46 protein-coding genes and 2 pseudogenes are annotated in these 52,892 nt (G+C 72.4%); 17 read left to right on the top strand and 31 right to left on the bottom strand.

Annotation, left to right across the window (positions count from 1 at the left end; translation table 11 throughout):
• A partial coding sequence (locus tag BG452_RS25180) for an FAD-dependent oxidoreductase (RefSeq protein ID WP_188306644.1) occupies positions 1–390 on the bottom strand: 390 nt, incomplete at its 3' end.
• A gap of 162 nt (positions 391–552) precedes the next feature.
• Between BG452_RS25180 and BG452_RS25185 the strand changes: the two genes are divergently transcribed.
• The 7 genes from BG452_RS25185 to BG452_RS25215 all read left to right on the top strand — a co-directional run bounded on the left by BG452_RS25185 (position 553) and on the right by BG452_RS25215 (position 11,080).
• Positions 553–1,314 carry a GntR family transcriptional regulator gene (locus tag BG452_RS25185; RefSeq protein WP_188306645.1) on the top strand — a complete coding sequence of 254 codons (762 nt, stop codon included), beginning with the start codon at positions 553–555 and terminating at the stop codon, positions 1,312–1,314.
• A 4-nt stretch (positions 1,315–1,318) separates the two neighbouring features.
• Positions 1,319–2,008, top strand: a complete 690-nt coding sequence (locus BG452_RS25190) for a phosphonatase-like hydrolase (protein ID WP_188306646.1) — start codon at positions 1,319–1,321, stop codon at positions 2,006–2,008.
• Positions 2,009–2,219: 211 nt separating this feature from the next.
• The gene (dnaE, locus tag BG452_RS25195) at positions 2,220–5,810 is read left to right on the top strand and encodes a DNA polymerase III subunit alpha (RefSeq protein ID WP_188306647.1); all 3,591 of its coding nucleotides are present in this window, start codon (positions 2,220–2,222) and stop codon (positions 5,808–5,810) included.
• 183 nt (positions 5,811–5,993) lie between these two features.
• Positions 5,994–6,779 (top strand): class I SAM-dependent methyltransferase, encoded by a 786-nt coding sequence (locus tag BG452_RS25200; protein WP_223242707.1) that lies wholly within the window; start codon positions 5,994–5,996, stop codon positions 6,777–6,779.
• Positions 6,780–7,068: 289 nt separating this feature from the next.
• Positions 7,069–8,553 carry a Y4yA family PLP-dependent enzyme gene (locus BG452_RS25205; RefSeq protein ID WP_188306648.1) on the top strand — a complete coding sequence of 495 codons (1,485 nt, stop codon included), beginning with the start codon at positions 7,069–7,071 and terminating at the stop codon, positions 8,551–8,553.
• The gene (locus BG452_RS25210) at positions 8,550–9,878 is read left to right on the top strand and encodes a pyridoxal-phosphate dependent enzyme (RefSeq protein WP_188306649.1); all 1,329 of its coding nucleotides are present in this window, start codon (positions 8,550–8,552) and stop codon (positions 9,876–9,878) included. The genes BG452_RS25205 and BG452_RS25210 overlap by 4 nt, the downstream gene beginning before the upstream one ends.
• Positions 9,879–9,883: 5 nt before the next feature.
• Positions 9,884–11,080 carry an aminotransferase class V-fold PLP-dependent enzyme gene (locus BG452_RS25215; RefSeq protein ID WP_317621221.1) on the top strand — a complete coding sequence of 399 codons (1,197 nt, stop codon included), beginning with the start codon at positions 9,884–9,886 and terminating at the stop codon, positions 11,078–11,080.
• A 51-nt stretch (positions 11,081–11,131) separates the two neighbouring features.
• Here the strand turns inward: BG452_RS25215 and BG452_RS25220 are convergent, their stop codons facing one another.
• The 3 genes from BG452_RS25220 to BG452_RS25230 all read right to left on the bottom strand — a co-directional run bounded on the left by BG452_RS25220 (position 11,132) and on the right by BG452_RS25230 (position 16,280).
• A complete protein-coding gene (locus BG452_RS25220; protein WP_188306650.1) occupies positions 11,132–13,882 on the bottom strand; it encodes a bifunctional YncE family protein/alkaline phosphatase family protein in 2,751 nt (916 codons plus the stop codon).
• An 80-nt stretch (positions 13,883–13,962) separates the two neighbouring features.
• Positions 13,963–15,336 (bottom strand): ABC transporter permease, encoded by a 1,374-nt coding sequence (locus BG452_RS25225; protein WP_411293012.1) that lies wholly within the window; start codon positions 15,334–15,336, stop codon positions 13,963–13,965.
• Complete coding sequence (locus BG452_RS25230) at positions 15,333–16,280, bottom strand: ABC transporter ATP-binding protein (protein WP_188306651.1); 948 nt, start codon at positions 16,278–16,280, stop codon at positions 15,333–15,335. The genes BG452_RS25225 and BG452_RS25230 overlap by 4 nt, the downstream gene beginning before the upstream one ends.
• A gap of 513 nt (positions 16,281–16,793) precedes the next feature.
• Here BG452_RS25230 and BG452_RS25235 point away from each other — a divergent pair.
• Positions 16,794–18,428: an ABC-F family ATP-binding cassette domain-containing protein gene (locus BG452_RS25235; protein WP_188306652.1), complete on the top strand. Its 1,635-nt coding sequence runs from the start codon at positions 16,794–16,796 to the stop codon at positions 18,426–18,428.
• 77 nt (positions 18,429–18,505) lie between these two features.
• Here the strand turns inward: BG452_RS25235 and BG452_RS25240 are convergent, their stop codons facing one another.
• The 8 genes from BG452_RS25240 to BG452_RS25275 form a co-directional block, all read right to left on the bottom strand.
• Entirely contained in the window at positions 18,506–19,291 is a 786-nt protein-coding gene (locus tag BG452_RS25240) for a MerR family transcriptional regulator (protein ID WP_188306653.1), read from the bottom strand.
• 61 nt (positions 19,292–19,352) lie between these two features.
• On the bottom strand, positions 19,353–20,480 hold the full coding sequence (locus BG452_RS25245) for a serine hydrolase domain-containing protein (protein ID WP_188306654.1): 1,128 nt from the start codon (positions 20,478–20,480) through the stop codon (positions 19,353–19,355).
• Positions 20,481–20,663: 183 nt separating this feature from the next.
• Entirely contained in the window at positions 20,664–21,122 is a 459-nt protein-coding gene (locus BG452_RS25250) for a hypothetical protein (protein ID WP_188306655.1), read from the bottom strand.
• Between the two features lie 136 nt (positions 21,123–21,258).
• Positions 21,259–23,166, bottom strand: coding sequence for a putative Ig domain-containing protein (locus tag BG452_RS25255; RefSeq protein ID WP_188306656.1), 1,908 nt, complete (start codon positions 23,164–23,166; stop codon positions 21,259–21,261).
• 381 nt (positions 23,167–23,547) lie between these two features.
• Complete coding sequence (locus BG452_RS25260; RefSeq protein WP_188306657.1) at positions 23,548–24,360, bottom strand: ABC transporter permease; 813 nt, start codon at positions 24,358–24,360, stop codon at positions 23,548–23,550.
• A gap of 21 nt (positions 24,361–24,381) precedes the next feature.
• Positions 24,382–25,296, bottom strand: a complete 915-nt coding sequence (locus BG452_RS25265; protein ID WP_188306658.1) for an ABC transporter permease — start codon at positions 25,294–25,296, stop codon at positions 24,382–24,384.
• Positions 25,296–26,498 (bottom strand): ABC transporter substrate-binding protein, encoded by a 1,203-nt coding sequence (locus BG452_RS25270; RefSeq protein WP_188306659.1) that lies wholly within the window; start codon positions 26,496–26,498, stop codon positions 25,296–25,298. The genes BG452_RS25265 and BG452_RS25270 overlap by 1 nt, the downstream gene beginning before the upstream one ends.
• A gap of 41 nt (positions 26,499–26,539) precedes the next feature.
• Positions 26,540–27,607 (bottom strand): ABC transporter ATP-binding protein, encoded by a 1,068-nt coding sequence (locus tag BG452_RS25275; RefSeq protein WP_188306660.1) that lies wholly within the window; start codon positions 27,605–27,607, stop codon positions 26,540–26,542.
• Positions 27,608–27,762: 155 nt separating this feature from the next.
• On the opposite strand from BG452_RS25275, the gene BG452_RS25280 reads away from it, so the two are divergent.
• The 4 genes from BG452_RS25280 (at position 27,763) to BG452_RS25295 (ending at position 32,316) form a co-directional block, all read left to right on the top strand.
• Positions 27,763–29,310 (top strand): PucR family transcriptional regulator, encoded by a 1,548-nt coding sequence (locus BG452_RS25280; RefSeq protein WP_188306661.1) that lies wholly within the window; start codon positions 27,763–27,765, stop codon positions 29,308–29,310.
• A 199-nt stretch (positions 29,311–29,509) separates the two neighbouring features.
• Positions 29,510–30,859 carry a 2-polyprenyl-6-methoxyphenol hydroxylase-like oxidoreductase gene (locus BG452_RS25285; RefSeq protein ID WP_188306662.1) on the top strand — a complete coding sequence of 450 codons (1,350 nt, stop codon included), beginning with the start codon at positions 29,510–29,512 and terminating at the stop codon, positions 30,857–30,859.
• Positions 30,860–30,864: 5 nt separating this feature from the next.
• Positions 30,865–31,359, top strand: a complete 495-nt coding sequence (locus tag BG452_RS25290) for a nuclear transport factor 2 family protein (protein ID WP_188306663.1) — start codon at positions 30,865–30,867, stop codon at positions 31,357–31,359.
• Positions 31,360–31,503: 144 nt separating this feature from the next.
• Positions 31,504–32,316, top strand: coding sequence for an SAM-dependent methyltransferase (locus BG452_RS25295; protein WP_188306664.1), 813 nt, complete (start codon positions 31,504–31,506; stop codon positions 32,314–32,316).
• Between the two features lie 248 nt (positions 32,317–32,564).
• Here BG452_RS25295 and BG452_RS25300 read toward each other — a convergent pair whose 3' ends face one another.
• From BG452_RS25300 to BG452_RS25310, 3 genes are all read right to left on the bottom strand, one after another.
• Positions 32,565–33,386, bottom strand: coding sequence for an SDR family NAD(P)-dependent oxidoreductase (locus tag BG452_RS25300; RefSeq protein WP_188306665.1), 822 nt, complete (start codon positions 33,384–33,386; stop codon positions 32,565–32,567).
• 626 nt (positions 33,387–34,012) lie between these two features.
• A complete protein-coding gene (locus tag BG452_RS25305) occupies positions 34,013–35,743 on the bottom strand; it encodes a carbohydrate binding domain-containing protein (RefSeq protein ID WP_223242708.1) in 1,731 nt (576 codons plus the stop codon).
• Between the two features lie 419 nt (positions 35,744–36,162).
• Positions 36,163–37,044 carry an SDR family oxidoreductase gene (locus BG452_RS25310; RefSeq protein ID WP_188306666.1) on the bottom strand — a complete coding sequence of 294 codons (882 nt, stop codon included), beginning with the start codon at positions 37,042–37,044 and terminating at the stop codon, positions 36,163–36,165.
• 84 nt (positions 37,045–37,128) lie between these two features.
• Here BG452_RS25310 and BG452_RS25315 point away from each other — a divergent pair, with 84 nt between their 5' ends.
• Positions 37,129–37,710, top strand: coding sequence for a TetR/AcrR family transcriptional regulator (locus tag BG452_RS25315; protein ID WP_188306667.1), 582 nt, complete (start codon positions 37,129–37,131; stop codon positions 37,708–37,710).
• Positions 37,711–37,881: 171 nt separating this feature from the next.
• Here the strand turns inward: BG452_RS25315 and BG452_RS25320 are convergent, their stop codons facing one another.
• The 3 genes from BG452_RS25320 to BG452_RS25330 are packed head-to-tail and all read right to left on the bottom strand — an operon-like array spanning position 37,882 to position 40,196.
• On the bottom strand, positions 37,882–38,172 hold the full coding sequence (locus tag BG452_RS25320) for a GNAT family N-acetyltransferase (RefSeq protein ID WP_188306668.1): 291 nt from the start codon (positions 38,170–38,172) through the stop codon (positions 37,882–37,884).
• A 31-nt stretch (positions 38,173–38,203) separates the two neighbouring features.
• Positions 38,204–39,067, bottom strand: a complete 864-nt coding sequence (locus BG452_RS25325; protein ID WP_188306669.1) for a DUF3592 domain-containing protein — start codon at positions 39,065–39,067, stop codon at positions 38,204–38,206.
• 22 nt (positions 39,068–39,089) lie between these two features.
• Complete coding sequence (locus BG452_RS25330) at positions 39,090–40,196, bottom strand: hypothetical protein (protein ID WP_188306670.1); 1,107 nt, start codon at positions 40,194–40,196, stop codon at positions 39,090–39,092.
• Between the two features lie 244 nt (positions 40,197–40,440).
• Here BG452_RS25330 and BG452_RS25335 point away from each other — a divergent pair, with 244 nt between their 5' ends.
• Positions 40,441–41,490 (top strand): trypsin-like serine peptidase, encoded by a 1,050-nt coding sequence (locus BG452_RS25335; RefSeq protein WP_188306671.1) that lies wholly within the window; start codon positions 40,441–40,443, stop codon positions 41,488–41,490.
• Between the two features lie 181 nt (positions 41,491–41,671).
• A pseudogene (locus BG452_RS25340) lies at positions 41,672–42,055 on the top strand (CoA transferase); the annotation flags it as partial.
• Between the two features lie 185 nt (positions 42,056–42,240).
• Here the strand turns inward: BG452_RS25340 and BG452_RS25345 are convergent.
• From BG452_RS25345 to BG452_RS25380, 8 genes are all read right to left on the bottom strand, one after another.
• Positions 42,241–43,506 (bottom strand): tetratricopeptide repeat protein, encoded by a 1,266-nt coding sequence (locus BG452_RS25345; RefSeq protein ID WP_188306673.1) that lies wholly within the window; start codon positions 43,504–43,506, stop codon positions 42,241–42,243.
• Between the two features lie 35 nt (positions 43,507–43,541).
• Positions 43,542–44,468: a hypothetical protein gene (locus tag BG452_RS25350; protein ID WP_188306674.1), complete on the bottom strand. Its 927-nt coding sequence runs from the start codon at positions 44,466–44,468 to the stop codon at positions 43,542–43,544.
• A 110-nt stretch (positions 44,469–44,578) separates the two neighbouring features.
• Complete coding sequence (locus BG452_RS25355) at positions 44,579–44,749, bottom strand: hypothetical protein (RefSeq protein ID WP_188306675.1); 171 nt, start codon at positions 44,747–44,749, stop codon at positions 44,579–44,581.
• Positions 44,750–44,882: 133 nt separating this feature from the next.
• Complete coding sequence (locus BG452_RS25360) at positions 44,883–45,029, bottom strand: hypothetical protein (RefSeq protein WP_188306676.1); 147 nt, start codon at positions 45,027–45,029, stop codon at positions 44,883–44,885.
• Positions 45,030–45,259: 230 nt separating this feature from the next.
• Positions 45,260–45,478 (bottom strand): hypothetical protein, encoded by a 219-nt coding sequence (locus BG452_RS25365; protein ID WP_188306677.1) that lies wholly within the window; start codon positions 45,476–45,478, stop codon positions 45,260–45,262.
• A gap of 97 nt (positions 45,479–45,575) precedes the next feature.
• On the bottom strand, positions 45,576–46,424 hold the full coding sequence (locus BG452_RS25370; protein WP_188306678.1) for a helix-turn-helix domain-containing protein: 849 nt from the start codon (positions 46,422–46,424) through the stop codon (positions 45,576–45,578).
• 9 nt (positions 46,425–46,433) lie between these two features.
• Positions 46,434–46,946, bottom strand: coding sequence for a DUF6879 family protein (locus BG452_RS25375; RefSeq protein ID WP_317621222.1), 513 nt, complete (start codon positions 46,944–46,946; stop codon positions 46,434–46,436).
• A gap of 8 nt (positions 46,947–46,954) precedes the next feature.
• The gene (locus tag BG452_RS25380) at positions 46,955–47,221 is read right to left on the bottom strand and encodes a hypothetical protein (protein WP_317621223.1); all 267 of its coding nucleotides are present in this window, start codon (positions 47,219–47,221) and stop codon (positions 46,955–46,957) included.
• A gap of 170 nt (positions 47,222–47,391) precedes the next feature.
• On the opposite strand from BG452_RS25380, the gene BG452_RS47240 reads away from it, so the two are divergent.
• Together BG452_RS47240 and BG452_RS25385 are read left to right on the top strand one after the other, a co-directional pair.
• The gene (locus BG452_RS47240; RefSeq protein WP_262986047.1) at positions 47,392–47,520 is read left to right on the top strand and encodes a hypothetical protein; all 129 of its coding nucleotides are present in this window, start codon (positions 47,392–47,394) and stop codon (positions 47,518–47,520) included.
• A 177-nt stretch (positions 47,521–47,697) separates the two neighbouring features.
• The gene (locus BG452_RS25385) at positions 47,698–48,414 is read left to right on the top strand and encodes a phosphatase PAP2 family protein (RefSeq protein ID WP_188306680.1); all 717 of its coding nucleotides are present in this window, start codon (positions 47,698–47,700) and stop codon (positions 48,412–48,414) included.
• Positions 48,415–48,421: 7 nt separating this feature from the next.
• Here BG452_RS25385 and BG452_RS25390 read toward each other — a convergent pair whose 3' ends face one another.
• The 5 genes and pseudogenes from BG452_RS25390 to BG452_RS45965 form a co-directional block, all read right to left on the bottom strand.
• On the bottom strand, positions 48,422–49,786 hold the full coding sequence (locus BG452_RS25390; RefSeq protein ID WP_317621224.1) for a glutamate-1-semialdehyde 2,1-aminomutase: 1,365 nt from the start codon (positions 49,784–49,786) through the stop codon (positions 48,422–48,424).
• A 7-nt stretch (positions 49,787–49,793) separates the two neighbouring features.
• Positions 49,794–50,345: a dTDP-4-dehydrorhamnose 3,5-epimerase gene (gene rfbC / locus BG452_RS25395; protein WP_188306681.1), complete on the bottom strand. Its 552-nt coding sequence runs from the start codon at positions 50,343–50,345 to the stop codon at positions 49,794–49,796.
• Positions 50,342–51,580 carry a polysaccharide pyruvyl transferase family protein gene (locus BG452_RS25400; RefSeq protein WP_317621225.1) on the bottom strand — a complete coding sequence of 413 codons (1,239 nt, stop codon included), beginning with the start codon at positions 51,578–51,580 and terminating at the stop codon, positions 50,342–50,344. The genes rfbC and BG452_RS25400 overlap by 4 nt, the downstream gene beginning before the upstream one ends.
• 53 nt (positions 51,581–51,633) lie before the next feature.
• Positions 51,634–52,581: a glycosyltransferase family 2 protein gene (locus BG452_RS25405; RefSeq protein WP_188306683.1), complete on the bottom strand. Its 948-nt coding sequence runs from the start codon at positions 52,579–52,581 to the stop codon at positions 51,634–51,636.
• A pseudogene (locus BG452_RS45965) lies at positions 52,578–52,892 on the bottom strand (hypothetical protein); the annotation flags it as partial. The pseudogene BG452_RS45965 and the gene BG452_RS25405, both read right to left, overlap by 4 nt.

Genomic DNA, 52,892 nt, shown 5'->3' on the forward strand with positions numbered 1-52,892 from the left:
CGCGTCGGCGCCGCGCTCGGCGCTCAGCTCCTCCAGGACGGCCGCCTCGGTCGCCGACCGGGCCACCACCAGGGCGCCGGCCTCCTCGGCCCAGAAACCGGCCGCCGCGGCGGCGCGCAGCCAGCCGGAGCGGGAGCGCCGGGCGAGGCCGAGCAGTTCGCCGTCCTGGGCGGTGATGCAGCAGTGGCCGAAGTTGCGGACCGAGGCACCGACCGGCTGCCGGTCGCGGTCCACGACGGTGACGGACAGTCCCCGGCTCAGCGCCTCGAAGGCGTGGGCCAGGCCGACGATGCCGGCGCCGACGATCACCACGTCGCTGTGGCCGGGCGTGCCCGGGGCGCGGGAGGGGGATGCGGCGGGGGTGGTTGCGGGTGCGGTGCTGCTGCTCATGAGTCCAGCTAACGGGTTTTCCGATGCCGGAGTCAAGAGATGTATGTACAAGTTACCGGCTGTTCATCCACGCGACGATCCCCGGGAACGCGCAGGTGAACAGGAGAAACCGCAGGTGGACCGACCTTGAGAAGTTCCGCTCCGGGGTGTCATAGTCAACTTGTGAAGACAAGTGAGGAGCTTCCTCTCCACCAACGGCTCGGCGCCGAGTTCCTGCGCCGCATCGAGTCCGGCGAGTGGCCCGAGGGCAGGCCGGTGCCCAGTGAGTCGCAGCTCTGCGCCGAGTTCGGCACCTCCCGCGGCCCGGTCCGCCAGGCCCTGGCCATGCTGCGCAGCGCGGGCAGCCTGGTCGGCGGGCGCGGAAAGCCGCCCGTCGCCCACCGCACCACGCCCTCCCAGCCCTTCGACACGTTCCTGTCCTTCACCCAGTGGGCCCGCGGCATCGGCCGCGAACCCGGGCAGCGCACCATCGAGGTGGCCCGCCGCCGGGCCTCCCCGGAGACGGCGGCCCGGCTCGGCCTGGCCGAGGGCGAGCCGGTCGTCGCACTCGTCCGGCTGCGCCTGCTGGACGGCGTCCCGGCCATGCTCGAACGCTCGACCTTCGTCCACGAGGTCGGCCGCGTCCTGTTCGACTTCGACCCGGACACCGGATCGGTCTACCAGGAACTGCTGCGCCGCGAGGTCGACCTGCACCACGCCCGGCACACCATCGACGCCGTCGCCGCCGGGCCGCAGGACGCCGAACTCCTGGACGTCGCCGCCGGGGACCCGCTGCTGCGGGTGCGCCGGCTCACCACGTCCGGCCAGGGCGTGCCACTGGAGGACGCCGACGACCGCTACCTGCCGGCCATGGCCACCTTCACCATCGAGAACACCATCGAAGGCCGTACCGTCATCGGCCGCTACCGCACCGAAGAGGACTGACACCGTGATCGAGCTCGCCGCCCTGGACATGGCCGGTACCACCATCAACGAGTCGGGCGCCGTCTACCGGGCGCTGCGCACCGCCGTCGAGCGCACCGGTGTGGCCGTCACCGAGGCCGACCTCCAGACCTGGATGGGCACCGACAAGCGCGAGGCCATCGCCGCCCTGGTCCGCATCGGCGGGGGCACCCCCACCCCCGAGCTGGTCGAGGAGAGCTACGCGGCCTTCGCGGACTTCCTGCGCGAGGCCTACCGCAGCACTCCCCCGCAGGCCATCCCCGGTGTCGAGGAGGCCCTGGCCGAGCTGCGCCGGCGCGGCATCAAGGTCGCGCTGACCACCGGGTTCAGCGACGACGTCGCCTACCCGCTGCTGGAGTCGCTGGGCTGGTCCACCGGCGAGGGCGGCAACCTGGACGCCGTCGTCACCTCGGACGAGGTCCCGCGCGGCCGTCCTGCGCCGCACATGATCCACCGGGCGATGGAGAAGACCGGGGTGATCGACACCCGCCGGGTGCTGACCGCCGGCGACACCGTGGTCGACGTCGAGGCCGGCCGCAACGCCGGGGCCGGCGTGGTCGTCGGGGTGCTGACCGGGGAGCTCGGCCGCGCCGACTTCGACGGCCACCCGTACACCCACGTGCTGGCCGGCGTCACCGAGATCCCCGGCCTGGCCGAGGTCCAGCAGACCGCCTGAGGCCGCCACCGGCACCGGCCGGGCACCGGGACGGCGGCCCGGCCGGCGGCCGCGGACGGCCGTCCGGACGCGCGCCGTCAAGGAGGCGGAGCGGCGGCGGGAGGAACCCGTCAAGACTCCCGCCCCGGACACCCCGCCCGGCGCGTCGACCGGGCCGACCCGCTAGCCTGGATCGCTCCGCCCACCGAGGTCCACCGAGGAGCAAAGCGCCGTGTCCGACAGCTTCGCGCACCTGCACGTCCACACCGAGTACTCGATGCTGGACGGGGCGGCGAAGAACGGCAAGCTGTTCGCCGAGGCGGAGAGACAGGGCATGCCCGCCATCGCGATGAGCGACCACGGCAACATGTTCGGGGCGTACGAGTTCTTCCACGCCGCCGCCAAGACCGGGGTGAAGCCGATCATCGGCATCGAGGCGTACGTCGCCCCGGCCTCCCGCTTCCTGAAGAAGCAGGTGTTCTGGTCGCCGGGCGGCCAGCGCCCGTCCGGCGCCGACGGCGAGGGCGGCAAGGACGTCTCCGGCGGTGGCCGCTACACCCACATGACGATGTGGGCGCAGAACGCGGCCGGCCTGCGCAACCTCTTCAAGCTCTCCTCGCTCGCGTCGATGGAGGGCTACTACATGAAGCCCCGGATGGACCGCGAGCTGATCGCCGCCAACGCGACCGGCATCATCGCCACCACCGGCTGCCCCTCGGGCGAGGTGCAGACCCGGCTGCGGCTGGGCCAGTACGACGAGGCGGTCAAGGCCGCCGGCGCCTACCAGGACATCTTCGGCAAGGAGAACTACTTCCTGGAGCTGATGGACCACGGCCTGGACATCGAGCGCCAGGTCCGCGACGACCTGCTGCGCCTGGCCAAGGACCTGAACATCCCGCTGCTGGCCACCAACGACTCGCACTACGTGACCGCCGACCAGGCGGACGCCCACGACAGCCTGCTCTGCGTCGGCGTGGGCAAGAACAAGGACGACCCGAACCGGTTCAAGTTCCAGGGCACCGGCTACTACGTGAAGACCGCCGAGGAGATGCGCGAGCTCTTCCGCGAGCTGCCGGAGGCCTGCGACAACACCCTGGCGATCGCCGAGCGGGTCGAGTCGTACGAGGAGGTCTTCACCTACGTCGACCGGATGCCCCAGTTCGACGTGCCCGAGGGCGAGACCCAGGCCTCCTTCCTGCGCAAGAAGATCGAGGTCGGGCTCAAGCACCGGTACGGCGACAACCCGAGCCAGGAGGTGCTGGAGCGGATCGAGCTGGAGATGGGCGTGATCACCCCGATGGGGTTCGACGCCTACTTCCTCGTGGTCGCCGACATCTGCCAGTACGGCCGGGACAACGGCATCCCGGTCGGCCCGGGCCGTGGTTCGGCGGCGGGCTCGATGGTCGCCTACCTGACCGGCATCACCCAGCTGGACCCGCTGGAGCACGACCTGCTGTTCGAGCGCTTCCTCAACCCCGAGCGCATCAACCCCCCGGACGTCGACATCGACTTCGACGACCGCCAGCGCGACCAGATGGTCCGCTACGTGACCGAGAAGTACGGCGCCGCGTACACGGCCCAGGTGAACACCTTCGGCACGATCAAGGCCAAGGCGGCCGTGAAGGACGCCAACCGCATCCTCGGCTACCCGTTCGCCATGGGCGACCGGATCACCAAGGCGATGCCGCCGGACGTCATGGGCAAGGGCGTGCCGCTGGCCGACCTGTTCGACGAGAAGCACTCCCGGTACAACGAGGGCACCGAGATCCGGTCGCTGTACCAGAACGAGCCCGACGTCAAGAAGATCATCGACACCGGCCGGGGCATCGAGGGCCTGATCCGCGGCACCGGTGTGCACGCCGCGGCCGTCATCCTGTCCTCCACCCCGCTGCTCGACCTGATCCCGCTGCACATGCGGGACAAGGACGGCGTGATCATCACCGGCTTCGACTACCCGTCGTGCGAAGCCATGGGCCTGATCAAGATGGACTTCCTGGGTCTGCGGAACCTGGGCATCATCGACCACTGCATCAAGATCGTGAAGGCCAACCGGGGCATCGACGTCGACATCGAGAAGATCCCGATCGACGACCCCACCACCTACCAGCTGCTGGCCCGCGGCGACACCCTGGGCGTGTTCCAGCTCGACGGCGGCCCCATGCGCGCCCTGCTCAAGCTGATGAAGCCGACCGAGTTCGCCGACATCTCCGCCGTCTCCGCGCTGTACCGGCCCGGCCCGATGGGCATGAACTCGCACACCAACTACGCGCTGCGCAAGAACGCCCAGCAGGAGATCATCCCGATCCACCCGGAGCTGGAGGAGCCGCTCAAGGACGTCCTCGGCCCCACCTACGGCCTGATCGTCTACCAGGAGCAGGTCCAGCGAGCCGCCCAGGTGCTGGCCGGCTACTCGCTCGGCCAGGCCGACCTGCTGCGCCGCGCGATGGGCAAGAAGAAGAAGGAGGTGCTGGAGAAGGAGTTCGTACCCTTCCACGCGGGCTGCAAGGAGCGCGGCTACTCCGACGAGGCCATCCAGGCGGTGTGGGACGTCCTGGTCCCCTTCGCCGGCTACGCGTTCAACAAGTCGCACTCCGCCGCGTACGGCCTGGTCTCGTACCAGACCGCCTATCTGAAGGCCAACTACCCGGCCGAGTACATGGCGGCGCTGCTCACCTCCGTCGCCGACGACAAGGACAAGATGGCCGTCTACCTGGCCGAGTGCCGGCAGATGGGCATCAAGATCCTCTCCCCGGACGTCAACGAGTCGGTGGTCGACTTCACCGCCGTCGGCAGCGACGTCCGCTTCGGCCTGAAGGCCGTCCGCAACGTCGGCGTGCCGGTGATCGAGTCCCTGGTCGCCACCCGCGCGGAGAAGGGCAAGTACACCTCCTTCCCCGACTTCCTGGACAAGGTCGAGCTGGTGGTCTGCAACAAGCGCACCGTCGACTCACTGGTCAAGGCGGGCGCCTTCGACTCGCTCGGCCACACGCGGCTCTCGCTCAGCACCGTGCACGAGAGCGCGATCGACGCCGTCACCGGGGTGAAGAAGCAGCAGGCCATCGGACAGGACGACCTGTTCGGCGCCCTGGACGCCGGGGACGGCGGCGGCCCGGGCATCGGGCTGGACTTCCAGCTCACCGAGAACGAGTGGCCCCGGCGCCAACTCCTCGCCCTGGAGCGCGAGATGCTCGGCCTGTACGTCTCCAGCCACCCGCTGGACGGCGCCGAGCACATCCTCTCCCAGAACCGCGACACCTCGATCGCCGAACTCCTCGGCTCCGGCCGCTCCGAGGGCGAGGTCCGGCTCTCCGGCCTGATCACCGGCGTGGACCGGCGGATCAACAAGGCGGGCAACGCCTGGGCGATCATCACCCTGTCCGACCGCGACGGCTCGGTCGAGGTGCTGTTCTTCCCGGCCACCTACAACCTGATGGCCGAGCAGATGATCGAGGACAACGTCATCTCGGTCCGCGGCCGGCTCAACGAGCGCGACGGCTCGCTGAGCATCTTCGGCCAGGAGATCACCACCCTGGACGTCTCCTCCGCCGAGCTGGGCACCAAGCCGCCGGTGCAGATCACCGTCCCGGTGCACCGGATCACCCCCCAGATGGTCTCCGAGCTCAAGCTCGCCCTCCAGGCCCACCCGGGCGACGTCCCGGTCCGGCTGCTCACCACCAACTGGGACAAGAACACCCTGTACGAGCTGGGCTTCCGGGTGAACCCCGACAACGGGCTCGCCTCCGACGTCAAGACCCTCCTCGGCAACCGCGCCTGGGCGGGCGCGGCCGTCCGCGCCGTCTCCGAGCAGCCCGTCGGCAGGTAGGCACTGCCGGGCCGACCGGGGCGGGGCGCTGGTGCGCCCCGCCCCGGTTCCGTCGTGTCTCACCCATGAGATGAAAACGGATATCATTACAGCTCGGGTAGTGGATCGCGCCGATGGATCGCGCCGGTTCCGTTGCCAATCCAGATGGACATGACATACATGGGCATCGAACGGGGACTGCGCATGCGCACGGACACAGCGGGAGTCGGAATGCCGGTGGACGCGACCCTGGCCGGAGCCTGGGTGGAGCGCTGGGAGCGCCAGCAGGAGCGCTACGCGGTGGAGCGCGAGGAGCGGTTCACCGTCATCGTCGACGTGGTGGAACAGGTCGTCGGCCACCGCGAACGCCCGCTGATCGCCGACCTCGGCTGCGGCCCCGGCTCACTGTCCGCGCGCGTCGCCGACCGGCTCCCGCACGCCGAGGTGATCGCGGTCGACATCGACCCGCTGCTGCTCGCCCTCGGCCGGGCCGGCCACCCCCGGGTCACCCGCTGGGTGGAGACCCTGATCGGCCGGCCGGGCTGGATCGAGGACCTCGCGCTCGACCGCCCGCTGGACGCCGTACTCTCCTCCACCGCACTCCACTACCCGCCGCCGGAGGCGCTGCTGCGGATCTACCGCGACCTCGCGGGCGCGCTGAGCCCCGGGGCCGTCCTGGTCAACGGCGACCACCTCGTCCCCGAGGAGCCCTCCCTCGCCGAACTCGCGCTCGCGATCGGCCGACGCCGCTCCCAGCGCCGGGGCGTCGGCGGAGAGGAGGACTGGTCGCAGTGGTGGGACGCCGCCGGGCGGATCCCCGAGTTCGCCGAGCTGCTGGCGGCCCGGGAGCGGCAGCTGCCGCCGAGCGAGGGCGGCGACAACCGCCTGTCCGCCGCCCAGCACGCCGACCTGCTGCGGGTGGCCGGCTTCCGCCAGGCCGGCTCGGTGTGGCAGTACGGCGCCAGCTCCGTCCTGGTGGCACTGCGCTGACCGCTCCCTCACCGGAGATCCAACTCCCTTTCCTCACAAGTGGATTGGCCCCCTTCGCATTGGCACAGACTTTGCGATGGCGTGACAGAAAGCGCTGTCGATTCAATGTGGAAACAGTTACCGTTTCCCTCGGTCGACGACGCCCCTCGCGGCGGGATCCGCGCCCGGCGTCCGACCGTGCGCGCGCCGAGCCGGCGTGCGGACGAGCGGGGCAACGGGGCCGACAGGGGGCAGCCTGTCGGTGGTCGCGCCCCCTCAAGCCGACCTCTGACGGGGAGCAGATTCGCCGATGCGGCCCTCACCGCTCTATCTGGAACCACGGCTGGAGCCGCGGCTCCGATCCCTCCTGGAGACAACCGACTTCCTGCACACGCTGGTCGACGCACTCGGGTCACCGCTCAACCTGCTGCTGCCCGAACAGCTCGCCGACAACCTGGCCCGCTTCCGGGCCGTCTACCGCAAGCACCATCTCACCGGCCGGATCTACTTCGCCCACAAGGCCAACCGCTCCAGCGCGCTCGTCCGGCGGCTCGCCGCCACCGACGCCGGGCTGGACGTCGCCTCGCTCGGCGAACTCCAGCACGCCCTCGGCGCCGGCTGCACCCCCGAGCGGATCATGGCCACCGGCCCCAAGAGCCGCGAGTTCCTCTGGCTGGCGGCCCGCACCGGCGCCACCGTCCACCTGGACTCCCGGGCCGAACTCGACGACCTCGCCGCACTGGTGCGCACCCACGCCCTCCCCCGGGTGCCCGTCATGCCCCGGCTGTCCGGCTTCCGCTCGCCGGGCGTCACCGTCCTCAGCCGGCCCAGCCGCTTCGGCTCCCCCGTCGGCGAACCGGACGAACTGCTCGACGCGCTCGAACGCCACCGGGACGCCGTCGAACTCACCGGCGTCGCCTACCACCTGGACACCACCGGCGTCGCCGAGAAGGCCGTCGCCCTGGAGGCCTGCATCCGGCTGATGGACGAGTGCCACCGCCGGGGCCTGCGCCCGCGCACCATCGACATCGGCGGCGGCTTCGGCGTCAACTACCTGGCCGACGCCGCCCAGTGGGAGCGGTACACCACCGAACTCACCAACGCCGTCCTCGGCCGGCGGCCCCCACTCAGCTGGCAGGGGCACGGATACGGGCTGCGCAACGAGTCCGGCACCCTGCGCGGCGCGCTCGGCCTGTACCCGGCGCACCGCCCGGTCGCCGCCGAGGCGTACCTGGACGAGCTGCTCTCCCACCGGGCCCCCACCCTCGGGCGGCCGCTCGGCACCCTGCTGCTGGAGAACATGTACGACCTGGCCGTGGAGCCCGGCCGGGCGCTGGTCGACCAGTGCGGGGCCACCCTCGGCCGCGTCCTGGAGGTGCGGCACACCCCCGACGGCGACTGCCTGGTGCGGCTGGAGATGAACGCCCGGGACGCCAGCCTGGAGGACCACGGCGTGCTGATGGACCCGGTGCTGATACCCCGCCCCGGCGCCGCGACCACCACGGGTGAGCCCGTCGGGGTCCACCTGATCGGCAACCTCTGCCTGGAGGCCGACCTGATCACCCGCCGGCTGGTCTTCCTGCCCCGCCTCCCCGCCCCCGGCGACCTCCTCGCCTTCGCGAACACCGCGGGCTACCTGATGGACTTCAACGCCGGCGGGCCGATCCAGCAGCCCGTCGCGCGCAAGGTCGCCGCGTACCGGCAGGACGGCGCCTGGCACTGGCGCCTCGACGAGCAGTACTGGCCCCTCGACACCACGGGGGCCGCGACACACCAAGGGGACGGACGGGCATGAGGTACGACAGCATCACCGACGCGATCGGCGACACCCCGCTGCTCCGGATCGACCCGGCGGTGACCGGCCTGCACAACATCGACCTGTACGCCAAGCTCGAACTGCTCAACCCCTTCGGCTCGGTCAAGGACCGCGCCGCCTGGAACATGACCCGTGAGGCCCTCCCGGGCGCCGTCGCACGCGGCGACACCATCGTGGAGCTGTCCAGCGGCAACACCGCCAAGGCGCTCGCGCTGATCGCGGGCATGCACGGACTGCCGTTCAAGAGCGTCACCAACCGGATGAAGGTCCCCGAGATCAAGGACCTGCTCCTGCTGCTCGGCGCGGAGATCGAGGAACTGCCCGGCCGCGCCGAGTGCCTCGACCCGACCGACACCGACGACCCGCTCACCCGGATCCACCGGATGCTCTCCGAGGCGGAGTCCGGCTACCTCCACACCGACCAGTACTACAGCCCGCTCAACCTCCAGGCGCACCTCACCGGCACCGGGCCGGAGATCGTCCGCGACCTCGACGGCCGCGCCCCGGACGTCTTCATCGCCTGCGTGGGGACCGCCGGCTCCTCCACCGGTGTGGCGACGGTGCTGCGCGCCCACAACCCGGCGGTCGAGGTGGTCGGGCTGGTCGCCCACAAGTCCGACTTCATCCCCGGCATCCGCACCATCGACGAGGTGCACGAGGTCGGGCTGTTCGACCCCGGCACCTACGACCGCATCGCGTCGGTGACCGCCGACCAGGCCATCGACGGGATGCTCACCCTGGTCCGCCGCTGCGGCCTGCTGGCCGGGCCGACCGGCGGCGGCGCCTACTACGGCGCGCTGCGCCATCTACGGGCCCTGGACGCCGAGTTGGCGGACACCGATGAGCGCCGGACGGCGGTGTTCATCGTCTGCGACCGGGTCGAGAGCTACCTCGGGTACCTGCGCGACCGCCGGCCGGAGCTGTTCGACCAGCCCCCGCGGCCCCACTCGGTGTCCACGCTGACCGAGGCCGAACTCGCCGCCGTCCGGGCCGTCGACGTGGACGCCGCCCGCAAGTGGATCGCCGAGGAGCGCCCGCTGGTGATCGACCTGCGCGGCCCGTTCGCCTACGCGGCGCTGCACATCGAGGGCTCGGTCAACATCGTCGACGAGCTGTTCGACGAACTCCTGCACGGCGGACTGCCGTTCGGCACCCGACAGCCCGTCCTACTGGCCTGTCCGGTCGGCGAGAAGTCGGTGCGGTACGCCGCCCTGCTCACCCGGATGGGACACCAGGACGCCCGCAGCCTGGCGGGCGGCATCATCGGCTGGCGCGACGCGGGCGCGCCGCTGGTCCGGGACTGAACGGGGTGGCGGAGATCAGCACACTCGAAGAACTCGACTCCTGGCACCGCGCGTTGCGGGCCCAGTTCCCGATCATCGTGGCCGATCCGGAGCAGGCCTACCTGGACAGCGCGGCCACCTCACAGAAGCCGCGGGCGGTGCTCGACGCCGTCCACCGCTACCTGACCACCGGGAACGCCAACGCCGGGCGCGGCACGTACACCTGGGCCAACGCCACCACCGCCCTGGTCGAACGCACCCGCACCCGGGTCGCCGCCTTCCTGGGCGACCCGGCCCCCGGGCACCCCTCCGGCGTCCACTTCACCAGCGGCACCACCGAGGGCCTGCGCACCGTCGCCCGGGACTGGCTGCCGCTCCACCTGCGGGACGGCGACGAGATCATCGTGCCGTTCGCCGACCACCAGGCGAACGCCCTGCCCTGGTTGGAGGCGCAGCGGCTGCTGGCCGCCCAGGGCGTGCGCGTCCTGGTCCGCGAACTCCCGTACGACCCGGCCTCGCACGACTACGACCACCGGGCGCTGCCCGGACTCGTCACCGAACGAACGGCGTTCGTCGCCGCCACCCACGTCCACCACGTGTACGGCGGCGACATGAACGTCCACCGGATCCGGGCCGCCGTCGGCCCGGACGTCCCGATCTGCCTGGACGCGGCGCAGAGCGTCGGCCACCTGCCGGTGGACGTCACCGCCCTCGACGTCGACTTCGTGGTCTTCTCCGGCCACAAGGCCCTGGCCCTGCCCGGCACCGGCGCGGTCTGGGCCCGCAACACCCGCGGCCCGGAGTTCCGTCCCGGCGGCTGGAGCGGCACCCCCAACACCAGCGGGATCGCCGGACTGGAGGCCGCCCTGGACTGGCTGGACGCCGCCGGCACCGAGCAGATCCAGCGCTGGACCACCGCCCTGGCCGCCCGCCTCACCGACGGCCTGCGCGGCTGTGACGCCTACCGGATCCTCGGCTGCCAGCAGAGCCTGGCCGCCGACTCCCCGGTCCAGCGGCGCGAGGGCATCGTCACCTTCCGCCACCGCGGCATCTCCTCCACCGACCTGGGCTTCGTCCTCGCCAGCCACGGCCTGATGGTCCGCTCCGACGGCCACTGCCAGGCCCGGGCCGGCGAGGCCGACAGCTCGGTGCGGGTGAGCCTGCACGCCTACAGCTCCCCCGAGGAGATCGACCGCCTGCTCGCCGTCCTGCTCAAGCTGTGAAACGAGCCCCGGCCCGGCGGTCCGGCCGGGCCGGGGCTCGTTCGGCAGGGGTCAGCCGTCGTTCTCGGCGGACGGGATGTAGGCGCCGGGGACGTCGTCGGGGGCGTGGATGGCGTTCTCACCCGGGTACGGGGTGGTCCAGTTGTGGGTCTGGTACCAGGTCAGGTGGTTCATCTGGGCCGGGTTCGCGCGGTCGGGCGCGGCGCTCGGGCCGGTCAGCTGCTGCCGGGACTTCCAGGTGTCCCACTGGGCGGCGACGCCCTGCTCGGCGGCCGGCGGGGCGGTGGTGACCGGCGCGGCGGCGGCGGTGCGGTCCTGGGCGCCGGGGACGTCGACGCCGCAGGCGGGCGGGGTCTTCAGGCCGTCGGTCAGCGAGGTGCGGTTGGGCACCGCGCTGAACGGGGTGTAGTCCGGCTTGTCGGTGAAGGCCGTGGCCATCGGGGTGGCCGCGCTGTCCTTCTGGTTCATCGGGTGGATCCCGAGGATCTGCTCGATGGTGCGGACCATGGTGATCTGCGAGTAGTAGCGGCTGTCGACGGCGCCGTGCTGGGCCCAGGGGCTGATGATCTGGATCGGGGCGCGGTGGCCGTCGACGTGGTCGAGGCCGGCCTGGGAGTCGTCCTCGACCACGAAGATCGCGGAGTCCTTCCAGTACTCGCTGTGCGAGATCTCCTGGACGATCCTGCCGACCGCCAGGTCGTTGTCGGCGACCTGCGCGGCCGGGGCGGCCGGGCCGCCGGTGTGGTCGCTGGACAGCCACAGCATGTTGAGGTTCGCCGGGCCGTTCTGCTCGAAGTCCTGCTTCCAGATCTGGTAGCGGTACTGGTCCGGGACGTCGAGGTCGAACTTGGGGAAGCCGGGCACCGACGCGTCGTTGAGCGAGGGGATCGGCGACGAGGAGTTGAGCGGGTAGGCGGTGTCGTCGCCGGTCGCCTCCATGTTCTTGGCGTCGCAGTACAGGTTCTGCCAGTTCGCGCCGTCGGGCTTGGTCAGGAACTGGTGGAACTCGCCGAAGTCGCGGACGTCCTGGCCGGCCGCCTGGGCGCCGGTCCACAGGAAGCCCGAGCGCTGGTGGCCCAGGGCGTCGTCCTCGGTGTCGTAGCTGCGCTCGTACTCGCCGGCCGAGGACTCGGTGTACTCCGGGTTGTCGGCCTGCATCAGCCAGTTGTGGCCCTCGGCGGAGTTGGTGCCGATGTCGTAGGTGTTGTCGTACAGCCCGAACTGCTTGGCCAGCGCCTGCTGGTTGGGCGTCACGTTCGCGCCGAACTGGGCGAGCTTCGGGTCGCCGTTGCCCTTGCCGATGTCGCCGAACACCTGGTCGTAGGTGCGGTTCTCCTTGACGATCAGGAAGACGTGCTTGATCGTCGACGGGTCGCCGATCCGGGCCGGCACCGCGACCGGCTTCGCCCTGCGCCGGTCGGCGGTCTGGACCGCGCCCTTGGTCCAGCCGTTCTGCCGGAAGACCTTGTCGGTCTGGGAGCGGATCTCCTGGTCGCTCGGCAGGGTGAACCGGGTCAGGCTGGAGGTGGTGTCGTGGGTGTTGTGGGCGCCGGTGGAGTTGGGGCGCCGGGCGTCGATGCCACGGGTGTTGGAGACGACCACCGTGGAGCCGACGGTGGTGACCTCCGCCGGGAAGTAGTCGGTGGGCAGCAGGCCGACGTAGCTCACCGGCTCCTGGGCGCCGGCGAAGCGGTAGACGGCGACGGCGTTGGCCCGGCCGAGGGTGACCAGCAGTCGCCCGTCGTCGGTGAGGGTCACGGCGGTGGGCTCGTAGCCCACCGAGGCCTCCGGCCAGGGCTTGGTGGAGATCCGCTGCACCACCTTGTCCCGGGCGGCGTCGATCACGGACACCTGGTCGGAGGAGGTGTCCGCGACGAAGACCGTCCCGTTCTTGGCGTAGACCGCCGTCGGGTGCAGGCCGACGTCGATGGTCCCGACGGCGGCGGCCCCGTTCGAGAGGTCGATCACGCTGACGGTGCCGGAGGTGGCGGCGCCGGTGTCCGGGTCGGCCGGCACCTGGGTGCCGTAGGAGTTGAGGGTGTCGTCGTCGGGGGTGGCGGCGCGCCCGCCCTCGTTGCCGACGTACAGCTTGTGGCCGACCTGCGCGATGCCGCGCGGGGCGGTGCCGGTCGTCCAGCTCTGCCCGAGTCTGCCGGTCGCCGCGTCGATCGCGACCACCCGGTTCTGGCCGTTGACCGCCGCGTACACGGTCGAGCCGTCGGCGGAGAACACCGCGCCGGAGGCCAGCGCGTGCTTGGTCCCGTCGGCGGGGATGGCGATCCTCACCGGGTCGGCGAGGGAGCCGTCGGCCTTCACGGTGAACTTGGTGTACCCGTCGAGCTGGCCCAGCCAGAGCTGCTTGCCGTCGGGCGAGTAGACCGGGGCCTCCTGGCCGACCGAGCCGTCGGTCAGGTGGAGGTCGGCGGTCCTGGCCTTGCCGGCGCGCTGCTGCACCTTGCCGGTCCTGAGGTCCACGATCACGAGCGAGGCGTCGCCGTCGGCCAGCGACGCCGCCAGGTGGGTGCCGTCCGGGCTGACCCGGGAACCCATGATCTTGCCGTTGTCGATGACCAGCCGGTCGCCGTACGGGGCGATGTACTGGTCGCTGGAGATCACCTGGCCGTCGGCGGTGACCTGGCCGACCTGGTCGGTGCCGAACTGCTGGGTGGCCGCGAAAGCCGTACCGGTGGCCACGGCCACCGCCGTGATGCACGCCGTGGCCAGGGTGGCCCGGCGGCCGACCCGGCGGCTGAGGAACACCGGGTGGTCCTTCTGGATACGTCGACGACGCGTTACCTGCATGGCGTCAGCCCTTCGTTGTGATCGGTCGCGGGGAGTGGGTCCGGTGCGTCGGGAGCTTCGTGCGGGCCGGCCGGGCGCGGTCAGTCCGTCGAGGAGTCGAGCAGGGCGATCTGACCGTCGAACTGCCACAACGGGTTCGGGGCGGCGCCGGTCGCGGTGTGCACCAGGAAGTAGCCGTTGACTTCCTTCGGCCCGTCACCGTCGGCCATCACCCGCCCGTCCGAGGCGACGTCCAGCTGGTAGATCGCGGTGCCCGGGGCGGCCGTGCCGGGCAGGTGCCAGGTGACCACGCAGCGCCAGTCGTTGCCCGGCCCCTCCGGATCGACCTGGCCGTCGCCCCGGTTGCACTCCGCACTGACCCGCAGGTCGGCCTCGGTGACGGCGGGGCGGTGCAGCTGCTCGGTCTGCAGCCGGTAGAGGTGCGCGAACACGGTGGCGACCGACCGCTGCACCTTCGCCTGGGTGATCCCCGACCCGGTCGAGGGCGTGGCCACCGCGACCGCGCCGGTGCCCAGCGCGAGCAGCCCGGCCAGCGGCAGCACCCCGTAGGTGAGCGCCCGGCGCTTCTCGCCGTCCTCGTTGCCGGTGGTGAAGTCCCGCCGGACGAACAGCCGGTAGGCCGCCGTGGTGGCCACCGCGGCCCACCCCAGGCTCACCGCGACGGCGATCAGCAGCTCGTCGAGCCGGTTCGGGTCGGCGAACAGCCCGTTCCAGGAGACGAAGGCGTAGCCGGGCAGGGCGAGGCGCAGCGCCACCGGCAGCGGCAGCGTCTGGGCGAGCTGCATGGCGACGGCGGACAGCGCGGGGACGAGCAGCCCCATCGGGGAGCGCCCCAGGATGACGGAGCCGAGCAGCCCGAGCGCCGCCAGCGCCAGCGTGGGCGCCAGGGCCGCCGCCCAGGCCAGCAGGACGCTCGCGGCCGCGGCGGACGGTGCCAGCTGGTGCCCGTCGACGCCGACCAGCGGCTGGTTCCCGACGGCCGCCAGGCCGCCGGCGACACCGGAGGCCACCAGCCCGGCGACCAGCAGCACGATCACGGTCGCGCTCGCCAGGGTCTTGGCGAGGAAGATCCGCCGCGGCGAGCGGACCGCGACCAGCAGGTGGCGCCAGGTTCCGAGCCGGTCCTCGGCGGCGAACACGTCGCCCGCGACCACGCAGGTCAGCAGCGGCAGCGCCCACGAGCCGGCGAAGCCCAGCACCACCAGCGGGCCGGCCCAGCCGGTGGCGTGCATCCAGCGGCCGAACAGGGTGTCGGAGGGCAGCGTCCCCTGCTGGGCGACCGCGGCCACGAACAGCCCGGGCAGCGCCCAACAGGCCAGCACCAGCAGCCGGATCCGCCACTGCGAGACCAGCTTCACCAGCTCGAAGCGGTACACCCGGCCCACCGGGACCGGACCCGCCCCGGGCGTGGCGGCGGCACCGGCCACCGCGTCCCCGGCCATGACCGTGCTCATCGCCCACCCTCCTGCTGTTCCTCGGTGAGGGCGAGGTACGCGGCCTCCAGCGGCGACACCACGGGCGCGACCTCGCGCACCCGTACGCCCTCCTGCACCAGTGCGGCCACCAACTGCTCGACGGCCGGCCCGCAGGCGCGCACCACCAGCGCCTCCGTGCCGCGCCACGCCCCGGCGTCGTCCACCACCCGCACCCCCGCGGCCCCGTCGGCCACCCGTCGGGCGGTCCGCAGGTCGGAGGTGAGCAGCCGGTGGTCCAGCTCGCGGGTCTCGGCCGCCAGCTTGCCCAGCGGGCCGGAGTAGCGGACCCGGCCGGTCGCCAGGATCGTCACCTCGGAGCAGAGCGCCTCCAGGTCGTCCATCCGGTGGCTGGAGAGGAGGATGGTGACGCCGCTGTCGGCGAGCCTGCGCAGCGCGCCGTGGACGTGCTGCTTTCCCGCCGGGTCAAGGCCGTTGGAGGGCTCGTCGAGCACCAGCAGCCGGGGCTCGGTGAGCAGCGCGGCGGCCAGCCCGAGCCGCTGGCGCATGCCCAGCGAGAAGCCCCGCACCCGGTCGTCGGCGACGTCCGTCAGCCCGACCTCGGCGAGCACCCCGTCGATCCGGCCGGACCCGGTCCGCAGGCCGCGCAGGGCGGCCAGCGCGGCCAGGTTCTTCCGCGCGGTCAGCGACGGGTAGAGGCCGGGGCCGTCGACGAAGCCGGCCACGCCGTCCGGCGCCGGCAGCGCCCGCCCGACCGGTCTGCCCAGCACCTCCAGCTCGCCGTCGTCGGCGACGGCCAGGCCGAGCAGCAGCCCGAGCAGGGTGGTCTTCCCGGCGCCGTTCGGCCCGGCCAGCCCGTGGATCCGGCCGGGCGACAGCTCCAGGCCGACGCCGTCCAGCGCCACGACGTCACCGAAGCACTTCGTCAATCCCCGTGCCCGTACGACAGGTTGCGTGTCTTCCATGGCTCCTTCTCGCAGTCCCCCAGGGAAGCTATGGGCTTGACGGGGTGGAGTCAGGAGCGGGCGGTTGAACACCGATGAAACAGCAGAGGGTCGGCTCGCACCCGGCCTCCGGACGGGCGGTGGCCGGGTGCGGCGGGGGGTGCGGGAGGTGCGGGAGGTATGAGCGGTGCGGAGGAATCGGAACGCTCAGACCGTGATGGTCTGGTACTCGGTGGAGGTGCCGAGGCCGTCGTCGACGCCGACCGCCTCTGACCAGCGGGCCGTTGCTCGGTCGGGCGCCGGAAAACCACCGGCGCCCGACCGAGCCGGCTGCTACGCTGGCGAACGACCTACCCCCTTCCGAGGAGTGCGGCAGACATGGCGGGTGACGACGACATCTCCGGGTGAGACCCGGACTTGACGGCCGTTGCGGGCGCGGGGCGCCCGGTGCAGCGGTCGGATTCGTCATACCCAGTCCCCCTGCTCATCCGGGCCGGACTCGTCTGCGCCCGCTCACTCCCAGGTCGTTCACCCATGTCTTCCGCGTCCATCGTCGCCTCCCAGCTGTCCTTCTCCTGGCCCGACGACACCCCCGTCTTCCAGGACCTCTCCTTCGCCGTCGGCGCCGGCCGCACCGGTCTCGTCGCCCCCAACGGCTCCGGCAAGAGCACGCTGCTCAAGCTGATTGCCGGTCAACTACGCCCGGCCGCCGGGTCGGTGGTCGTCAGCGGTACGGCCGGCTACCTCCCCCAGGACCTCCCGCTGACGGCCGGCCTCACCGTCGCCCAGGTGCTCGACGTGGCCGAGGTGATCCGGGCCATCGACGCCGTCGAGTCCGGGGACGTCGCCGAGGAGCACTTCACCGCCATCGGCGACGACTGGGACATCGAGGAGCGCAGCCTCACCCAGCTCGACCGCCTCGGCCTCGGCGGGCTGCGGCTCGACCGCCGGCTGGGCACCCTCAGCGGCGGCCAGATCGTCCGACTGGGCCTCGCCGCCCAACTGCTGAAGCGGCCGGACGTGCTGCTGCTCGACGAACCCACCAACAACCTCGACCTCGGCGCCCGCCACCGGCTCCACGACGCCCTCGGAGACTTCACCGGCTGCCTGCTGCTGGTCAGCCACGACCGCGCCCTGCTCGACCGGATGGACCGCATCGCCGAACTCGACGCGCACGAACTGCGCCTCTACGGCGGCGACTTCACCACTTACGAGCAGGCCGTGCAGGCCGAGCGGGAGGTCGCGGAGAAGAACGTCCGCACCGCCGAACAGGACCTGAAGCGGGAGAAGCGCGAGATGCAGCAGGCCCGCGAGCGCGCCGAGCGCCGGGCCGGCAACGCCGCCCGCAACCTCAAGAGCGCCGGGCTGCCCCGGATCTTCGCCGGGAACATGAAGCGCGGCGCCCAGGAGTCCGCCGGCCGCTCCGGCCAGGTGCACGCCGCCCGGGTCGACGAGGCCAGGACCCGGCTGGACGAGGCGGGGCGCGCGGTGCGCGAGGAACAGCGGCTCACCCTGGACCTCTCCGGGACCAGGGTGCCCAGCGGACGCGATCTCTTCCTCGGCGAACACCTCCAAGTCCGGCGCGACGGCAGCCCGCTGTTCGCCGAGGGCGGCGTCGACCTGGCCGTCCGCGGCCCGGAGCGGATCGCCCTCTCCGGCGCCAACGGCGCGGGGAAGACAACCCTGCTGCGGCTGCTCGTCGGGGACCTCACCCCGGACGAGGGCCAGGTCAAGCGGGCCGACGGCCGGGTCGCCTACCTCTCCCAGCGGCTGGACCTGCTGGACCAGGACCTCACCGTGGCGGAGAACTTCGCCGCCGCCGCCCCGGAGCGCCCGGAGGCCGAGCGGATGAACATCCTCGCCCGCTTCCTGTTCCGCGGCGCCCGCGCCCACCTGCCCGTCCGGGCCCTCTCCGGCGGCGAGCGGCTGCGCGCCACCCTGGCCTGTGTGCTGTGCGCCGAGCCCGCACCCCAACTGCTGCTCCTGGACGAGCCGACGAACAACCTCGACCTGGTCAGCGTCGGGCAGCTCGAAGGCGCCCTCAACTCCTACCAGGGCGCGTTCCTCGTGGTCAGCCACGACGAGCGGTTCCTGGCCGGCATCGGCGTCGACCGCTGGCTGCGGCTGGCGGACGGCAGGTTGACGGAGACCGGAGCCCCGGCCTCCTGAGGCCCACGCGCTCGCGGCGGCCGGCGGGGAGCAGGCCACCTCCCCGCCGACTGCCGCACTTCCCGAAGCGGCGCCGCTCAGTGGCGCGGGAGGCGCGGGGCCGGGGCGCCGGCGGAGCGGAGCCTGGCCTCGGTCAGCGCGGTCAGCCGGGCCGCGCTCGGGGCCTGGTCCTCGCGGTGGTGGTCGATCAGCCGGTACTGGGCGGCGGCCCGGCTCCAGGCCTGGAGGCTGTCGGCGTCCCCCAGCAGCGCCGGATTGGCGAGGAAGCGCTCCGCCATGGCGGCGGCGAGTTCCTCGATCCTCGGGTCGTCCGGCTCCCAGCTCCCGGCCTCCCAGGCGCACATCGACAGCTCGACGAACTCCTGGTCGTCCAGACGGTGTTCGAGCTGGGCGAGGAAGCCGTCGAAGCCGGTCGGCACCAGTACCCGGGCCAGTACCAGCGCCTCGCGCTGCCCGGCCACGTACGCCGGGGCGAACCCGAGGTCAGCCATTCGCTCCAGGACGGCGCAGGCGCGGTCGGGCAGCAGGGCCCGGTCGCCCTCGGTGAGCCGGTGCAGCGTGGCGCGGCGCTCCTCCAGCTCGGCGATCCGCTCGGCCAGCCGCCGTTCGACGTCGGCCAGGGCGGCTGCGAACGGCTCGGCCTCGGCGTCCAGCAGCGGCCCGATCTCGGCCAGCGGGACCCCGGCGCCGGCCAGGGTCCGGACCTGGACCAGCCGCAGCAGTTCATCCGAGCCGTACCGCCGGTAGCCGGAGGTGTCGCGCCGTGGTTCGGCGAGCAGCCCGTGCTCGTGGTAGTGCCGCACCGTCTTCACCGAGACGCCGACGAATGCCGCGGCCTGACCGATCGTGACTCCGTTCACCATCCGCCCAGCTTCTCGCGTGGTCGGACCCTGCGGCTACCCGCCCCCGCCCGGGGTTTCCCGGTCAGCCGGAGAACACCGCGGCGACCAGCCGCTGCTGGGCCTGCTGGAAGGACGCGGCGAGGGACATCTCCGGGTCGTCCACGTGGTTCAGGGCGGCCGTCAGGACCCGGCGGCCGTCGGCCGAGCCGTACATCAGCGCCGCCGAGCCGATGGTGGCGCCGTTGTGGTGGTAGACGGTGCCGCCGGCCGGGCCGAGGTCCTGGGCGAACAGCCCGAGGCCGTAGCCGATCCGCTCCTCCGGGGTGCGCATCTCGGCCAGCAGGCCGGCGGGCAGCAGCCGGCCGCCCATCAGCGCGGCGAAGTAGGTGTGCAGGTCCCGGGTGGTCGAGATCATGTCGCCGCCGGCCGCGACCCAGGAGGGATCGTGCCGGGTGACGTCGATCGTCAGCTCCTGCCCGCCGTCCTGGTAGCGGTAGTAGCCGTGGTGGTGGGGCTCGGGGATCTCGGGCGAGCTGCCGGGCGCCACCGTACCGGTCAGCCCCAGCGGGGCCAGGACCCGCCGGCGGAGCTCCTCGGCGAAGGGCCGCCCGGTGGCGCGCTCGATCACCAGCCGGGCCAGCACGTAGTTGGTGTTGGAGTAGCTCCAGCCCTCGCCCGGCGCGAACCGCGGCGCCTTGGACAGCGACAGCCGCACCAGCTCCTCGGGCGGGTAGCTGTGGAAGCGGTTGTCCACCCAGGCCTTGCCCTGCCACGGGATGCCGGGCACGACCGTCCCGTCGTCCAGGAGTTCGCCGGTGTGGCTGAAGATCCCGCTGGTGTGCTGCAGCAGCATCCGCACCGTGATCCGCCGGTCCAGCCCGAACTCGGGCAGGTACTGGTCGGCGGGGGTATCCAGGCCGATCCTGCCCTCGGCGACCAGCAGCAGCACGGTGGTGGCGACGAAACTCTTGGTGCTGCTGCCGATCCGGAAGTGCCCGTCGGTCAGCGGCTCGGCGCCGCTGCCCAGTTCGCGCGCCCCGGCGCTGCCGGCCCAGGTGCCCCGTGCGTCGCTCACCCGCAGCTGCACCCCGAGGAAGCCGGAGCCGACGAGCTCCTCCATCACCTGCCGCAGCTCCGGTCGGTCCTGGTCCTGGTCCTGGTCCTGGCCCTGGTCGGCGCCCGCGCAACGTTCGGTGTGGCTGGTGGTCATGGGGTGCTCCTCGGTGTCCGTCGTGCCCGGACCGCTGTCCGGCCGCTGCGACGAATCTCCACCCTGCCCCAGGGGCAGCCTCAAGCGTGATCCGGGTCACACCGGGTCACAGCGGGTCACAGCGGCGCTGCGGCGCTCCCTGGGCGGGAACACCGCAGCGCGGCCACGGGCGGAGCCGCCGGATCAGCCGGTGACCTCGATCGTCACGTCATAACTGCGCTGGTCCGGCGCGCAGTTGAGGGCCTCGCCGCAGACGGTGCGGGAGGCGGTCAGGTGGGCGGTGCCCGCCGTGCGGGCGGCGAAGGTGGTGGTGACGGTGCCGCAGCCGCCGCCGGGGCGGCAGGAGGGGGACGGTGCGGTGGTCGGGGAACCGGCCGGGGAGAGCACGTCGGGGGCTGAGCTGGCGGCGGCGGACCAGTACGTCCCGTGCAGTTCGACCGAGACGGCGGCGCCGACGGCGACCTTCACCGTGGTGTGGTTGGCCTTCTCGTCGGCGGTCACGGCGGCCGGGGGCGTCACGACCGTGATCGTCGGGGCCGGGGCGGACGCCGCCGTCGAGGCGTGGGTGGAGCCGCAGCCGGCCAGGGCCAGCAGGGCGGCGGCGCAGGTGAGGGCGAGGGCGGCGGGTCTTCTCAGGGTCACGGTGGTTCCTTAGTGCCGGGGTGGAAAGCGGTACCGGTTCGACGCGCGAGGCGCCGGATCGGATCCCCCCATATGCAGAAAAACCACACCGGGGTGGGCGCGAGGCCCACCCCGGTGCGTGTCGGCTAGGCGATCGTCAGGAGACGGTCACGTCGTCGTAGTAGGTGTAGGTCGGGTCACCCGGGTAGTTGTCGTCGTGGTTGCTCAGGGTGAGCGTGTACGAGTGGCCCGGGGTGACGGCCGCGGTCTGGTTGGCCCAGCTCGCGGTGGCGGCGCAGGTCTTGGCGAGGACCGTGGTGGTCGTGCCGGTGGTGTTGTCCTTCAGCGTCGCGGTGGCCCAGTCGTAGGACACGGTGTCCGGGCAGGTGTTGCTGTACCAGAAGGACAGCTTGCTGGAGCCGGACGGCGCGGTGAAGGTCTGGGCGAGCGAGGAGTCACCGGTCGGGTTGGTGGAGCCGACCATGGCGCCGTAGCTGCCGCTGTGGGCGGCGGAGGAGGTGGCGGAGGTGGAGCCGGCGCCGGTCCAGCTGGACAGGTTGCCGGCCTCGAAGCCGCCGTTGGTGATGGCGTTGCCGCCGCCCGAGCCGCCGGACTCGGTCCAGCTGAACGAGGTGCTGCCGGTGGCGCCGGTGGAGTCGGTCACGGTGACCGTCACGTTGGCGGTGCCGGCGGCGGTCGGGGTGCCGGAGATCAGGCCGGTCGAGGAGTTGATCGACAGGCCGGCGGGCAGGCCGGTGGCCGCGTAGCTCAGGGCCTGGCCGGAGGCCGAGTCAGTGGCGTGGATCTGCAGGCTGGCCGCGGTGCCGACGGTGCCGGACTGGTTGCCCGGGTTGGTGACGGTGACCGTGTTCCCCGGGTTGCCGTGGGTCAGGATGGCGTGCGAGATCGCGCAGGAGTTGGTGTCGTTCGACCAGCTGGCCTGCTCGGCGAAGGTGCCGTAGGAGCCGAAGGAGACGTTCGCGGCGCCGCCGGCCGAGCCGGGCTGGATCCAGGCGCACTCGTCGGAGTTCTCCTGGCCGTTGTACGAGCTGCCGGACACGTGGTTGGTCCAGCCGCCGGCCGGGTTCTGGTCCGACATCATCTCGTGCCACTCGTGGCCGAGGGTCATCGTGTAACCGTCCAGCGTGCCGGGCGAGTTGACGAAGCCGACGCCGCAGCTGCTGCCCTGGTCGATGTTGTACGGCTGGTTGGAGAAGGCGATGTCGCCGTAGGGCGAGCTGGCCGCGCCACCGTTGAGGGTGGTGTCACCGTTCCAGTCGTGCCAGGCGCAGTACCCGGTGGTGGGGTTCTGGTAGTCGTCCGGGTTGGTGCCGTGCGGCGACAGGATGACGTAGTACGCGTCGCGGTTGGCGGCGGCCGTGGTGTTGCCGAAGTGGCCGGCGGCCTTGACGGCCTCCTGGCCCAGCTGGTTGCCGGTGGCCTGGGCGGGCGAGGCGGCCGCGTTGTCGTACCAGACGCCGGAGAGGACGCCGCCGCTCTGGTACGGGATGTAGTTGGCGTTGGTCGGGCAGCTGACCGCGCCGGCGGCGACGTTGGGGCCGTCGCACCACTGGGTCAGGTCGGCCGACCAGGTCTCGCCGTTGGTGCCGATGCCCTTGAACATCTGCTGGGTGGCACCGGCGGCGCCGGCCGAGTCGCCGGAGAACTTGGCGTTGCCGTTGGCGTCGGTGCTCTGGCTGCCCCACTGGGTGCCGTAGAAGACCAGGTAGACCTTGGAGTGGCCGCTCTGCACGCCGATGCCGTCGACGCCGCCGCCGTAGGACAGCGTCTCCTGGCCGGTGGCCGCGGCCTGGTTGTGCTGGGCGAGCCACTGCTTGTACTTCTTCTGCTGCTCCTTGCCCAGCACCGCGCCGTGGCGGTACGGGTGGCCGGTCTGCGGGCTCCAGGGGTTGAACTCGTTGTTGACGCTGCCCGAGGAGCTGGAGATGTCCTGCGCGGAGGCCGGCGCGGCCGCACCGGCGAGGCCGGCGGCGGCGAGCGCGAGGGACGCTATGCCGGTGATCGCCGCGTACTTCGCGCGCCGCGTTCTGTGGGAGTGACCCATGGGGTGAGGGTGCCTCTCTCGTTACCGATCGCCCGTGCGGCTGGGGGGCCGCGAACGATCCCTTTGTGGGGAAGGATCGGACGACGCATTCCACCGAACGACGATTCCGGTCTTTCTTCCGGGCAACCGGAATTGACGGTCTCTCGGTGGGGCGCATCCGCTTGGGGATGAAGGAAAGCAGGTTTGACGAACGCAGGTCAACGGCGAAGGGTAAGGAAAGATTAAGAGCGGTGTCCGGGCAGGTGGGGGCAGTGATCGACGACCTGTTCAAAGCCCTCGGCATTCACTGAATGCCGGTCAGAAGACTGTTTCCGCATTCCTTGAAACGTCGTGGTTTCAACATTCCCTCATGGGCCGCGGACAGTTTCGGGATGCCGGCCCCTACAGCCGGCCCCCGGCACTGTCCGAGGACAACCGCTGGGCCAGGTACACCGGGACCACCGACAGCAGCACCAGCACCGCCGCCACCACGTTGACCACCGGCGCCTGGTTGGGCCGCGCCAGGTTGGCGTAGATCCACACCGGCAGCGTCTGGACGCCCGGCCCGGCGGTGAAGGTGGTCACCACGATCTCGTCGAAGGACAGCGCGAACGCCAGCAGCCCGCCCGCCAGCAGCGCCGACCGCACCGCCGGGAAGGTGACGTACCGGAAGGTCTGGAAGGTGTGGGCGCCGAGGTCCGCCGACGCCTCCTCGGCCGAGGGGGACAGCCTGCGCAGCCTGGCGACCACGTTGTTGAAGACCACCACGATGCAGAAGGTGGCGTGCCCGATGACCACGGTGAGCATCCCCAGGCCGATGCCCGCCGGGCCGAGCACCGTGCGGAACGCGGCGTTGAGCGCGATGCCGGTGACGATGCCGGGCAGCGCGATCGGCAGGATCACCAGGAAGGACACCGCCTGCCGGCCGAAGAACCGGTGGCGCTGGACGGCGAAGGCCGTCAGGGTGCCCAGGACGAGTGCCACCAGGGTGGCCCCGGCGCCCGCCCGCACGGAGGTGAGCAGGGCGCTGCGGGCACCGTCGGACTGCCAGGCCCGCACCCACCACTCGGTGGTCAGCCCGGTCGGCGGCCAGGCGAAGGAGCGGTCCCGGTTCAGCGAGTTGAGCAGGACCAGCAGCAGCGGCAGGTACACCACGGCGAGGCCGGCGGCCATGGCCGCGCGCAGCGCGATCCGGGCACGGCGGGAGAGGATCACGGGGGCCTCCTAGAGCTGGTCCTACAGGGAGTCCAGGGCGCCGGTGCGGCGCACGGCGAGCAGGTAGCCGACGATCATCACCACCGGTACGCAGGACAGCGCGGCGGCCAGCGGCAGGTTGAGCGTCACGTTGTCGGCGATCGCGGTGCCCAGCACCTGGGTCTTGCCGCCGACGATCCGCACCGTGATGTAGTCGCCCAGGCTCAGCGAGAAGGTGAACACCGATCCGGCGAACACCGAGGGCAGGACCTGCGGGAGGACCACCGAGCGGAACGTCCGCCCGGCGGAGGCGCCCAGGTCGGCCGAGGCGTCCAGCAGGTTGGCCGGCAGGTTCTCCAGCCCCGCGTAGACCGGCAGGATCATGTACGGCAGCCACAGGTAGGCGAGGACGACGATGACCGCCGTCGTGCCGTACCCCGGGCTGGACACCCCGAACGGGCGGCCCAGCCAGTCGAGGACGCCGCCCTGGCTCAGGATGACCCGCCAGGCGTAGGTCTTGACCAGGTAGCTGGCCCAGAGCGGGGTCAGCACCGCGACCACCAGCAGCTTGCGGGTGCGCGGCCGGGCGATCCGGGCCAGGTAGAAGGCCATCGGGAAGGCCACCACGGCGTCGATCACGGTGACGGCGGCGGCGATGCCGAGCGTGCGCAGGGCGACCGTCCGGTAGACCGGTTCGGTGAGCACGGTGTGGAAGTTGGCGGTGTTCCAGACCCGGACGACGTCGTAGGTGAAGTCGTCGACCGCCCAGAACGCCGACAGCAGCAGGACGGCGAGCGAGCCCAGGTAGGCGAGCACCAGCCAGGCCATCGGCGCCGACAGCAGCAGCGCCAGCCGCAGCCCGGCCCGCCGGTGCAGGACGGCGGCCACCCGCCGTAGGCCTCCCCGCCGCCGGGGCCGGGCGGCCGTGGTGGTCGTGGTGGTCGTGCTGGTCGTCATCAGCCCTTGATCTCGGTCCAGGCGGACGTCCAGGCGGCGTAGTCGGTGCAGGCCACCGTGCGGCCGTCCAGGCAGCTCTTGACCGGGGTGGTCCAGTAGTAGACGTCCTTCCAGTAGGCCTCGTCGGCGGCGTGGAAGGTGCCGCAGAAGCCCTTGTCCGTCGTGAGGTCGCAGGCCTTGGCGTTGGCCGGGGCCTCACCGAACCACTGGGCGACCTGGGCGTTGGCGGTCGGCGAGACGATCCAGTTCATCCACTGGTAGGCGCAGTTGGGGTGGGCGGCCTTCGCCGAGACCATCCAGGTGTCCGACCAGCCGGTGGCGCCCTCCTTCGGCAGCACCGCCTTGACCGGCGCCTGGTCGGCCTGCGCCATGTTGGCGATCACCTGCCAGCTGGTGCCGACCACGGTGTCCCCGGTCTTGAAGGAGTTCTCCGCCTTCTGGAAGTCGCTCCAGTACTCGCCGATCGCCTTGTGCTGGGTCTTCAACAGGTCGACGGCCGCCTTGAGTTGGGTCTCGTCCAGGGCGTAGGGGTTCTTGATGCCCAGGTCGGGCTTGGTCTTCATCAGGTACAGCGCGGCGTCGGCGAGGTAGATCGGCGAGTCGTAGGCGGTGACGTGGCCGGAGTACTGCGAGGCGCCGTCGAAGACCACGCTCCAGGAGTCCGGCGCCGGGGTGACCTTGTCGGTGCGGTACATCAGCAGGTTGGCGCCGCGGCCGTGCGGGATGCCGTACATCTGACCGTTCACCGAGCTCCAGGGCTGGTTCTTCAGGCCGTCGAAGACGTCCGCGTAGTTCTGCACCAGCGCGGTGTTGACCGGGGCGACGTCACCGGCCGCGATCAGCCGCAGCGTCGCGTCGCCGGAGGCCGAGACGGCGTCGTACTGGCCGGTCTTCATCAGCGAGACCATCTCGTCCGAGGTGCCGGCGATCTTCGCGTTGACCTTGCAGCCGGTCTGCTGCTCGAAGGGGTGGACCCAGTCGACGGTCTTGTCGTCCGAGCCGTCCTCGGCGTAGCCGGCCCAGGCGACCAGGTTGACCTGGCCCTCGCCGGCGCCCAGCGACTGGAGCATCGGCAGCTTCGGCGGGTTCAGGCCGTGCGAGCCGGTCGTGCTCCCGGACGTGCCGCCGCTGCCGCACCCTGCGACGAGCAGGACGGCGGCGGTGGCGGCGGCCGCGGTGCGGGCGATCTGGGGGAGGCGCATGCGAGGTGTTCCGATCTTCGGGGAGAGGGGTCGAGGGGCGGTCAGGAGCCGACGCGGACGGTGTGCTTGCGCTGCCAGGCCAGGACGACGTCGGTGCCGCGGTGGCGCAGGACGTCGGCCGAGCCCTCGTCGAGGTTCTGCCGGACGGCGGTCAGCCGCCCGCCGGCCTCCAGGTCCACCAGGAACCGGGTGTGGCCGCCCGCGTAGACGACCTCGGCCACCCGGCCGGTGGCCGACAGTTCGTCGGGCCCGGCGGGGTCGTCCGGGTGCGCTATCCGGATCTTCTCCGGCCGGACGCTGAACAGCCCGGCCTCGCCCACCACCTGCTCGGCGGCCGCGCCGTCCAGCAGGTTGGAGGTGCCGACGAAACCGGCGACGAAGGCGGTGGCCGGGTACTCGTACACCTCGGCGGGCGAGCCGAGTTGCTCGATCCGCCCCGCGTTGAACACCGCCACCCGGTCGCTCATCGTCAGGGCCTCGTCCTGGTCGTGGGTGACGAGCACGAAGGTGATCCCGACCTCGCGCTGGATCCGCTTGAGTTCAGCCTGCATCTCGTGCCGCAGCTTCAGGTCGAGCGCGCCGAGGGGTTCGTCGAGCAGCAGCACCCTGGGGCGGTTCACCAGCGCCCGGGCCAGGGCCACCCGCTGGCGCTGGCCGCCGGACAGCTGGGCCGGGCGCCGCCCTTCGAAGCCGTCCAGCCGGACCATCGCCAGCGCCGCGCGCACCCGCTCCGCCCGTTCGGCCCTGGGCACCCGGCGGACCATCAGGCCGTAGCCGACGTTCCGCTCGACCGTCATGTGCGGGAACAGCGCGTAGTCCTGGAACACCGTGTTGACGTCCCGGTCGAACGGCGGCAGGCCGGTGACGTCGGCGCCGCCCAGCAGGACCCTCCCGGCGGTCGGCGCCTCGAAGCCCGCGATCATGCGCAGCACCGTGGTCTTGCCGGAGCCGGACGGGCCGAGCATCGCGAAGAACTCGCCCTCGCCGATCTCCAGGTCCACGCCGTCGACCGCGCGGACCCGGCCGCCGTCGAAGGTCTTGGCCAGCCCTTCGAGCCGGACCGCGCCGGGGGCCGGATCCGCGCGGGGTGGACGGTCGTGGCTGCTCAACTCCGCTGGCCCTTCCGGGTGATGTGACAGGAGGACGGTCAGGGCGAGTCGCCCCGTCCGGTTCGCTGGGAACCCTAGGAAGAGATCACCCCATCCGGCTATGGACGCCCGCACGGTCTTCCGCCGCCGAGTTGTGCGGCGCTACAGTCCGGCGCATGCCGGTGACACTGCGCGATCTGCTTCAGGAAGAGGGCCTCGGCCTGCGACTGTGCACCGGCACGGCCGGGGTCGAACGGGTCGTGCGCTGGGTCGCGGTGACGGAACTCGCCGACCCCTCGGAGTGGGTGACGGGTGGCGAGCTGCTTCTCACCACCGGCCTGCGGCAGCGCACCGCCGCCACGCAGACCGCCTTCGTCCAGCGGGTGGCGGCGGCCGGCGTCTCGGGGATCGGCTTCGGCACCGGGCTGAGCCACCCCAGCGTCCCGCGGGCGACGGTGGCGGAGGCCGAACGGCTGGGCCTGGCGGTGCTGGAGGTCCCGTACGAGACGCCGTTCATCGCGGTGAACCGGCTGGTCGCCGAGCGGATCACGGCCGAGGACCACAGCGCGCAGCGGCGCCTGGTCGACCAGCACGACCTGCTGGTCCAGGCCCTGTTGAGCGGCGAGGGCCTGACCGCCCTGCTGCGGGTGCTGCGGCGGGCCTGCGGCTGCGAGGTCGCGGTGGTGGACCGCCACGGGGTGGTCCTCGCCGCCAGCCCGGAGCGGGCCGGGGCACTGCTCGGGCCACCCGGGCCCGCGCCCGCGAGCGGCATCGGCGGGGCCGGGGCGCTGCGGCTGCCGGTGCGGGTCGACGGGGTGGTCACGGCGTTCCTGTGTCTGCGCTCGGCCGGGCCGGCCGCGGACGTGCTCCCGTACGCGGTCCGGCTGGTCGGGCTGGAGCTGGCCCGTCGTCAGGCCTACCTGGCGGGGCGGCGGGAGCTGGTCGGCCAGGTCGTCGAGGACGTCGTGCGGGACGTGATCGCGCCGGCGGCCGCCGAGCGCAGGCTCGCCGTGTTCGGGCTGGACCCCCAGGGCGCCCACCGGGTGGTCCTGGGCCGGCTGGCGCCGGAGGACGAGCGGTCCGGGGAGCGGTCCGGAAGCGGCCGCCAGGAGGCGGAACGGCGGTTCGCCCGGCTGGACTGGCAGTCCGCGGGCCGCCCGGACTCCCCCGAGCCCGTGCTCACCGCCGTCGTCAACCGGTACCTGGTGGCGGTGCTCCCGGCGGCCACCCCGGTGGAGGAGCCGGCCCGACGGTTCGGCGCCGCGCTGTCCGGTCTGGACGCCCGCGCCTCGGTCGGCATCGGCGGCTGCTACCGGGGGGTCGACGGGCTGCGCTGGAGCTGGTTCGAGGCCCAGGCCGCCCTCACCAAGGGCCACGGGGTGCACGGCGGCGACCCGCTCAACCTGCCGCGCCTGCTGCTGTCCACCCCGGACCTCCCGCTGAAGGAGCTGGCCGCCGAGGTGCTGCGCCCGCTCACCCGGTTCGACCAGGCCAACCGCGCCGACCTCGTCGCGACCCTGCACGCCTACCTGGCCGCGGACTGCTCGGTCCAGGCCGTCGCCGACCGGCTGTACGTCCACCGCAACACCGTCCGCTACCGGCTGGACCAGATCGAGCGCCTCACCGGCCGATCGCTGCAGTCCCTGCAGGACCGCTTCCAGCTCTGGCTGGCCCTGCTCGCCGCCTACCCGGAGCGCCAACCGGCCGTCCCGCGGCACGACTGACGGCCGTTCGGGTGACCCCGGTCCGCCGGTGTCACCCGAACGGGTGACCGCTGTCTGGTGTGGGCCGGAAGCCCGGTGGGAGGGTGAGGGCGCCCGCTCGACGGCAGGCAGCAAGCGATCGGAGCCGACCGTGAATCCAGCGCGAAGCCGTAGCCGCGAGGGAAGAAGCCGTCATCGCGGCGGAACGGGCCACGCGCTCGTGCTCGGTGCCGGTATCAGCGGCCTGTGCGCCGCCCGGGCGCTCTCCGGGTTCTTCGAACACGTCACCGTCGTCGAGCGGGACACCCTCCCGGAGACCTCCGGCGTCCGACGCGGAGTTCCGCAGGGGGCGCACGTGCACTCGCTGACGCCCGGTGGCGCGCAGGTCCTGGAGGAGTTCTTCCCGGGGTTCACCGATGAGCTGGCGGCCGGGGGCGGCACGCTGGCCGGGGCGTTGGACGAGCTCGACATCGTGTTCTTCGGTTCGCGCCTGCGGCAGGTACCGCTCGGTCGGGTGCTCCAGGTGAGCCGGCCCTTCCTGGAGGACCGGCTGCGCGAGCGGGTCCGCGCGCTGCCCGGCGTCCGCCTGCGGTCGGGGCTGGAGGCCACCGCGCCGATCGCCACCGGCCCCGGCGGGGTGAGCGGGGTCCGGCTGGCCCGCCCGGGGCAGCCCGACTCCTTCGAGGCCGTCGACGCGGACCTCGTCGTGGACGCGATGGGCCGCGCGGGCCGGGGCGCCACCTGGCTCAAGTCCCTGGGCTACCAGGAGCCTTCCGCGGCCCGTCTGCGCGTCGACGTCGCCTACGCCAGCCGCCGCTACCGGGTGGCCCCGGGCGCGCTGGGGCCGGCCAAGGGCGTGCTGATCGGAGCGACCCAGGCCCGCCCCCGCGGCGCGGTCCTCACCCAGCAGGAGAACGACGCGTGGGTGCTCTCCCTCTACGGATTCGGCAGGGACGACCACCCGCCGGGTTCGCCGGAGCGGTTCCTCGACTTCGCCGAGGACCTGCTCGCCGCCGACACCTGGAACGCGCTCCGGAGCGCCGAACCGCTCACCGGGATCTCGTCCTTCGGCTACCCGGCCTCCCTCCGCCGGCACTTCCACCGGCTGCGCCGGATTCCGGACGGACTGATCTCCACCGGGGACGCGGTGTGCAGCCTCAACCCGATCTACGGGGCCGGGATGACGGTCGCCGCCCTGGAGGCGAAGGCGCTCCAGAGGTGTCTCGACGACGGCCTGGACGGCCTTCCCCGGCGCTTCTACCGGGAAGCCGCACGGGCCGTGCGGCTGCCGTGGCTGTTCTCCACCATGGCCGACCGGTCCATGCCGCAAGTCCCGGGCACCCACCCCGCCCTCGCCCGCCTGCTGGCGCACGCCTTCCAGGCCACCATGCGCGCCGCGGCCGACGACGCCCGGGTCGCCACCGCCGTCTGGAACGCCGTCAGCCTGACCGGTTCCCCGGCGGAACTGGCCCGGCCGGGGGTCATCGCCTCCGTCCTCCGGCACTGGTCACCCGGCGCCGCCCCTCGTACGGCCGCCACCACTGACGGCGTCAGCCGCGGAAAGGACTGATCCTCATGCCGGACTTCGACGAGAGCGAGCGGAAGGCGTTCGTCGAACGCTGGGTGACCATGTGGGAATCGCCCACGGCCCCCGCCGACGCCATGGAGTACTACACGGAGGACTCCGTGATCGAGGACAAGGCCTTCGACCACACCTACCGGGGCCACCAGGAGCTGCACGCGTACTTCAGCCGGGCCGGCGAGCTCTTCTCCGACATCCGTTCCGTCAGCCTGGGCGTGCTGGTCGGCCCGTCCCACGCGGTGGCCCACGTCCGGTACAGCGCCACCGTCAGGGAGCCGTTCCTCTGCCTCCCGGAGTCCAGCCGTGGACAGCGGTTCTCGCTCTACCTGATGAGCCTGCTCGAATTCGCCGAGGACGGGCGGATCGCCCGGACGGTGGACGCGTACGACCGCACCTCCGTCCTGCAGCAACTCGGCGTCCTCCCCGCCACCCCCCGCACACCCGCCCCGTCCGGCACCCCCTTCTCCGCCACGACACCGTCCGGCTGACGGCTCCCGACGGCCGCCGGCGGGCCCGGGCCGTTACCACGTCACGGCGAATCCCGCGACATCACCGGTCGGTCGGCACCCGAGCCCCGGTCGTTCTCCTACGATCGGGGCCACAACGGACGCCAGAGACGGGGTTGGTTCGCCATGACCGATCAGAGCAGCGGGATCGACGAGTCGAAGCCGAGCATCGCCCGGGTCTACGACTACCTCCTCGGCGGCACGGACAACTTTCCCGTCGACCGGGAGATCGGGGACTACTTCCTCCGGGACCTGCCCGGCTCGGTGGCGATGGCCTACGCCAACCGCCAGGCCCTGGTGCGCGCCGTGGGCGCGATGGCCGACGACGGCGTCCGCCAGTTCATCGACATGGGCAGCGGACTGCCGACCGCCGACAACGTGCACCAGGTCGCCCAGCGGCACCACCCCGCCGCGCGCGTCGCCTACGTCGACGACGATCCGACCGTACTCGACCACGGCCGGGCCCTGCTGGCCGCCGACGACCGCACCATCCTGGTCCAGGCCGACCTGCGCGAACCGGAGTCGGTCCGCGACCACCCGGACGTCCAGCGCCTGATCGACTTCGACCAGCCGGTGGGCGTCGTCTTCAGCGCCGTCCTGCACCACCTCAACGACTCCGAGCGGCCCGCCGACCTGGTGCGCTGGTGGGCGGCGGAGGTGCCCTCGGGCAGCCTGGTCTACGTCTCCCACTTCCGCTCCGGCGCCAACGAGGAGACCCGGCTCGTGGAGCAGAAGCTCCAGGACAGCTTCGGCCGCGGCCGCTGGCGCACCGATGAGGAGATCCTCGCCCTGTTCGGCGACCTCGACCTGCTCCCACCGGGCCTGGTCCCCTGCCGGTTGTGGCGCCCGGACCCCACGGCCGCCGAAGTGCCCACGGACGAGGGCGACCTGACGGTGTGGGAGCGGCTGATCTCCTGCGGACTGGCCGGCAAGCCCTGACGGCCCGACGCGCGAACCCCTCTCGCCACGGGCCCCCTTCACGACGGACCCCCTTCGCCACGGGCCGACGGCCGACGCTCGCGAAGGGGGGTGGGCACCCGGCGCCGGTGGCACGCGGCGCCGGGTGGGTCTACGGGGTCACTGGCAGGCCTTGCGGCCGTGGTTGGCCTTCTTCTTCCGCCGGGCCTTCTTCTTGCGGGCGCGCTTGGACATCGTGCTGTTCCTCGTGGTCGTCGGGTGGGTGGGGTTCAGGCGGCCCGGCCGACCAGCTGGTCGGCGAGCTTGGCCAGGCGCTTCTGCGAGCGCTCCTCCTGGGCGGCCTGCGCGGTGGGCGCGGTCACACCGCCGTCGTAGTAGGCACCGTTGGCGACCTCGACGTCCGGCAGGCAGAGCCGGACCACGGCGGCCGCGCCCTCCGCCGCCGGCGCGCCGACCCGCCCGTAGAGCGGGAGCAGCGCGGTGTCGCACAGGCCCGGGTTGAGGCTGACGGCGGTGATGCCGGAGCCGGCCGGGGCCATCTCGGCGGTCGCCATGGTGAGCGCGAGCTGCGACTGCGCGTAGGCAGCGACCCGCGAGTACTTCTTGACCCGGTGCGGGTCCGACCAGTTCATCGACGCGGTGCGGTGCAGGGAGGAGGACACGTTGACGATCCGGGCGTCGCCGGCCGCCGCGAGCGGGGCCCGCAGCAGCTTGGACAGCAGGTGCGCGGCAAGGAAGTTGACCTGCAGCGAGATCTCGTTGCCGTCCTCGGTCAGGGTGCAGCGCTCGGGCGCCATCACGGCGGCGTTGTTCACCAGCAGGTCCAGCGCCGGGTAGTGCTTGACGACCGTGCCGGCCAGCACCGCGACCTCCGACAGCCTGGTGAAGTCGGCGGCCAGCTCGACCAGTTGGTCCCGTCGGGCGCCCGCGGCGACCAGGCGCTCCACGGCGCCCGCCGCCTCGTCGGTGGTCCTGGCGTGCACCAGGACGGTCGCGCCGAGCCCGGAGAGCAGCCGGGCGGTCTCCCAGCCGATGCCGGAGGAGGCGCCGGTGACGAGGGCGGTGCGGGCAGGCAGAACAGCGTCGGACATGACCCATCCAAGGGTGGAAGGCAACGGCGGGGTGCGGGAAGGGGCGGCACGAAGCCGCCCGCCCCGGGGCCGCCGGTGCGAGAGGGAGTGTGGTGCGGGGTGACGCTCGCCCGCCCCGGCCCCCGGAGCCGAACGGGGCGGGGGACGGGCGGCGTCGAACGACACGGGCACGGCGAACGGAGCCCGCCCGTGCGCGCGGCCGGTGGCCAGCGGGAAGGAGCTGGGGCCTACCGGACGGCGGTGGCGACCGCGACAGCGACGACGAACCGCGGCCGGCTATGCGGCGGGCGGTCGTGGTGGCGTGTCGAGCGGTGCATGCCCTCCATCAAAGCCCCCTGGAATGCCCGGGGCAAGCGCCCGCGCCCGCCCTGACGAACCCTTGACGCCGGCGCCAACCTCGGCTCCGCTCGGGCTGCCGACGGTCGCCGGGGTTCCGTCGGCCATTGCTCTGCCGCGGCTTTCGTCACCGCACCGGCACCGACGGCCGGGGTGGACGCCGGACGGCCCGCGCCCCGGGCTCGAAACGAGACACCGGGGCGCGGGCCGTCAGCGGGTGACCGGCAGGTGGTCGGCGCACGGTCGGCGGATGGTCGGCAGGTGGTCGGCGGGTGGTCGGCGGTGGGCCGTCAACGGCTCTGCAGGGACTTGACGTTGTCCCCGAAGGTCCAGCCCTTGGAGCCGTCCCAGTTGAGCGACCAGGTCATCAACCCCTTCAGTGCGCCGCCGAAGGCGCTCCAGGCCTGGCCGACCGAGCCCGGGTCCAGGTACCCACCGCCCGCGCCGGGCTGGGCCGGCAGGCCGGGCACCTGCTTGTCGTAGGGGACCTTGACGGTGGTGCCCTGGATGGTCAGACCGTTGTTCAGGCAGGCGGTCTGGACGGTGAAGCCCTGCACGGTGCCGGCCTGGTAGGAGTCGCCGGAGCAGCCGTACATGCTGCCGTTGTAGTACTGCATGTTCAGCCACCACAGCTGGCCGTTGTCGGCGTACTTCTTGATGATCGGCAGGTAGGCGCCCCAGATGGAGCCGTAGGTGACACTGCCGCCGGTGACGTACGCGGTCTCGGGGGCCATGGTCAGGCCGAAGCCCGCGGGCATCTGGGCCAGCACGCCGTCGATGATGCGCATCAGGTTCGCCTGGGAGGCGGACGGCGTCCTGATGTCGCCGCCGCCGGAGAGGCCGGTCTCGATGTCGATGTCGATCCCGTCGAAGTTGTACTTCTTGAGGATCGGGACGACGGTCGCCACGAAGCGGTCGGCGACGGTGCTGGAGCTGAGGTCGATGCCGGCCGCGGCGCCGCCGATCGACATCAGGATCGTCGCGCCGGCGGCCTTGGCCTGGCACATCTCGGCGGGGGTGGAGACCTTGACGTTGGTGTCCATGCCGTCCTGCCACAGGACGGTGCCGTCGGAGAGGATCACCGGGAAGGCGGCGTTGATGACGTTGTAGCCGTGGGCGGCGATCCGGCTGTCCGTGATGGGCACCCAGCCCAGGCCGGGGTGCACGCCGTTCGAGGCGCCGTCCCAGTTCTCCCAGTAGCCCTGGAGGACCTTGCCGGACGGCCGGGGCTTGGTCGGGCAGGTGTCACCGGGCGGGGGTGTGGTGGGCGGCGTCGTGGGAGGGGTGGTGGGAGGGGTGGTGGGCGGCGTCGTGGGAGGCGTGGTCGGCGGGGTGGTGGGCGGCGTGGGGCTGCCGCCGCCGGGGCCGGTGAGCGAGACGTCGTCCGCGTCGTACGCGGGCTGCCCGTACCAGCCGTGCAGGTAGACCGTCACCGAGGTGGTGTTCGGCCCGGTGGTGAAGCCGACGCTGAGCTGACCGTAGGAGGCGTTGCCGGCCGTCCAGGTGGACGGGTCGCTGCCGCCGCCGGTGCCGGTGGCGCCCAGGTAGACGTAGCTGCCCTGGACGTAGGCGCTCAGCGTGTACGGGGAGTTGGGCTGCACGCTGACGGTCTGGCTGCACTGGGCGGTGTCCTGGCCGGTCGGGGTGGCCTGGAGGGCGGCGGCGCCGGAGTGCACCGGGCTGCCGACGACGGCGCCGGTGCCGCCGGAGCAGGTCCAGCCGGCGAGCCCGCTCTCGAAGCCGGGGTTGGCGACCAGATTGGGGGTGGCGGCCCCGGCCGTGACGGTGCCGGTCACCGCGAGGCCGGCACCGATGACGGCGGCGGCGCCGACCACGGCGAGGGAGCGGATCAGGACGGTCGGGCGGTGCTGGGCGCTGCCGCTCGGGCGTACCCGCGACGCGCGCTCCAGGCCGGCCCGGGGCGGCTCGTTCCCGGCCTGGTCGCCGTGGTGGCGGCCGGGTTCCGGGGCGGGGCGGAAACCACCCGACGGGCGTGGGGCTCGCGACCTCCGACGGAACATGCTGTGCTCCCTTCCCGCCGGGCGCCATGGACATGACCGACGCGTGGGGGCGAGACGCCCGGCCGTGGGTGAGGTGGGGACATGTGGGGCTGTGCCGGACGGGATCGTAGGAGGGCGGGCCGAGTCGGTCAATAGGTCTGGACCATTTAGGTCTGGACCACTCACGGAGGGCGCCCCGACCCGGCCGGGATCCAGCGGACGGTTCGCCCTACCCACCACCCCGTCCCGCCTCCCCCTCAATGCCGCCGACCCTCTGCCGACTCTCCGCCTACGCTCGGCCGGGTCCGGCCGGGTCCGAAGTCAACTCCCGGCGCGGGCCCAGCCGTCGGGCCCCGGCCAGGCGCGGGCGCCGGCGGCTCGCCGCACCCGCCGGCGCCTGCGGGTGCGGGTGCGGCGAGCCGCCGACACCCGGACCGGGCTCAGGCTTCGATCTTCTCCAGGTCGTCCAGCAGGCTCGGGTGGGTCGGCTGCCAGCCGAGCGCGGCGCGGGCGCGGGCACCGGACGCGGGCTGGTCGGCCGCGAAGATCGGGCCGAGGGAACCGAAGTTCTCCTGTGGCACCGACTCGACGGGCAGGCCCAAGCGTCGGCCGATCACCGCGGCGATGTCGCGCACCGGGTCGCCCTCGTCGGCGACGGCATGCCAGGCGCTTCCGGCCGGTGCCTTCTCCAGGGCGAGCCGGAACAGCACGGCGGCGTCCCGCGCGTGGACGGCCGGCCAGCGCTGCGCGCCGTCTCCGGGGTAGCCCGCGACGCCGGTGCGGCGGGCGATGTCGGCGAGCAGTCCGGCGAACCCGCCCTGGCCCTCGTTGTGGACGGTGCGCGGCAGCCGTACCGCCGAGCTGCGCACGCCCCGGGAGGCGAGGTCGAGTGCGCGGGTCACGGAGCGGCTGCGTCCGGCGACGGGCCCGTCGGTCGGCAGCGGGTCGTCCTCGATGGCGACGCGACCCGCCACGCAGGGGGTGCCGGACGCGGTGACGAGCGGCTTGTCGGTGCCCACGAGGGCGTCGCCCAGGGCGGCGAGCGCGGCGCCTTCCTCCGCGATGCCGTGGGCCAGCGCCTCGGGTGAGCTGAAGTCGTTGCTGAAGGCGAGGTGGATGACGCCGTCCGCCTGCTGCGCGCCGGCGCGCAGCACCGCGAGGTCGGCGAGCCCGCCGCGGAGCACGGCGGCGCCGGCGGCCTCGGCGCGCGCCGCGGAGGCGTCGGAACGGGTGAGGGCGGTGACCGAGTGGCCGGCGGAGAGCAGTTCGGCGACGACGGCCGAGCCGATCAGACCCGTACCGCCGGTGATGAAGACGCGCATGACGACCTCCAAGGAGTGATGCGACTGCTGTCCCATCACTGTAGCCGGTGATGCGACACATGTCGCATCGCTTAGGATGGTCGTATGCCGAGATGGAAGCCTGATGCCCGACAGCGCCTGGTCGTGGCCGCGCTCGGCCTGTTCGCCGAGCAGGGCTACGACGAGACGACGGTCGCCCAGATCGCCGAGCGTGCCGAACTCACCCGGAGCACGTTCTTCCGCCACTTCTCGGACAAGCGCGAGATCCTCACCGCGGGCCAGAACGCCCTGAGCCGGCTGCTGGCCGAGGGCATCGACGCCGCTCCCCCGGACGCGACACCGATGACGGCCGTCGCGGCCGGCCTGGAGCGCGCCTCGGGCGAGATGACGGCGTTCAACCGCTCGCTCGGCCCGCTGCTGCGCGCGGCGGTCGAGGCGAACGAGGAGTTGCGCAGCCGCGAGGCGCTGAAGTGCGTCGGCATGGCCGCGGTCATGGTCGACGCACTGAAGCGACGGGGCGTCACGGAAGCCGCGGCCCAGGTGGCGGCCGAACTCGGCATGCTCGCGTTCAGGCTCGGATACACCCGGTGGACCGACCCGGCCCGCGACGAGGACCCCGGAGAGCTGGCCGACCATACGCGGGCCGCGTTCGACGAACTCCGCGCGGCCGTCACGGAGCTGCGGTAGCAGCGGGCTCCCGCCCTGGCCCCGCCGGGGCCACCGCTCGACCCCACCGCCGCCGCCCAGCGGCTGCACGCCGGCTGGGCTCGCGCCCGGTGCGCCGCGGGCGGGACCGACCACCGAGGGGGTGGTGCCGGGTGAGCCGGCACCACCCCCTCGGCCTCGACGGCGTCCCGGTCAGCCGCGGCCGGCCGGGACGGGCATCGCGCGCCAGGTGTCCGCGAGGATCTCCATGGTCACCAGCCGCATGGTGGTGTCGGCCTCGGGGAAGTAGCGCTCGATCTCGCCGGTGGGGGTGAAGCCGAAGCGGGTGACGGCCCGGACCGCCTCGGCGTTCTCCATGGACGTCATGCTCCACACCCGGGCGAGGCCGAGCTCGGCGAAGGCCAGCTTGAGCATCAGCCAGCCGACGTCGGCGGCGGTACGGTCGTGCGATTCATGTTCGAACCCTAACGAACCATCGTGCACTGAGGATGCGTCGGGGTTCCGCCCGGCCCCCTCAGAGCGGCACCGCTCCCGCCACGGCCGTCGCCGCGAGCACGACGGTCAGCAGCACGTGGAACAGCAGGCCCCGCTCCTCCGAACGCCGCTCCGCCGCCCGGTCGAGGGTGAACTCGGCCGGATCGTCGGGCGTGTGATGGACCGTCAGTTCACGGCCGTACGCGCCGGCCGGGTCGACGAGGTGCTCGGTGCAGTGGGCCGTGACGGCCGTGCCCGCGCGGGTGGTGAACGAAAGGACCGGGGTGATGGTGGTCGAGGTGTGGCCGTCGTCCTGGTCGACGCTGACGTCCTTCAGGACCGCGACCACCCGCCCCTCCACCGAGTCCATCGCGGCCAGCCTGCCCAGCCGGGCGTTCTTGTCACGGACCGCCCCCGGCAGGTGGACGACCCCGAGGAGGGCCCACGGGCCACCGAAGCCGATCAGCGTCCACGGCCACCCCCAGTGGAGCGCGGCGAGGACCACCAGCCCGGCATACACCAGGAAGAGCGCGAAGGCCGGCCGGCCCAGTCCACGGCTCGGCTCCTCGGGGAGGTTGGCGAACCGGTAGGCGTGCGGCCTGCCCCGCGGGTGGCTGACCCCGATCTCCCGCCCCACCCACGCCGCGGTGATCATCTCGCCGCGCTCACCGTCGTTGGTCACGGTGACGTCCTGCCCGGAGGCCGGGTCACGGTAGACGACCACCACCGCTATCCCGCCCTGCCGGGAGCCGCCGTGCCGGGGCTCCCCCACCCGGACGATCCGGCCCGTGAGCCGGACCGTCCGCTGCGCCCTGGTCACCCCGGCCAGCGACCTGCCGAACCCGGCCAGCGCCACCACACCCCACACCGCGCACCACAGCGCCAGGAACCCGTCCCACCCCATTGCCGTCCTCCTCCCGTTCCGGTCAGCCGCCGCTGCGCCGCAGCACGTCGCCCCGCCCGTCGGCCTCCAGGGTTGCGCTGCCCCCGTCGCCGGTCACCACGACCCTCAGGGTGAGCGGGCCGACGACGCCGTCGGCGGTGAGCTGCCAGCTCCGCGGGGAGCCGCCGCCCAGGCCGGCCCCGGCCTGTTCGACCAGGGCGGGGACGCGATCGTAGGGCAGGGAACGCGGGTCGAACCCGGGGCCCGGCACCCCGGCGGGGCGGAACACGACCGTCAGCTGGTGGTCCTGCACGAGGACGGTCAGTGCCTGGCGCTGATCCGCGTCCTGGGTCAACGACTCGACGGCCCGGCGCAGTTCGCCCTGGTCGAGCATCGAGCGGCCCGGACCGAGGGTGACGGTGCCGGTCGCCGAGGTCACGCTGGTCACCGACGAGAACGAGGTGGTGGAGGAGGTGACGGACGCCCCGGGGGCGCCGCCGCCCTCGCGGGAGCCACCGTCCCGGGAGTCGAACAGGTCGGCGCGGAACGGCACCAGCACGGCGGTCGCGCCGAGCAGCAGGCCGAGCAGGGTGAGCAGACCGCCGGCGCAGCCCTTCGGGCTCTCGCTCTTCATCGCGGGGCCGGGCGCCGAGTCCAGGCACGCCCCGGCCGCCCGCTCCTCCCACTCCGGCGTCGGCCGCCGCACGATCCGCCCCTTCCACGGCCGGTCCGGCGGGTACTCCACCACCACGACCCCGCGCGGCCGGAAGTCCGACAGCTCGACCAGGTTGACGTCCTGCCGGATCTCGACGCGGAACGCGGGCTCGCCGTCCGGGGCGACGGTCAGCTCGAACCGCACCGGCACATCGCTGCCCTCGCTCCCGACCGCCTCCAGGCCCTCGATCAGCCCGAGCGCCGTCCGCGGCACCACGGCCGCCTCGCGGGCCCGGCGCGGCCGGGTGGCGAGGAGGAGGACCAGCCCGTAGGCCGTCGGCAGGGCGAGCCCCAGGACGATCAGCGGCGCCCGCCCGACGGCGCACCCGCCGATGAAGGCGGCCGGCGACGCACCGATCACACCGCCGGTCAGAAAGCCCAGGGCGAGGTCGGCAGACGTCCGGTGCGTGGGCGGCGCGCCCGCGGCTGTGGTCATGGGGCCGATTGTGCACGTCCTGGCTGACAACCGACAGGCCTGTGACACAGGAGCCGGGGCGGAGCCCCTGCCGGGTGGCGAGGACGAGACGCCGTTACCGGAACCTGACGGTACCGATGGGCGAGCGAAACGCTCTCCATACATCGGCCTGACATTCCGTTCGTACAGTGCCGGAGATCCCGACGGGTCGGACGGACCGCGGCCGCCCGACCGAACGAACCGCACCCGACCGAGATGGGCGACCATGTCTGCCACACCCCGTGCACTCCCCCGCCTCCGCTCCTCCGCCGGAGCCCTTCTGCTGAGCGCCACGGCGGCGGTGGCGGTGCTGCCCACCGCGGCGGTCGCCGCCGAACCGGAGTCCGTCACCTCGCACTCCGGCGCCACGACCGCGCAGGAGCGCGAGCAGATCGACGCCTACTGGACGGCCGCCCGGATGAAGCGGGCGGGCGCCCTGGTCCCGGAGGTCACGCCGCTGCCCGCGGACGACGACACCCCCGAGGACCCGCACCCGCTCGCGCCGAACACGCCGGACCCGGGGGCCGTCTGGACCCACGGCGGCGCGGTGGAGCGGAGCGTCGGCCGGCTCTTCTTCACCTTCTCCGACGGGTACGACGGCAGTTGCACCGCGACCGTCGTCAACAGCGCCAACCGCAGCACCCTCGTCACCGCGGCGCACTGCCTGCGGGCCGTCGGGGCGCCCACCGCCGACGGCACCTGGAACCACAACCTCTACTTCGTTCCCGGCTACCGCAACGGGACGAAGCCGCTCGGCGGCTTCAGCGTCAAGACCATGGCCACCTCCTCCCGTTGGGACACCGCCCCCAGCGGCACCACCTCGGCGGACGTCGCCCTCGCCGGCTACGACACGGCCGTCCTGGTCGCGAACCCCTCGGCCGACGGGCGCCGGATCGCGGACGTCACCGGGAGCCAGCGGATCTCGTTCGGCAGGCCGACCGGGGACGAGTTCGACCACACCTTCGGGTATCCGAAGGACCGGCTCAACAACCCCGCTGCCAAGTACGCCGGTTCACGCATGATCCACTGCGCCGGACCGGCCCGGCCCGCCCCCAAGTCCCCCCAACTGTGGGGCGAGACCTGCGACATGTCCCACGGCGCGAGCGGCGGCCCCCACTTCGCGCAGTTCGACACCCGCACCGGCACCGGCACCGTCGTCGGCGTCACCACCACCACCGACGACCTCGCGGGCGGGCAGCCCGGCACGCTCTACGCCACCCGCTTCGGCGACAGCGCCCACCGCCTCTACGACTGGGCCCGGACCCGCCCGTCCTGACCGTCCCGGGGACGGTGCCCGCCGCCCCCGCGTGGGACGGCAGGCACCGGGCCTGGCTACGGCGAGGGCCGGCAGGGAGCCGGCCGGCGGCCTGCGCCGTCCCGGCGGGCCGAGCGGCCGGGGGCCGACTGAACGCCGTCGGGGGCGGGTAGGCCCCGGGCGTCCACCAGGGAGGGAGCGGATGTCGCTGCCGCTGACGGGTACCAGTGTGCTCGCGCTGGAACAGGCGGTGGCCGCGCCACTGGCCTCCAGGCACCTGGCCGACCTGGGCGCCCGGGTGGGGAAGATCGAGCGGCCGGACGGCGGCGACTTCGCACGCGGCTACGACCACAGCGTCAACGGGCTGGCCAGCCACTTCGTCTGGCTCAACCGCGGCAAGGAGTCCGTCGTCCTCGACCTCAAGACGCCCGGGGGCCGCGCCGTGCTGACCGACCTGGTGGCCGGCGCCGACGTCTTCCTGCAGAACCTGGCCCCCGGCGCGGCCGCCCGCCTCGGCTTCGGCGCCGCCGGACTGCGCGCCCGGCACCCCCGGTTGGTCACCGTCGATCTCTCCGGCTACGGCTCCGGGGATGAGGATGCACCCTCACACCTCTGCCTTGACCTGGAGAAATAGGCGAAGGTGTCCTGGTACACGACATTTGGAGCGCCCGACGGCCCCCGTTCTGTGACAGCGGGGGCCGTCACGGAACGGGGACGGGCCCGCCGCTGGGGTTGAAAGCGGCGGGGTGCGAGATGGTCAGAGGCGGTCGATCATGCGGACGTCGCTACGGCCGGGACCAGCGGGAGGTTCGTGACGGTGCGCAAAGCCTGGTCGCGGGCGCGGAACCCGAAGCTGATGAGGGTGACGCTCTCCCCGGTGCTGAGGGGCGTACGGCCGTGCGGGGTGAGGGCACCGTCGAAGACGACGCAGTCACCCGGGGCGAGCGCGCATTCGAGGTAGCCGTCACCGCTGATGAAGGCGGTGGTGCTTACGCGGGCGGCTCCGGCGGAGCGCTCGTGCCGGAGGCAGAGGATCATGTTGGCCTCGCCGAAGCCCAGATCATCCACGTGGAAGTCGAGGAACTGCCCTTCCGTGTAGGCGATGTAGACGGCGGCGTGGGGCTGCTCGACTTCCAGGCCTGTGGACCGCGCTACGACCGCAGCGAGATCGACCAGCCCGGCGAAGCGGGTCGCGGTGTCGCCGACGGCCGCGTTCCACTTGCCGTTGTGGAGGTACCCGTTGGCCGCGATGACCTTCTCAGCTTCCTCCGCCATGGCGTCGATCAGCTCGGCGGGGAGCGACTGATCACGCTGGTGGCGCAGGTGGCGCGGGTGCACTCGTTGGCACGCGGCGAGCGCCCGTGCAGCGTCCCGCAGGGCTGGGAAGTCCTCCGCCCACCGAGCCGGCACCCCGGCCGAGCTGCGGGCCTGGAGCCACGAGGTCCACCTGCTGCTCCATTCGCTCGTCACCTCCCGGGGTGCCGCCGTTGCCCCGGCCTGGCTGATCAGAAGCTCGACCTGGAAGATTGCAGCCTGCGTGGACTCGACCAGCCCGGCGTCCCTCTTGGCGATCCGCAGCCGCATCGCCTCCTGCAGGTAACCCAGGGCGCCCACAAGGTCGCCGCACTCCATGAGGTGTTTGCCGGTGTGCTGGAGGGCGAAGTCCACGAGTTCCGGGTGTTGGTGGCGCGCGGTGTTCAGCGCGCTTCGGTAGAGCGCGTCCGCAGTCTGCGTGTCGCCGGAGTAGCGGTGTGCGTCGGCGAGATTGAGGCCGGTGGCGACGACCGCCCGCGAGTTGCCGAGGCCCGCGGCCAGGTCGAGCGACTGCCGCAGGAATGCGCGGGCCTCGTCGTGGTTGCCCAGGGACAGCTGGCCGATGCCAATCCATCTGGTCAGGAGCCGGGCACGAGCGGGGTCGTTTCCGTGGGGCAGGGCCCGCAGTTCCTCGTGGAGCCGGGCGACTGCGGCGATCAGCTCGTCCCGGTCGGTGGGGACCATCCGCAGGCTGTCGTCGTGGGTGATGAGGTGATCCAGCACGTGACCTCCGTCGTTCGGGTGTGCTCAGCGTGGCACTACAGGTGGTCGGTCTGGCCGCGCAGGTCGGCCAGCAGCTCCCGCCCGTGCGCGGTGAAGTGCTCGGTGAGGAGTTCGAGTTCGCGCATGAGGTAGCGCACGGCCGGCAGGCCCTCGTCGTAGGCGCTCTGGAAGCTCGCGCGCTCGGCGGGCGTGAGGTCGTCGCGGCGCAGTTCGGTCTGGCGGAACCGGAGCAGCTGGTTGTACACGGCGGTAGCGTGGAAGGCCCGGTCGATCTCCCAGAACCGGTTGCGGTCCTCGCCCTGTCCGGCTCGCCAGTTGATCTCGATCTTGGGGGAGGTCCGGGAGGAGTAGCCGTCGGCGAAGACCTGGTCCTGGAGGACGTGGAAGCTGATCGACTGGTGGGTGCCCTCGTGCAGCAGGTTCTCCGCCAGGTACAGGTGGGAGGGCTGTTCGCTGACGGTGTTCGGCGGGATGTGGCGCGACGCCTTGTCGGAGAACACGATGACGTACGGGAGCGCGGGGTCGCTGGAGCTGGTCAGCGAGGAGACTCGGACACCGGGCTTGAGCCCCACCCACAGGAGCCCACGGACGAACTCGCGCACGCGGGCGAACCCCTCAGGGTGGACCAGCGACAGGCGGTCAAGAGCCTGTGTGAGCGCCGTGCGGCGCTCGTCGGTGTGAGAGACGATCTCGTAGTCCGTCAGGTTGATCTCGTCGGCGATCTCCCCGGGCAGCTCGGCCTCGTACCAGTCGAACGTCATCCCTGCCACGGTGACGGTCTCGCTGCGCAGGGAGCGGGCGTGCTCCGCGTACGGGACGCCGGTCTTCACCAGGCGCTCCATCAGGGCGAACGGGAGAGCCGGTTCGGCGCCCTGCTCCCGCAGCCGGGTCAGGTCCGGGTCCTTGCGGTCGAGGTCGAAAAAGGAGCCGACGGGAACACGGGTGGCGATGGCGGTCTTCAAAGCGAACTCTCCTTGAGTGTGGTGTGCGCGCACGGGGGGGCGGGTCGGCTGGGAGGTGGCCCGAGCCGACCCGCCCGTGCCGTCAACTAACCGGCGTCAGTTGGGTGCGGTCAGACCTCGGTGCCCACCGGGGCGAAGTCGCCGTCCGGGACCTTGTGGTCCAGGCGGCGGGTGAGGTTGGCGACGGCCGGGACGAAGTCCCCGTCCGGGACCGAGTGGTCCAGCCGGCGGGTCAGGTTGGTGACCTCCGGGTCACCGGCCTTGATGGTCGTGGTGCTCATGTGCTCTCCAATCGGGTTGGCGTCTGCGCGCCCGGGGTGGGCGAGCAGTCTTGCGGGGTGGTGCGACCCGGCCCGGCGGAAGACCCTTTCCGAGGGGCCGAGGGCTCGTGGGCGCCCGAAGGCGCGGGGCCGACTAGAAGCGGCCGGAGACGATGAGTGCGGTTGCCAGCGCTATCAGCGCGAACAGCGAGAATGTGTAGGCGACGGTGACCGGTACCGGGGGCGGGACTCCGCGTGCGGCTTGATCGGCCGCGTCGCGGTACTCGTCCTGATCGTCCATGGCGTTCCTCTGCCGACCGCTGGCCGAGCGCGGCCCGCAGCGCGGCGCGACGATAGAGCCTGCAGGCGCGGGAAATGCAGTCGTCACCGATCGGGTGGCAGGTGCCCTGGTAGATGCCGCAGCCCCAGGTGTCGTCGGCGGACGGCTGAGAGTCGTACGCCGTCTCGATATAGCAGGCCGGGCAGAGTGGGGGCGGCTCCATCCGCTGGCGGGTGGACCCCTGCACGAGGTCACGCGGCCGATCTGCGGGTCGTGCAGTCCCGGCAGGGGCAGGTGGAGCGCACGGCGTCGATCTGGAGCAGAGTGCCCACCGACGGGGCGCGGCCGGCAGGATTGGCTGCCCGGTAGTCGGCCAGCGGGCTCCGGCCGTCCGGGGCCTGGTTCAGCTCGTGCTTCGCGGGGCCGATCACGACCTCGCGGTACTCACGCTTGGGGTTGCGTCTCGCCATCGGTCTGTCCTCCTTCGCCGTGGCGGTGGGGTGCGTGATAGACCGTAGGAGTTTCAGTCCGACGCTCTCCAGACAGTTGCACGCAGTTGCACAGCAGTCACCCGAGAGAGTCAATCGCCTCTGTGATCAGGGCGCGAGCGGCGGCACCGCGTACGGCATCTGCGGACAGTTCCCCGAACCGGCTGACGTACATGGCCACTTCGGAGGGCTGCGTGATCTGGAGGTATCCGGAGACGAGTTCGACGTTGGCCTGTGACGAGTCGTAGAGCGAGAACGCTTCGACGTGCATCGAGTGGCGCAGATAGCCCCTCGGAACGATTCCCAGGCTCACGTTCGCCAGGGACGCGACAGCGATCAGGTGGGCAAGCTGGCCGGCGGCTACCTCCGTGCCGCCAAGACCGTGATGCAGGCATGCCTCCTCGATGATGAAGGCGAAGGTCTTCCCGTGGTCTCTCAGGATCTCCTGTCGCTCCATACGCACCTGCACGGCCTCTTCCACGTCGTCCACGGCAACCCGACGACGTTGGGTGGCTTGGAGCACCGAGCGGGTGTAGTCCCGGGTTTGGAGGAGCCCGTGCAGGATGCCAGGTGTGTACGCCCGGAACCGCGTGGTTCGCTCGTACAACGGCAGGACCATCTCTTGGGCGCGCTTGAGCCCGTTTTGCTCCATGCGTCGCCACTCGGTGAACATGGTCTCTACCGAGCGGAGGGAAGCCACCAGGTCCGCGGCCTGGTCGTGCGCTCCGCAGGCCCGGCACCAATCCCTGATGTCATGTTCGGACGGTGCGGTGATCGCGTTCTCGATGCGGGAGCACTTCGACTTGCTCCAACCGCAGGCGAGCGCGAGAGCAGGCCCGGTGAGTCCGGAGTCCTTACGGATCTCCTTAAGCCGCTCGGCTAGAGCCTTCCGGGCCTGCTGAACGCTCGACGAGCGAGAAGTACGCATCTCGTTCGGTTACTTGAGCACATAGCCCTCGTGCGGAGTCGCCCTATGCCAAACGGTCTCGAAGGCGTTCTTCACGAGCTGAACGACGGCAGGTTCGGTGGTCCACTCACGGTCCACCACATCCCCGTCCCCCGAGAAGAAGGTGAACATGATCTTGGAGTCATCAAACATCCACAGGTCAGTTCCGGGCAGGGCAATGTCTGCCGCCAGCCGACGCGGAAGCCAGCGAACCTGCTCGCCGATGGCCACATTCAGGAACGTCACGTGGTGCTCGTAGCGGATGTACTCCGTGACCGGCTCGGAGACGATCCGAGCGCGACGCATGACCACGCCACGGCGAATCGCCTCTCCGGCGAAGTTGGTCCACCCCTGGAACCACTCCGGCCGGTCGTCCGGGTTGTAGCGAAGACCCTCCCGATAGCGCTGGAACTGAGGGTCGTTCGGCGTGTAGTTGTCGCGCATCTCCAGGTGCACGGCAGAGAACTTGGCCTCTGCCATGGCCGTGGCGATCGGGTTGGCCACGCTACTCCTTACTCGTCCTCTTGAGTGGCCAGCCTTGCGGCGAGGTCCACGATGAACTTGATCATCTCTTCCGGGAGGCGGATCACGGTCTCGTGGCCAGGCACGTCAGTCGAGTGACCGGGGACCGAACCAACCTCCTTGCAGCGACTCAAGTCCTCATCGCCGGCCTTGTAGGACTGGATGAGCAGGTCACCGTTCTCCGGGTCGCGCCAAATCGTCGGCGAGTCGACCTCTGGCGTGTTGGAGATGATCCCGATGAACTCTAGAGGCTGCACGTTGCTCCCTGGGACTCTGGTTCCGCGTGGTTGCACAACCGATGGGCTCATCCTGGCCCGTATACGACCGGCCTGTCAGGCACTTCCTCTTCTGACGGACCGCCAGCTCGGCGACGGCGAGTCTAGTGCCGCATCAGGCGACGTTCGCCCTGTCGTGATATCCCGTCCGGTTGTCGTGCCGGACGGGATTGGGCCCCGTCCCCGCCCTCGGCGCCCACACCGACGCCGCCCTGCGCACCCTCGGCTACCCCGACGAACGCATCGCCGCCCTCCGCGCGAGCGGGGCGCTGGGGGCGTAGGACGCGCGAGCGCCGCCGGGGGCGCGGGTTTCGGCATCTCCCGTTCGGCGGTTGGCGTGCGCCCGTACCCTGGAGGCTGCTTCCGGGGGCGCGGCCCAGCAGCTGACGAGCACAGTGCCATGACGATCCGTCAATCAGTGCACACGGCAGGCTATGTGGACATGATGGGGGGCTCGCGTGGGATCGGCCGGGCGGAGCGGAACGGGAACCGGGGCCGGGACGGCCCGGGTCGAGGCCGGCCGGGGCCGTCCGGAACCGGCGCTGGTGGTGCTGCGGGGGTGGCTCGGACTGGCCTCGGCTCTCGCGGCGCTGGTGGTGGTCGTGCTCGGGGTGCGGTACGCCGGGGACGGCGGGCCCAGCGGGGTGGACGCGCCGATCCAGGACGCGCTGTACGGGGTGGAGCCGCCGTGGCGGTACGCCGCCCGGGCGCTGGACTCGCTGGGGGAGCCGGTGGGCGCCGGGTCCCTGGTGATGGCCACCGTGGCGTGCTGCCTGCTGTTCCGGCGGCCGCGTGAGGCGGTGTTCGCCGCCGTCGGCGTCGGCCTGCCGGTGGTGGTGGCGACGCTGCTCAAGCACGTGGTGGGGCGCACCATCCACGGCGCCGAGAACCTCTCCTACCCGAGCGGGCACACCGCCTTCCTGACCGCCCTCGCCCTCGTGGTGGCGCTGCTCGTGAGCGGCCCCCGCGCCGTGCCGGTGCTGGTTGTGGCGGTGGTGGCCGGGGCCGCGATGGGCTGGGCGCAGGTCGCCCTGGGCGCCCACTACCCGACCGACACCCTGGCCGGCGGGTGCACCGCGCTGGCGCTGGTGCCGGTGACCGGGTGGCTGGTCGACCGCGCGGCCGACCAGCTGGCGGGCCGGTCGGCCGACGACGTTCGGCGGGCGGAGAACTGACGAGACGTCAGGCCAGCCGCCGGAACACCGGCTTCACCGGTCGGCCGCCCAGCCAGGGGGTGGGGTCACCCGCGTCCAGGGCCTTCCGGTACACGGCGCAGGCCCGGCCCACCACGTCGACGGTGTGCTCGATGTCGTCCTCGTCGAGCGCGCTGCTCACCACGAAGGACGGGGCCAGCACCCCGCCGGCGAGCAGCTGGCGCAGGAACAGGGTGCGGTACTGCTGGGACGGCTGGAGCATCGCGTCCAGGGTGGCGAAGACCAGGTTGCTGGCCCGGCCCCGGACCACCACGTGGTCACCGACGCCCATGCCGGCGGCGGCCTCGCGGACGCCGGCGGCCAGGCGCTCGCCGAGGGCGTGCAGCCGGGCGGTGACGCCCTCCTCCACGTAGGTGGTCTGGACGGCCATCGCGGCGGCCAGCGCGTGGGTCTCCGCACCGTGGGTGGTGGAGAGCAGGAACACCCGGTCGCCGGAGTGGCGCAGCCCGCCCCGCTCCATCAGGTCGCGGCGCCCGGCCAGCGCGGAGACGGCGAAGCCGTTGCCCAGGGCCTTGCCGAAGGTGGAGAGGTCGGGGACGACGCCGTACAGGCCCTGGGCGCCGGCCGGGGACCAGCGGAGGCCGGTGATCATCTCGTCGAAGACCAGCAGGCAGCCGTGCCGGTCGGCCAGTTCGCGCAGGCCGGCCAGGTAGCCGGGCGGCGGCTCGCGGTGGCCGGCGGGTTCGAGGATCAGACCGGCGATCTCGCCCCGGTGGCGGGTGAGCAGTTCCTCGGTGGCGGCGAGGTCCCCGTAGGGGAAGGCCACGGTGAGTTCGGTGGTGGCGGCCGGGATGCCGGCGGACATCGGGGTGGTGCCGATGAACCAGTCGTCGACGGAGAAGAACGGCTGGTCGCCGCAGACGGCGATCCGGGAGCGCCCGGTGACGGCGCGGGCGAGTCGCACCGCGGCGGTGGTGACGTCGGAGCCGTTCTTCGCGAACTTGACCATCTCGGCGGTCGGCACCGTCTCCAGGAAGCGTTCCGCGGCCTCGACCTCCACGATGGACGGCCGGACGAAGTTGCCGCCGCGGTCGATCTCCCGCCGCACCGCTTCGAGCACGCGCGGGTGGGCGTGGCCGAGGCTGACCGACCGCAGGCCGGAGCCGTACTCGACGTAGCGGTTGCCGTCGACGTCCCAGACGTGGGCGCCGCGGCCGTGGCTGATCACCGGGGCCAGGTGCTCGGGGTACTGGTCGTCGCCCTTGGCGTAGGTGTGGGCGCCGCCGGGGACCAGGGCGTGCAGCCGCTCGTTCGCCGCCCGCGACCGGGGCAGGGAGAACTCGTCGGTGGCGCCGGGGTTCACGCCTTCGGGGTTCACGTCTTCGGGGTTCACGTCGGCCTCAGCTCTCACGGTGGCGCAGGGCCTCGGCGAGGCTCGGTGCCTCCTGGTCCCGCTGGGACATCGAGGTGGCCGGCAGCGGCCATGGGACGGCGAGTTCCGGGTCGTCGAAGGCGATCGTCACGTCCTCGGCCGGGTCGTGCGGGCGGTCGATCCGGTAGGAGACGTCGGCGGTGTCGGTCAGCGCCTGGAAGCCGTGGGCGCAGCCCGCCGGGATGTACACGCTCGCCTGGGTCTCGCCGGACAGCTCGAAGTGGGCCTGGCCGCGGTGGGTCGGCGAGTCCGGCCGCAGGTCCACGACGACGTCGAAGACCCTCCCGTACGAGCACCGCACCAGCTTGGCCTCGCCGGCCCCGGAGCGCAGGTGCAGTCCGCGCAGCACGCCCCGGACGGAGCGGGAGACGCTGTGCTGGACGAAGGCGTTCGGGTCCAGGCCCACCGAGCGGATCACCTCGGCGTCGAAGGTGCGGCAGAAGAAGCCGCGTTCGTCGGCGTACGGCGTCGGCTCGAACAGGTACGCGCCGGCGATCGCCGGGACTTCGGTCACCTTCATGGCGCCTCCCTCAGGACACGGGCCGGGGCATCGGTGCGGGTGTGGCCGGCCGTCAGGACGGCCGCGGTCAGGGCGGCGAACTGCCGCTCCAGGAGCCGGGTGGCGGCCCGGTTCCGCTCGGCGAGGGTGCGCCGCAGCTCGGCCGAGCGCCGCTCCAGGGCCCGGAACTGCTGGATCAGCCGGTCGGCGTCGACCTCGCGGGCCGGGTGGCAGTACTCCCCCAGCCCCATCCGGTCCATCAGCGCGTCGCTCTTCGCCGCGTAGCTGAGGGCGAGCGTCGGGGTGCCGGCCTTCAGCGCGCAGACCAGGTTGTGGTAGCGGGTCGCCACCACGGTGTCGGCGGCGGCCGTCTCCCGCATCAGGTCGGCCAGCGAGGCCGGTTCGGCGGCGGTGACCAGCGGCGAGCCGACCGCTTCGCGGATCGCGGCGACCACCGGCAGGTCGACGTCGTCGCCTACGAGCAGCCGGACCGGCCGGCCGTCCGCGACCAGCGCGCGGACGAAGCGGATGGTGCCGTCCAGGTAGCGCCGGTGGATCTCCTCGGCCCTGGCCCGGTCGTCGTTGCCGCCGTGGAAGGCCATGACGCCGACGCAGACCGGACGCGGCGCACCGGAGTCCTCCGGTACCGGCGGCGTGGGCAGGGCGAAGGCGAGGTCGGGGTAGACCTCGTCCCGCGCGGTGTCCACGCCCATCCCCCGGATCGCCTCGCGGGACAGCGCGTCCCGGTACGAGCGGTACGCGGCCAGCCGCGCCGACCAGCGCACCAGGGCCCGGGTGGCCCGGTCGCGGATCGGGGCGGCGCCGACGCCGACCAGCGCCACCCGGGTGCCGAACAGCCGGCCGGAGGCGCAGAGCAGGAACAGCGCGTACGGGAAGCCCCACGGCCGCAGCGGCAGGGTGGCCTCCAGGACGCCCATGCCGGGCACGATCACCACGTCGTGCCGGCGCACCCAGGCGGCGGTGCGGACGGCGTCGACGAGTTTGCCCAGGCCCTTGCCCGCGATCGCGCCGGCCCGCGAGGCGGTGCGGTACTCCCCCCGGTACCAGTGCAGCCGGGTCGCGGGGATCCGGTACCGGGCGGTGACGGCCTCCGGTCCGCCGCACAGCGCGTCCACGTGCGCCTCGGGGTGCTCGGTGCGGAGGTAGCCGAGGACGGCCTCCAGCGAGCCGTCGTTGCCGAGGTTGCCGGAGCCGAGCAGCCCGAACACGCCGACCCGCAGTGGGACTCGGTCCACGGCTCGGCCCGGGACGTGACCCGCGGACCGGTCCGCGGCCCGGTCCGGGAACGTCATGCCCGCCGCCCCTCGCGTCCGGCCACCAGGGCGTCCACGGAGACGGTGAGCCGGCCCGGCTCGACCGGGGCACGGTCCTCGACCCGCTCGCCGGCGCCCGGCCGCAGCCGGCTGGTCATCCAGGCGGCCAGGTGGCGGTAGCAGGCGCGCCGGTCGTCGGGGGAGAGCGGGGCCCGCCGGATCGCCGACGCGAAGCCCCAGACGTACTCGGCGAGCAGCCGGGGCGTCGGGTGCAGCGGGCCGGCCCGGCGCGGGTCCAGGTTGACGCAGCGGGAGCGCTTGGAGGGGTTCGCCCGCTCGGCGCGGGTGGGGTGGTCGCGGCGGAAGTAGAGCAGCTCCGGCACCTGGTGGAAGGGCCCGTGCAGGGTGATCTCGGCGACGAAGGTGCGGTCCGCGTGGTGGTAGCTGTCGTGCGGCTTGACCCGGCGCAGCACGTCGGCGCGCATCACCCCGTAGAAGTCGTCGCCGCCGGGCTCGAAGAGCAGGCTGCGGAAGCGTTCCGGGGCGTGCGGCGAGTCGGTGGCGAGCCCGTACGCGTAGGGCACCTTCACCCGGCTGTGCTCGTCGATGACCGCCTGGCCGGAGTGGGCGAGGATGATCTCGGGCCGCTCGTCCAGCGCCTCCACGCAGCGCAGCAGCAAGTCCCGGGCGTACAGGTCGTCGTGCGAGGCCCACTTGAACAGCTCGCCCCGGCACTGGGTGAACACGTGGTTGTGGTTGGGCGCGGCGCCGATGTTCCGGGGCAGTCGCAGGTAGCGGATGCGGGAGTCCTTCGCTGCGTACTCGCGGCAGATGGACTGGGTCGCGTCGGTCGAGGCGTTGTCGGAGATGACCAGCTCGAAGTCCTCGTAGGTCTGGCCGAGCAGGGCGTCGAGCGACTCGGCGAGGTACTCCTCGCCGTTGTAGACCGGCAGACCGATGCTCAACCGGGGTGGGGCGGTCATGGCTTCCTCACTTCAGGGACTTCGGGGACTTCGGGGGCCCCAGGGACTTCGGGAACGGGGACGGGGTCGCGGTGGCGTTCGCGCAGGGCGGCGCGCAGTTGCAGCCACCAGACGGCCGAGCCGCAGGCGGTCGCCGCGGCGACGCCCCAGGCCGAGCCGACCGTGCCGGCCGCGGCCGCCCCGCCGAGTCCGCCCGCCTCGAACACCGGTGCCCAGGCGGCCACCCGCTCGGCCACCGCCGCCGAGACGTCGTGCTCCTCGACCGGTGCGGCGGCCGCCTCCAGCCGGGCCAGGGCGAGCAGGCCGTCGAG

It is taken from the genome of Streptomyces sp. CBMA123 (assembly GCF_014596465.1).
GTDB lineage: Bacteria > Actinomycetota > Actinomycetes > Streptomycetales > Streptomycetaceae > Kitasatospora.

Coding starts and splice junctions, on each gene's coding strand:
- BG452_RS25200 (WP_223242707.1), top strand. CDS start 5,994: ATGCGCACGGACACAGCGGGAGTCGGAATGCCGGTGGACGCGACCCTG.
- BG452_RS25205 (WP_188306648.1), top strand. CDS start 7,069: ATGCGGCCCTCACCGCTCTATCTGGAACCACGGCTGGAGCCGCGGCTC.
- BG452_RS25210 (WP_188306649.1), top strand. CDS start 8,550: ATGAGGTACGACAGCATCACCGACGCGATCGGCGACACCCCGCTGCTC.
- BG452_RS25220 (WP_188306650.1), bottom strand. CDS start 13,882: ATGCAGGTAACGCGTCGTCGACGTATCCAGAAGGACCACCCGGTGTTC.
- BG452_RS25225 (WP_411293012.1), bottom strand. CDS start 15,336: ATGAGCACGGTCATGGCCGGGGACGCGGTGGCCGGTGCCGCCGCCACG.
- BG452_RS25230 (WP_188306651.1), bottom strand. CDS start 16,280: ATGGAAGACACGCAACCTGTCGTACGGGCACGGGGATTGACGAAGTGC.
- BG452_RS25235 (WP_188306652.1), top strand. CDS start 16,794: ATGTCTTCCGCGTCCATCGTCGCCTCCCAGCTGTCCTTCTCCTGGCCC.
- BG452_RS25240 (WP_188306653.1), bottom strand. CDS start 19,291: ATGGTGAACGGAGTCACGATCGGTCAGGCCGCGGCATTCGTCGGCGTC.
- BG452_RS25245 (WP_188306654.1), bottom strand. CDS start 20,480: ATGACCACCAGCCACACCGAACGTTGCGCGGGCGCCGACCAGGGCCAG.
- BG452_RS25255 (WP_188306656.1), bottom strand. CDS start 23,166: ATGGGTCACTCCCACAGAACGCGGCGCGCGAAGTACGCGGCGATCACC.
- BG452_RS25265 (WP_188306658.1), bottom strand. CDS start 25,296: ATGACGACCAGCACGACCACCACGACCACCACGGCCGCCCGGCCCCGG.
- BG452_RS25270 (WP_188306659.1), bottom strand. CDS start 26,498: ATGCGCCTCCCCCAGATCGCCCGCACCGCGGCCGCCGCCACCGCCGCC.
- BG452_RS25280 (WP_188306661.1), top strand. CDS start 27,763: ATGCCGGTGACACTGCGCGATCTGCTTCAGGAAGAGGGCCTCGGCCTG.
- BG452_RS25290 (WP_188306663.1), top strand. CDS start 30,865: ATGCCGGACTTCGACGAGAGCGAGCGGAAGGCGTTCGTCGAACGCTGG.
- BG452_RS25295 (WP_188306664.1), top strand. CDS start 31,504: ATGACCGATCAGAGCAGCGGGATCGACGAGTCGAAGCCGAGCATCGCC.
- BG452_RS25300 (WP_188306665.1), bottom strand. CDS start 33,386: ATGTCCGACGCTGTTCTGCCTGCCCGCACCGCCCTCGTCACCGGCGCC.
- BG452_RS25305 (WP_223242708.1), bottom strand. CDS start 35,743: ATGTTCCGTCGGAGGTCGCGAGCCCCACGCCCGTCGGGTGGTTTCCGC.
- BG452_RS25310 (WP_188306666.1), bottom strand. CDS start 37,044: ATGCGCGTCTTCATCACCGGCGGTACGGGTCTGATCGGCTCGGCCGTC.
- BG452_RS25315 (WP_188306667.1), top strand. CDS start 37,129: ATGCCGAGATGGAAGCCTGATGCCCGACAGCGCCTGGTCGTGGCCGCG.
- BG452_RS25325 (WP_188306669.1), bottom strand. CDS start 39,067: ATGGGGTGGGACGGGTTCCTGGCGCTGTGGTGCGCGGTGTGGGGTGTG.
- BG452_RS25330 (WP_188306670.1), bottom strand. CDS start 40,196: ATGACCACAGCCGCGGGCGCGCCGCCCACGCACCGGACGTCTGCCGAC.
- BG452_RS25335 (WP_188306671.1), top strand. CDS start 40,441: ATGTCTGCCACACCCCGTGCACTCCCCCGCCTCCGCTCCTCCGCCGGA.
- BG452_RS25355 (WP_188306675.1), bottom strand. CDS start 44,749: ATGAGCACCACGACCATCAAGGCCGGTGACCCGGAGGTCACCAACCTG.
- BG452_RS25360 (WP_188306676.1), bottom strand. CDS start 45,029: ATGGACGATCAGGACGAGTACCGCGACGCGGCCGATCAAGCCGCACGC.
- BG452_RS25365 (WP_188306677.1), bottom strand. CDS start 45,478: ATGGCGAGACGCAACCCCAAGCGTGAGTACCGCGAGGTCGTGATCGGC.
- BG452_RS25370 (WP_188306678.1), bottom strand. CDS start 46,424: ATGCGTACTTCTCGCTCGTCGAGCGTTCAGCAGGCCCGGAAGGCTCTA.
- rfbC (WP_188306681.1), bottom strand. CDS start 50,345: ATGAAGGTGACCGAAGTCCCGGCGATCGCCGGCGCGTACCTGTTCGAG.
- BG452_RS25405 (WP_188306683.1), bottom strand. CDS start 52,581: ATGACCGCCCCACCCCGGTTGAGCATCGGTCTGCCGGTCTACAACGGC.